Annotated in this window: 55 protein-coding genes (1 of these 55 cut by a window edge); 21 read left to right on the forward strand and 34 right to left on the reverse strand. The window is 33.3% G+C overall.

Going from position 1 to position 57,671, the window contains the following annotated elements; genetic code table 11:
* Nucleotides 1-49: 49 nt before the first annotated feature.
* Nucleotides 50-1,468 (forward strand): aminotransferase-like domain-containing protein, encoded by a 1,419-nt coding sequence (locus J2X17_RS05940; protein WP_310295612.1) that lies wholly within the window; start codon nt 50-52, stop codon nt 1,466-1,468.
* Nucleotides 1,469-1,527: 59 nt separating this feature from the next.
* On the opposite strand, the gene J2X17_RS05945 is transcribed toward J2X17_RS05940, so the two are convergent.
* The 5 genes from J2X17_RS05945 to J2X17_RS05965 form a co-directional block, all read right to left on the reverse strand.
* Nucleotides 1,528-2,475: a bestrophin family protein gene (locus J2X17_RS05945; protein WP_310295614.1), complete on the reverse strand. Its 948-nt coding sequence runs from the start codon at nt 2,473-2,475 to the stop codon at nt 1,528-1,530.
* 47 nt (nt 2,476-2,522) lie between these two features.
* The gene (locus J2X17_RS05950; RefSeq protein WP_310295616.1) at nt 2,523-3,245 is read right to left on the reverse strand and encodes a hypothetical protein; all 723 of its coding nucleotides are present in this window, start codon (nt 3,243-3,245) and stop codon (nt 2,523-2,525) included.
* A 78-nt stretch (nt 3,246-3,323) separates the two neighbouring features.
* Nucleotides 3,324-4,727 (reverse strand): sensor histidine kinase, encoded by a 1,404-nt coding sequence (locus J2X17_RS05955; RefSeq protein WP_310295618.1) that lies wholly within the window; start codon nt 4,725-4,727, stop codon nt 3,324-3,326.
* A 1-nt stretch (nt 4,728) separates the two neighbouring features.
* Nucleotides 4,729-5,403: a response regulator transcription factor gene (locus tag J2X17_RS05960; RefSeq protein WP_310295620.1), complete on the reverse strand. Its 675-nt coding sequence runs from the start codon at nt 5,401-5,403 to the stop codon at nt 4,729-4,731.
* Nucleotides 5,404-5,561: 158 nt separating this feature from the next.
* Entirely contained in the window at nt 5,562-6,833 is a 1,272-nt protein-coding gene (locus J2X17_RS05965) for a BamA/TamA family outer membrane protein (protein WP_310295622.1), read from the reverse strand.
* Nucleotides 6,834-7,071: 238 nt separating this feature from the next.
* Here J2X17_RS05965 and J2X17_RS05970 point away from each other — a divergent pair, with 238 nt between their 5' ends.
* Nucleotides 7,072-7,653 carry a pentapeptide repeat-containing protein gene (locus J2X17_RS05970; RefSeq protein ID WP_310295624.1) on the forward strand — a complete coding sequence of 194 codons (582 nt, stop codon included), beginning with the start codon at nt 7,072-7,074 and terminating at the stop codon, nt 7,651-7,653.
* On the opposite strand, the gene J2X17_RS05975 is transcribed toward J2X17_RS05970, so the two are convergent.
* From J2X17_RS05975 to glyA, 6 genes are all read right to left on the reverse strand, one after another.
* Nucleotides 7,650-7,970, reverse strand: a complete 321-nt coding sequence (locus tag J2X17_RS05975; protein ID WP_310295625.1) for a nucleotidyltransferase domain-containing protein — start codon at nt 7,968-7,970, stop codon at nt 7,650-7,652. The two genes, J2X17_RS05970 and J2X17_RS05975, sit on opposite strands and share 4 nt — an antisense overlap.
* On the reverse strand, nt 7,967-8,443 hold the full coding sequence (locus tag J2X17_RS05980) for a nucleotidyltransferase substrate binding protein (RefSeq protein ID WP_310295628.1): 477 nt from the start codon (nt 8,441-8,443) through the stop codon (nt 7,967-7,969). Before J2X17_RS05980 ends, J2X17_RS05975 begins: the two co-directional genes overlap by 4 nt.
* A gap of 82 nt (nt 8,444-8,525) precedes the next feature.
* Nucleotides 8,526-9,023 carry a GNAT family N-acetyltransferase gene (locus tag J2X17_RS05985; protein ID WP_310295629.1) on the reverse strand — a complete coding sequence of 166 codons (498 nt, stop codon included), beginning with the start codon at nt 9,021-9,023 and terminating at the stop codon, nt 8,526-8,528.
* Nucleotides 9,024-9,045: 22 nt separating this feature from the next.
* Nucleotides 9,046-10,086: a GMP reductase gene (locus J2X17_RS05990; protein ID WP_310295631.1), complete on the reverse strand. Its 1,041-nt coding sequence runs from the start codon at nt 10,084-10,086 to the stop codon at nt 9,046-9,048.
* Between the two features lie 310 nt (nt 10,087-10,396).
* Nucleotides 10,397-10,990, reverse strand: a complete 594-nt coding sequence (locus J2X17_RS05995; RefSeq protein WP_056185233.1) for a MiaE family protein — start codon at nt 10,988-10,990, stop codon at nt 10,397-10,399.
* A 154-nt stretch (nt 10,991-11,144) separates the two neighbouring features.
* Entirely contained in the window at nt 11,145-12,419 is a 1,275-nt protein-coding gene (glyA, locus tag J2X17_RS06000; protein ID WP_026985455.1) for a serine hydroxymethyltransferase, read from the reverse strand.
* Nucleotides 12,420-12,527: 108 nt separating this feature from the next.
* On the opposite strand from glyA, the gene fahA reads away from it, so the two are divergent.
* Nucleotides 12,528-13,814 carry a fumarylacetoacetase gene (gene fahA / locus J2X17_RS06005; RefSeq protein ID WP_310295633.1) on the forward strand — a complete coding sequence of 429 codons (1,287 nt, stop codon included), beginning with the start codon at nt 12,528-12,530 and terminating at the stop codon, nt 13,812-13,814.
* A 193-nt stretch (nt 13,815-14,007) separates the two neighbouring features.
* Here fahA and J2X17_RS06010 read toward each other — a convergent pair whose 3' ends face one another.
* Nucleotides 14,008-15,048, reverse strand: a complete 1,041-nt coding sequence (locus J2X17_RS06010) for an agmatine deiminase family protein (RefSeq protein WP_310295635.1) — start codon at nt 15,046-15,048, stop codon at nt 14,008-14,010.
* A gap of 189 nt (nt 15,049-15,237) precedes the next feature.
* On the opposite strand from J2X17_RS06010, the gene J2X17_RS06015 reads away from it, so the two are divergent.
* Together J2X17_RS06015 and J2X17_RS06020 are read left to right on the forward strand one after the other, a co-directional pair.
* On the forward strand, nt 15,238-16,755 hold the full coding sequence (locus J2X17_RS06015; RefSeq protein ID WP_310295636.1) for a choice-of-anchor I family protein: 1,518 nt from the start codon (nt 15,238-15,240) through the stop codon (nt 16,753-16,755).
* Nucleotides 16,756-16,966: 211 nt separating this feature from the next.
* On the forward strand, nt 16,967-18,232 hold the full coding sequence (locus J2X17_RS06020; protein WP_310295638.1) for an OmpA family protein: 1,266 nt from the start codon (nt 16,967-16,969) through the stop codon (nt 18,230-18,232).
* Nucleotides 18,233-18,340: 108 nt separating this feature from the next.
* On the opposite strand, the gene J2X17_RS06025 is transcribed toward J2X17_RS06020, so the two are convergent.
* The 4 genes from J2X17_RS06025 to clpB all read right to left on the reverse strand — a co-directional run bounded on the left by J2X17_RS06025 (nt 18,341) and on the right by clpB (nt 23,935).
* The gene (locus J2X17_RS06025; protein WP_310295640.1) at nt 18,341-19,231 is read right to left on the reverse strand and encodes a carbon-nitrogen hydrolase; all 891 of its coding nucleotides are present in this window, start codon (nt 19,229-19,231) and stop codon (nt 18,341-18,343) included.
* Nucleotides 19,232-19,502: 271 nt separating this feature from the next.
* Entirely contained in the window at nt 19,503-19,922 is a 420-nt protein-coding gene (locus J2X17_RS06030) for a hypothetical protein (RefSeq protein ID WP_310295642.1), read from the reverse strand.
* A 140-nt stretch (nt 19,923-20,062) separates the two neighbouring features.
* Nucleotides 20,063-20,941, reverse strand: a complete 879-nt coding sequence (locus tag J2X17_RS06035; RefSeq protein ID WP_310295643.1) for a DUF808 domain-containing protein — start codon at nt 20,939-20,941, stop codon at nt 20,063-20,065.
* A gap of 390 nt (nt 20,942-21,331) precedes the next feature.
* Nucleotides 21,332-23,935 carry an ATP-dependent chaperone ClpB gene (gene clpB / locus J2X17_RS06040; protein ID WP_310295645.1) on the reverse strand — a complete coding sequence of 868 codons (2,604 nt, stop codon included), beginning with the start codon at nt 23,933-23,935 and terminating at the stop codon, nt 21,332-21,334.
* Between the two features lie 210 nt (nt 23,936-24,145).
* Between clpB and ytxJ the strand changes: the two genes are divergently transcribed.
* Nucleotides 24,146-24,535 carry a bacillithiol system redox-active protein YtxJ gene (gene ytxJ / locus J2X17_RS06045; protein WP_310295647.1) on the forward strand — a complete coding sequence of 130 codons (390 nt, stop codon included), beginning with the start codon at nt 24,146-24,148 and terminating at the stop codon, nt 24,533-24,535.
* Nucleotides 24,536-24,614: 79 nt separating this feature from the next.
* Here ytxJ and J2X17_RS06050 read toward each other — a convergent pair whose 3' ends face one another.
* Nucleotides 24,615-25,781 (reverse strand): hypothetical protein, encoded by a 1,167-nt coding sequence (locus tag J2X17_RS06050; protein WP_310295650.1) that lies wholly within the window; start codon nt 25,779-25,781, stop codon nt 24,615-24,617.
* Nucleotides 25,778-26,779, reverse strand: a complete 1,002-nt coding sequence (locus tag J2X17_RS06055; RefSeq protein ID WP_310295651.1) for a DUF2157 domain-containing protein — start codon at nt 26,777-26,779, stop codon at nt 25,778-25,780. Before J2X17_RS06055 ends, J2X17_RS06050 begins: the two co-directional genes overlap by 4 nt.
* A gap of 217 nt (nt 26,780-26,996) precedes the next feature.
* On the opposite strand from J2X17_RS06055, the gene J2X17_RS06060 reads away from it, so the two are divergent.
* The gene (locus J2X17_RS06060; RefSeq protein ID WP_310295652.1) at nt 26,997-28,037 is read left to right on the forward strand and encodes a pectate lyase family protein; all 1,041 of its coding nucleotides are present in this window, start codon (nt 26,997-26,999) and stop codon (nt 28,035-28,037) included.
* Nucleotides 28,038-28,116: 79 nt separating this feature from the next.
* Here the strand turns inward: J2X17_RS06060 and argH are convergent, their stop codons facing one another.
* From argH to J2X17_RS06115, 11 genes are all read right to left on the reverse strand, one after another.
* Nucleotides 28,117-29,397, reverse strand: coding sequence for an argininosuccinate lyase (argH, locus tag J2X17_RS06065; RefSeq protein WP_310295653.1), 1,281 nt, complete (start codon nt 29,395-29,397; stop codon nt 28,117-28,119).
* A 97-nt stretch (nt 29,398-29,494) separates the two neighbouring features.
* The gene (locus tag J2X17_RS06070; RefSeq protein WP_310295655.1) at nt 29,495-30,565 is read right to left on the reverse strand and encodes a M20 family metallo-hydrolase; all 1,071 of its coding nucleotides are present in this window, start codon (nt 30,563-30,565) and stop codon (nt 29,495-29,497) included.
* 190 nt (nt 30,566-30,755) lie between these two features.
* The gene (gene argB / locus J2X17_RS06075) at nt 30,756-31,532 is read right to left on the reverse strand and encodes an acetylglutamate kinase (protein ID WP_310295657.1); all 777 of its coding nucleotides are present in this window, start codon (nt 31,530-31,532) and stop codon (nt 30,756-30,758) included.
* Between the two features lie 94 nt (nt 31,533-31,626).
* Nucleotides 31,627-32,574, reverse strand: coding sequence for an N-acetylornithine carbamoyltransferase (locus tag J2X17_RS06080; RefSeq protein WP_310295659.1), 948 nt, complete (start codon nt 32,572-32,574; stop codon nt 31,627-31,629).
* A 148-nt stretch (nt 32,575-32,722) separates the two neighbouring features.
* Nucleotides 32,723-33,484, reverse strand: coding sequence for a glutamate 5-kinase (proB, locus tag J2X17_RS06085; RefSeq protein ID WP_310295661.1), 762 nt, complete (start codon nt 33,482-33,484; stop codon nt 32,723-32,725).
* Nucleotides 33,485-33,622: 138 nt separating this feature from the next.
* Nucleotides 33,623-34,816: a glutamate-5-semialdehyde dehydrogenase gene (locus J2X17_RS06090; protein WP_310295663.1), complete on the reverse strand. Its 1,194-nt coding sequence runs from the start codon at nt 34,814-34,816 to the stop codon at nt 33,623-33,625.
* Nucleotides 34,817-34,900: 84 nt separating this feature from the next.
* Complete coding sequence (locus tag J2X17_RS06095) at nt 34,901-36,040, reverse strand: aspartate aminotransferase family protein (RefSeq protein ID WP_310295665.1); 1,140 nt, start codon at nt 36,038-36,040, stop codon at nt 34,901-34,903.
* 86 nt (nt 36,041-36,126) lie between these two features.
* Nucleotides 36,127-37,104 carry an N-acetyl-gamma-glutamyl-phosphate reductase gene (gene argC, locus J2X17_RS06100; protein WP_310295667.1) on the reverse strand — a complete coding sequence of 326 codons (978 nt, stop codon included), beginning with the start codon at nt 37,102-37,104 and terminating at the stop codon, nt 36,127-36,129.
* Nucleotides 37,097-38,290, reverse strand: coding sequence for an argininosuccinate synthase (locus tag J2X17_RS06105; RefSeq protein ID WP_310295669.1), 1,194 nt, complete (start codon nt 38,288-38,290; stop codon nt 37,097-37,099). Before J2X17_RS06105 ends, argC begins: the two co-directional genes overlap by 8 nt.
* A 65-nt stretch (nt 38,291-38,355) precedes the next feature.
* Nucleotides 38,356-38,997, reverse strand: coding sequence for a GNAT family N-acetyltransferase (locus J2X17_RS06110; protein WP_310295671.1), 642 nt, complete (start codon nt 38,995-38,997; stop codon nt 38,356-38,358).
* Between the two features lie 607 nt (nt 38,998-39,604).
* Nucleotides 39,605-41,875 (reverse strand): M1 family metallopeptidase, encoded by a 2,271-nt coding sequence (locus J2X17_RS06115; protein ID WP_310295673.1) that lies wholly within the window; start codon nt 41,873-41,875, stop codon nt 39,605-39,607.
* Nucleotides 41,876-42,062: 187 nt separating this feature from the next.
* On the opposite strand from J2X17_RS06115, the gene J2X17_RS06120 reads away from it, so the two are divergent.
* The 3 genes from J2X17_RS06120 (at nt 42,063) to J2X17_RS06130 (ending at nt 44,163) form a co-directional block, all read left to right on the forward strand.
* Complete coding sequence (locus J2X17_RS06120; RefSeq protein ID WP_310295675.1) at nt 42,063-42,914, forward strand: aldose 1-epimerase family protein; 852 nt, start codon at nt 42,063-42,065, stop codon at nt 42,912-42,914.
* Nucleotides 42,915-42,924: 10 nt separating this feature from the next.
* Nucleotides 42,925-43,473, forward strand: coding sequence for a GNAT family N-acetyltransferase (locus J2X17_RS06125; protein WP_310295677.1), 549 nt, complete (start codon nt 42,925-42,927; stop codon nt 43,471-43,473).
* A gap of 132 nt (nt 43,474-43,605) precedes the next feature.
* Nucleotides 43,606-44,163 carry a DUF3575 domain-containing protein gene (locus J2X17_RS06130; protein ID WP_310295679.1) on the forward strand — a complete coding sequence of 186 codons (558 nt, stop codon included), beginning with the start codon at nt 43,606-43,608 and terminating at the stop codon, nt 44,161-44,163.
* Here J2X17_RS06130 and J2X17_RS06135 read toward each other — a convergent pair.
* Nucleotides 44,160-44,381, reverse strand: coding sequence for a VF530 family protein (locus tag J2X17_RS06135; protein WP_310295681.1), 222 nt, complete (start codon nt 44,379-44,381; stop codon nt 44,160-44,162). The two genes, J2X17_RS06130 and J2X17_RS06135, sit on opposite strands and share 4 nt — an antisense overlap.
* Nucleotides 44,382-44,598: 217 nt before the next feature.
* Between J2X17_RS06135 and smpB the strand changes: the two genes are divergently transcribed.
* The 3 genes from smpB to J2X17_RS06150 all read left to right on the forward strand — a co-directional run bounded on the left by smpB (nt 44,599) and on the right by J2X17_RS06150 (nt 46,870).
* Nucleotides 44,599-45,054, forward strand: coding sequence for an SsrA-binding protein SmpB (gene smpB, locus J2X17_RS06140; RefSeq protein ID WP_073393742.1), 456 nt, complete (start codon nt 44,599-44,601; stop codon nt 45,052-45,054).
* Between the two features lie 84 nt (nt 45,055-45,138).
* A complete protein-coding gene (locus J2X17_RS06145; RefSeq protein ID WP_310295683.1) occupies nt 45,139-45,780 on the forward strand; it encodes a hypothetical protein in 642 nt (213 codons plus the stop codon).
* 88 nt (nt 45,781-45,868) lie between these two features.
* Nucleotides 45,869-46,870, forward strand: coding sequence for a helix-turn-helix domain-containing protein (locus J2X17_RS06150; protein WP_310295686.1), 1,002 nt, complete (start codon nt 45,869-45,871; stop codon nt 46,868-46,870).
* A gap of 26 nt (nt 46,871-46,896) precedes the next feature.
* Here the strand turns inward: J2X17_RS06150 and J2X17_RS06155 are convergent, their stop codons facing one another.
* Complete coding sequence (locus J2X17_RS06155) at nt 46,897-47,538, reverse strand: protein-L-isoaspartate(D-aspartate) O-methyltransferase (protein ID WP_310295688.1); 642 nt, start codon at nt 47,536-47,538, stop codon at nt 46,897-46,899.
* Nucleotides 47,539-47,681: 143 nt separating this feature from the next.
* Here J2X17_RS06155 and J2X17_RS06160 point away from each other — a divergent pair, with 143 nt between their 5' ends.
* From J2X17_RS06160 to J2X17_RS06195, 8 genes are all read left to right on the forward strand, one after another.
* Nucleotides 47,682-48,647 (forward strand): Gfo/Idh/MocA family protein, encoded by a 966-nt coding sequence (locus J2X17_RS06160; protein WP_310295692.1) that lies wholly within the window; start codon nt 47,682-47,684, stop codon nt 48,645-48,647.
* A gap of 90 nt (nt 48,648-48,737) precedes the next feature.
* Nucleotides 48,738-49,625: a 3-hydroxyacyl-CoA dehydrogenase family protein gene (locus J2X17_RS06165; RefSeq protein WP_310295694.1), complete on the forward strand. Its 888-nt coding sequence runs from the start codon at nt 48,738-48,740 to the stop codon at nt 49,623-49,625.
* Nucleotides 49,626-49,636: 11 nt separating this feature from the next.
* Nucleotides 49,637-50,296 (forward strand): YggS family pyridoxal phosphate-dependent enzyme, encoded by a 660-nt coding sequence (locus tag J2X17_RS06170; RefSeq protein ID WP_310295696.1) that lies wholly within the window; start codon nt 49,637-49,639, stop codon nt 50,294-50,296.
* Between the two features lie 158 nt (nt 50,297-50,454).
* Nucleotides 50,455-50,691: a four helix bundle protein gene (locus J2X17_RS06175; protein WP_310295698.1), complete on the forward strand. Its 237-nt coding sequence runs from the start codon at nt 50,455-50,457 to the stop codon at nt 50,689-50,691.
* 102 nt (nt 50,692-50,793) lie between these two features.
* The gene (locus tag J2X17_RS06180) at nt 50,794-52,155 is read left to right on the forward strand and encodes an exonuclease domain-containing protein (protein WP_310295700.1); all 1,362 of its coding nucleotides are present in this window, start codon (nt 50,794-50,796) and stop codon (nt 52,153-52,155) included.
* 29 nt (nt 52,156-52,184) lie between these two features.
* Complete coding sequence (locus J2X17_RS06185) at nt 52,185-53,024, forward strand: ion transporter (RefSeq protein WP_310295702.1); 840 nt, start codon at nt 52,185-52,187, stop codon at nt 53,022-53,024.
* Between the two features lie 156 nt (nt 53,025-53,180).
* Nucleotides 53,181-54,101, forward strand: coding sequence for a tRNA (adenosine(37)-N6)-dimethylallyltransferase MiaA (miaA, locus tag J2X17_RS06190; RefSeq protein ID WP_310295703.1), 921 nt, complete (start codon nt 53,181-53,183; stop codon nt 54,099-54,101).
* Between the two features lie 63 nt (nt 54,102-54,164).
* Nucleotides 54,165-54,911: an acyl-[acyl-carrier-protein] thioesterase gene (locus tag J2X17_RS06195; protein WP_310295706.1), complete on the forward strand. Its 747-nt coding sequence runs from the start codon at nt 54,165-54,167 to the stop codon at nt 54,909-54,911.
* 51 nt (nt 54,912-54,962) lie between these two features.
* On the opposite strand, the gene J2X17_RS06200 is transcribed toward J2X17_RS06195, so the two are convergent.
* The 3 genes in view from J2X17_RS06200 to coaE are tightly spaced (at most 59 nt apart) and all read right to left on the reverse strand, a layout consistent with a single transcriptional unit that may run on beyond the window.
* Nucleotides 54,963-55,679, reverse strand: coding sequence for a response regulator transcription factor (locus J2X17_RS06200; protein WP_173967634.1), 717 nt, complete (start codon nt 55,677-55,679; stop codon nt 54,963-54,965).
* Between the two features lie 3 nt (nt 55,680-55,682).
* Nucleotides 55,683-57,269, reverse strand: a complete 1,587-nt coding sequence (locus J2X17_RS06205) for a sensor histidine kinase (RefSeq protein WP_310295709.1) — start codon at nt 57,267-57,269, stop codon at nt 55,683-55,685.
* A gap of 59 nt (nt 57,270-57,328) precedes the next feature.
* Nucleotides 57,329-57,671, reverse strand: the 3' portion of a protein-coding gene (gene coaE / locus J2X17_RS06210; protein WP_310295712.1) for a dephospho-CoA kinase. 254 nt of this gene lie beyond the right edge of the window; the window shows 343 of its 597 coding nt (coding positions 255-597); its start codon lies beyond the right edge, outside the window; the stop codon is at nt 57,329-57,331.

Consider the following 57,671-nt stretch of genomic DNA (forward strand, 5'->3'; position numbering starts at 1 on the left):
GCAATACAGATACAGTTTTTGTAAATTGCACCATAACAGTTTTTTTTTTATGAAAAATTCAAATTACTTATATCTGCAATTTGCCGATCGCATCGAAAAACAAATAAAATCTGGCGTTTTGAGTGTTGGCGACAAACTGCCTTCGATACGTGAAGTATGTGCCGAAACGGGCTACAGCATGAGTACGGTTAGCAAAGCCTATTACGAAATTGAAAGCCGGTCGTTAATAGAATCAAGACCGCAATCTGGTTATTATGTAAGTAATATTTCAGCAAGAACTATTCCGGAACCTTCGTCAAGCAGCCCTATTTTAAGATGTGAAAACGTTGACCGTGAAGATTTAATCGATCAGGTTTATGGCAATATGACCGATAAAAACATCACAATGCTTTCGTTGGGTTTTCCTTCAAATGAGCTTCTTCCTATAGCAAAATTAAACAAAGGAATTATTCAGGCAACGCGTCAACTCCCGAATAGCGGAACAAGTTACGAAGAAGTGCAAGGCAATCTAAATTTAAGAAAAGAAATTGCGCGCTGGTCTTTTAGCTGGGGTGGCGTATTAACAGAAAATGACATTATTACAACGCCTGGTTGTACGAGTGCTATATCGCACTGCCTTATGACTTTAACTAAACCTGGCGACACTATAATTACCGAAAGTCCGGCTTATTTTGGCATCTTACAATTAGCCAAATCGTTAGGTTTGTACATTATGGAATTGCCTACCAACATGACAACCGGAATAGAATTAGAGGCTTTAAAAAAGGCACTTTCGACCAAAAAAGTAAAACTTTGTTTGTTGATGAGCAATTTTAGCAATCCATCCGGAAGCATGATGCCCGTTGAACATAAAAAAGAAGTCGTTAAATTGATGGAATTCTATAATATTCCGCTCATTGAAGATGATATTCACGGTGATTTATATTTTGGTTCCAGCCGACCAACAAATTGTAAAACGTATGACGAAAGCGGTATTGTGCTTTGCTGCAGCTCTGTCTCTAAAACATTGGCACCGGGTTATCGCGTGGGATGGGTTTCTCCCGGGAAATTTAAAAAAGAAATTCTACGAAATAAAATCTACCACACACTCTCCTCACCTACTATTACACATGAAGTTGTGGGAGATTTTTTGAAAAATGGACGCTATGAAAACCATCTTAGGAAAATTCGCCAGATATTAATTCATAACTGCAATAATTATATCAATACAGTTTTAGAATCTTTTCCGACAGGAACTAAAGTAAGCCAGCCACAAGGCGGATTTTTTCTTTGGATAGAATTAGATAAAAATGTTGACACGGCGGCGTTTTATCATTTGGCGATGAAACATAATATTAGTATTGCGCCGGGCAGGATTTTCTCTTTTCAGAACCAATTTTCAAATTGTATGCGACTGAGTTTTGGTTTGCCATGGACAAATGAATTAAGGCAATCGATACAAACGTTGGGAAAACTTCTTCATCAGTAAAATAAAAAACCAGACAACTTTCATTGTCTGGTTTTTTTCAATTTAAATCCAACATATAACTACAAAACAAAGTACGTATTTGCATCTGCTTTTTTGCTTTCCGGCTTAAGATCAAATTCTTTAATGATGTCAAACTCATTTTGATATTCATTAAGCATTTGCATTAAATTCTTTTCAATTGTATTCGAAATCGCCGTTACAGGTGTATCTGTTGGCCTGTTTTCGAAAGGATCTTGCAAGTGAATTGCCATTTTCTCAATTAGGAAAAACATTCCACCAATAATTGTAATCAACGGAATTGCAAACCAGCTAAGCAAACTCACTAATCCGAAAGGCAATAACAAAATAAATAAACACAGGGTCATTCTGATGTACATACTATAAGTTGTTGGAAAAATCGTATTTTTTATACGTTCACATTTCCCCATTGCATCACATAATCTTGTCAAAGTATTATCAATTTCTACCTGTTGATAGGTATTTAATCGCTTATCTTTTCTGGCAATTCTTAAATCTCTGGCATGCAGCAATAATATTGCATTTGGAATATTCTGATGATTTTTTACAAAATTCAATTCTTCCTCGCTAATCAAATCTTTGATAGGTTTGATGGCATCTTTATTTCGTAAAGCCTGTCCTAAACTATAACACCACGCAATTTGCCTTTTGGTGAAGTTTTCTTTGAACTCATTTGCTTCAACCGAAAACTCAGGATCTTTATAAAATGTTAGCAATTGTCTCACTAATGTTCTGGATTCATTTACAATTGCCCCCCAAACGATTCTGGCTTCCCACCATCTGTCGTAAGCCTGATTCGACTTAAACGCTAATAAAAGCGATATAATGGTACCGATCATAGTTGGAATTGCAATTGGAACATCTACAGAAACATTAACAAAATAATGATGAAATACTTCAAACAATATCGTGTAAGTTAGTACAAGCCCTAATTCTAATTTAATTTTTCCAAGAACGTATTTCATTGGAATTCTTTTCTTTAACAACATATCTTTTCGTTTTTAAATGAAACGTATTCTTTTTTTGAAACTGGAACTTATGCCAATTCTTCGTAGAGCGATAAAACAGGAAGTCCTAATCTATCGTTGATATTTTCTTTTTTATTTTTTTTGAATTTGATTTTTTCGCCTTTACGTGTTTCAACCAACAAATCGATGTTGTATTTTGAAATGGCTTCTGATAAATAAGGAGCAAATTCTTCGTAATTGTCATCAAAATTTGAAGTTTGACTTACAATTTCAAAAGAGAAATTGGCACTTAAATACTGTTGAACATCTTTAACATGCATATTTGCATTACCGTTTTCTATATAAAGGGCTTTATTAAAATCTTCTTTAAACTGTTCATTGCCTAAATGTAAAATCGAACATTTTTGATTTACAGCCAATTGCATTACATTTTGATGAATTCGCTTTGATTCTTGTTTATAAGAGTGCGTGAGAATAATCAGTTTTACATCAAAAGTTTCGATTATCCCTTTAAAAATTGGAGATGAAAGTCCGTATTGATTGTGAATTTTAATCTTGCAATTGGCAGTATGCTCTATCATATATCTGCACGTTTCAAGGACTAATTCCTGATTTGGAGTAAGGCTGACTCTCATTTCACGCAGGAATTGTGAAGCTGAAAACGAGTCAGGGGCATCAGAAACCATCATTAAAATGATCTCGCAATTGGTATTTTTTGCCTGATTAATAGCTGATTTTACAGCGATGATAGTATCTTCTTCTAAAGTGGTTGGTATAAGGAAATTTTTCATAATGTATAATTGTTTAGTTTATACATACAAAATAACCCTTCGTAAATTAGAAGGTTCTTAACCTTAGATTAGAATTTCCTAAGATTCAACATTAGAATTTCTAATGTTGTTTTTTTTCGAATTGTCTTTCTTAAAAATTATCGTAACAATTGTTCCTTTGTTTTGTTCAGATTGCACCTGAATTTCGCCATCATGCATACGGATAATTTTAGATGCCAAAGGCAATCCCAAACCGTAACCAATATACCTGGCTGCGACTTTCCCTCTAAAGAAAGGCTCGTATAAGTGTGGAATATCTTCAGGCGGAATTCCGATTCCGATGTCGTTTATGGCAATTTTAATCCACTCTTTTGTAGCCGATAGCGCCACAAAAACCTCATTATTATCCGAATATTTTACTCCGTTTGTGATGATATTATTGATGGCAAGTTCTAAAAGCGGTTTATTGCACGGAATTAGAAGTAAATTAGAATCTTTTGGTGCAAAATTAAGTTTGATACTAACGCGGTTATCCGGATAAATTTTATCCAGATCTGATTTTACCTCCATTAATAATTCGTCGATTCTGGCAATATCCAAAACTTGTTTTTTGCCGTCATAACCGGTTTGAGTCAGTTTTAATAAACTCTCGGTTAGATTTCCTAATCTTGATGCCTGACTGTAAATATTTTCTAAAGACTGAATATATTCGGGCACTGCTCTTTCTTTCAAAAGCATAATTTCAGACTCCGCAATAATAGTGGTAATAGGTGTTTTTAATTCGTGTGAAGCATTGTTGATGAAGTTCGCCTGAATTTCAAACGAAGTTTCCAATCTGTCTAACATATCATTAAAAGTATGGGTAAGATCTGAAATTTCATCAGAATTCTTAACTTCCGGTAATCTGTTGTGAAGATTAGAAGCACTGATTCTGTTCACTTCTTTTGTAATTCTCGCCACAGGATTAATAACCCGTTTTGCAAGGAAACGACCTAAAAAGAACGCCAAAAACACAAATCCAAGACCTCCAAAAAGCAATATTTTTATGATATAAATCGTCGTGGTTTTTCCCCTTTTATCCCTCGCGCCAACAATTACAATATATTTTTGATTCCTTTCGGAAAAAACCTGACCTAAATAATATTTGCTGTTCACTTCATAATAATCTCTGCCAGTTTCCAGAATATTCGAATAAAATTGATTCGGTAAATTGAGATTGATATTGTAATCAAAGCTATTGGCACTATTTATTTTAAGAACATATTCTTCTTCTTCAATAAGTTCTTCCAGTCCGTTCTTTTTCAGATTCCTATAGTATTTTATTTTTTCAGGATCATTCTGAAAATGAATTGAAGCTACTATTTTAGCTCTGTCTTCTAAACGTTTTAAGAAATGATATTGATTATTTTCCCTGAATAAAACAAATACTAAAACACACAATAACAGCGTGCTAAAGGTAGAAAGGGCAACATAAGTAAAAGTAATTTTTTTTCTTATATCCATTTTAAGGCTGTAAAACATAACCTAACCCTTTCATGGTATGAATAAGTTTGGTTGTAAAAGGTTTGTCTATTTTTTTTCGTAAATAATTGATATAAACATCAACTACATTGGTATTCATATCAAAATTAATGTCCCAAACATTATCTAAAATCTGATCGCGGGAAACAATTCTGCCACTGTTTTTGGCTAAATAATATAATAATTTAAATTCCTTGGCAGTCAAAACAATAGATTCGCCGTTTCTTTTAACCGTTTTGGCTTTGCTGTCAATTTCCAAATCACCAATAACAATAGCATCAACTTTTTCAGTTTCCTGATTTGCTCTTCGATTCAGGGCGTTTACTCTTGCATCAAGTTCACCAAATTTGAAAGGTTTTACCACATAATCATCGGCTCCGGCATTTAATCCTGTGACAATATTTTCAGAAGTTCCGAGAGCTGTCAAAAGTAAAACGGGTACAAAATTCTTAGCGGCACGCAATCTTCTGCAAATTTCGATTCCGTTAATATCAGGGAGCATCACATCTAAAATTACTACATCAAAAGTATAATTCCCAATCATTTCCAAAGCCGTTTTACCATCAAGAGCAACACTGACTTCATTGTTATTTTCAGCGAATCCTTTTCGTAAAATGGATAATAGATTTGGTTCGTCTTCGACTATGAGTAATTTCATTTCAATAATTGTATTACTAACAAAAATAGCAATTGAGTTTAAAAAACAAATTAGAAACTTTATTATTATGATTTAATTATGAAGAAAAGCAGTTCATAATACATAAAAAAAGCAACCACAATGAGTTGCTTTTTATCAATAAATTTAATTTTATATTTTTAAAATGTTTCGCCAGCATTCAGATAAAACCCTTTAGAGCTATTCCCCCAGGCCTGATCAACGATTAAATTGGTGCGCGTTGCTTTATCTATTAAAATACGCAAACCTAAACCTGCGGCAGGCTGAACCGAATGAAAAAGATTTGTATTAGTCTCTGGATTGCTTGTAGTTACAAAATTAGTAAATACAACCCCGCTGAACATTTGATTGCAGGTAATTGGAAATCTAAATTCAGAAGCAAGATATATTAAATTAGTTCCTCTAAACAATCCCTGTGTATATCCTTCACCGCTTCGACTACGCTGATCCCAGCCAATTGCGGGCAAATTTAAATAGGGCACTTTTCCACTGGTTACAAATTGTCCGTAAGTCCAGAGCGCTAAAATATAGTGTGGATTTTTTGGAGAAACCGGAATAAAATGGCGGTATTCTGCAAACAGAACATTACTATTCTCCTGATTTTTAAACAAAACGGGGTTAATACGATAATTTAAATTAGCAAACCATCCGTGTGTCGCATTAACCTGATTATCTCTTGAATCGTAAACCAAATTAAGACTCATTCCGGTCAAAAAATACTCCTTATCATCAAAACCATATTTTTGACTATAATTATAATGATGAGTAAACTTTCCGTTTGCAACATCAAGATCTTTGTCAACAATAGTAGAATACCAGTCGATATTAATTCCACCCCCAACATAAAAATTCTTCTTAACTTCAAAAGATGCTGTCTGATGAAATTTAAAATAATTATAATCCATTGGCTCTGCTAGAGAATCAATACTAAAACCAGGCGGTTTATCGCGGGCAGGGGGAATAATATTGGTTCCCAAACCGTAATTTGGTTGTGAAAATATATACAGTCTATAATCTCCACTTAGGAATATTTTATTGTTTTTTAATAAAATATTGTTTTTGATATTGATCAGCCATTGCTTTTTTGTTGTGTAGGTAATCCCCATATTCGCGATCGAATATTTATCGGCTTTTTCTTTTCCTTTGAAAGTATATTGCGCCACTGCTCCATAAAAAAAACCCGTTGCAGGCTGAGAACCGATTGCCGGAATTATTAAGAAGAAGCTGTTTTTTATGGGTTTAACAACATAAATGGAATCTTTCTTTTTGAAGATTTCTATAATTGTTTTTGGAGAGCAAATTTCAGGATTGATGGAATCGTTTTGTGCAATCAAAGTAAACTGAATAAAAAACAGCAATCCTAAGATTTTATATTTATTCTGAAAGTAATTATCTTTAAAAAATGTTACCATCTGAAAGTGTATTTTTTTTGAAATAATAATTCAACCTTACTGTAAATATAAGTCTTATTTTCAATATTTTACAAGGACATTCTTATAAATCACAAATAATAAAGATAAGATTAAATTTAAAAAAAGACAGTAAGTTAGAACTAATCATTTTTTACTTTCAAAAATAGTCCTGTCAAAAAAGAGAAATAATCTACCATAATTATTATCTTTTCAGACGCAAATAATCATTACAACAGCATTGAAAAAAGAGGCCGAATATTTTCTTGATAAAGAATACAATTCCATTATTTATGGTAAAGACGAAGCCAATTTCAAGGATTTTGAATGCTGCGTTTTTAATAATTGCAACTTTTCTGCCTGTACTTTTTTAGCGGTTACTTTTATTGATTGTATTTTTAATGATTGCATTTTTAGTGAGGCAAAGATTAATTATGTTGCCTTTAGAACTGCAACTTTTAACCGTTGTGAAATCAAAGAAGTAAATTTTGCAATGTGCGACAAGCTGATTTTCGAGATCCATTTTTACGAGTGCATTCTGGACTTTTCGAAGTTTTATACTTTAAAAATAAAAGGAACCACGTTTATCAATTGCAGCCTGATTGCGGTCGATTTTATGGCTACGGATCTTACTAGCGTTCTGTTTGATAATTGTGATTTATATCGTTCTGAATTTGATAAAGCCATCGCTAACAAAGCCGATTTTAAAACAAGTTACAATTATACCATTGATCCGTCAAAAACTAAACTGAAAAAAGCTGTTTTTGCTTTGAAAGAAGTAAAGGGGTTGTTGTTTAAACATGATGTTATTGTAAGAAACTAAAGATTAAAGCTTCCTTTTTTATAAAATTGTTTACCAACCCTATTAATATGATTTATCAAATCAGAATTTTCTATATTGTCAAAAACTATTAAATCAATGAAATTAGGTATATATAATTCTTCTAATTTATTTTCAATCTGATGTAATGTTGACAAACTGATTACTTTTCCTTTTATAGCTAAGTCGATATCTGAATTATCCCTAAAATTGCCTTTAGCTCTAGATCCAAATATAACAACTTCTTCAATATCAGGGTATTGAAGAAATATTGAATTAATTTTAGTTATGTAAATTGGAGATAGTCCAAAAAAACTCATAAGGTTAGATTAGTTTGTTCACCATTTCTTTTTTCTTCCATCGTTTTTTGAAAATTTAAAAATAATTCAAAGTAATCATTTATGATTTTACCAAATATTTCATTTGCAATTTCTTCATTGTAAGTATGAGAAGTTTTATTACGACTTTGAATCATATCCATCCATATATCAGCATTCTCAATTATCTGCAATTTAAAAGCTTCTCTCGTTGCATCTCTCGAACCTCCAATTGTTGAATTACCTTGAAAAAAAGCATAATCTTTCATTACATTCCAAGCCAATTCATGAGTATATTCAAATCTTTGAATCAATCCTTCTTTGATTAACTCTTCTACAACATTTTCTAAATTTTCGTCATTTAGTTCATCTTCGTCATTTAAATAATTAAGTTTTATATAATTTACAGATTCCTCCAACTTTAATACTGCTTTATTAAAATTAGAAAACCTTTGTTCCCATCTTATATCTTCCATCTTATTTTTTATTCAAAGTTAGTTTTTTTTCAATTTAAAAAAACTACAATTCCTGTTATAATGCTTTATATTCAGTTTAACTTTACAATCGTTTCTCCATCACATAATCTTCCATCAAATAGCCATTTCCTATTTCGATATCAACTTCTTCAACAACTTCAAAACCTATTTTTTTATAAAAACCTAAAGCTGTATTAAATCGGTTTACATTTAAAATTAGTGCTGTTGAATTATTATCTAAAGCTAGTTTTCCAATTTCATCAATAACCTTTTTACCAATTCCCTTCCCTTGTGTTTCTGGCAAAAGATATATTTTATGAATTTTGGTTGCAGTTTTGCCACTGTAATTATGTTCTATTCCGATGAAGCCTAAATTAGTTTCCTCTTCATAAATCATATAAAATAATTGTTCTTTTTTATTGTACTGATCTGTTAATGCTTCATCAGAATAAAAAAGATCTAACATATAATCCAATTGTTCTTTTGATAGAATTTCGCCGTAAGTAATTGGCCAGGTTATATGTACTATATTTTGAATTTGTTTAATATCACTAAGAGCTGCTTCTGAAATTGTAATCATATTGTATGTATAATACTTTTTATTATTTAGTAAAAACCTGATTTTCCTGCTCGCTTACGCGGATGAATGTTGTTCGTTTAGTAAGTTCTTTCAATCTTGAAGCTCCTACATACGTACAAGTACTTCGTAAACCGCCTAAAATATCTAAAACGGTATTGATCGCTTTTCCTTTAAAAGGGACCTGAACAGTTTTTCCTTCGCTTGCTCTATATTCTGCAACACCGCCAATGTGTTTGTCCATTGCGGTTGTCGAGCTCATTCCATAAAATTGTTTGAATTTCTGACCGTTAATTTCGATCAGTTCTCCTCCACTTTCTGTATGTCCGGCTAGCATTCCGCCCAACATTACAAAATCTGAACCTGCTCCAAAAGCTTTGGCAACATCACCCGGAGTTGAGCATCCGCCATCACTGATAATATGTCCGCCTAAACCGTGAGCTGCATCTGCACATTCTATAATCGCCGAAAGCTGCGGATAACCTACGCCTGTTTTTACACGGGTTGTGCAAACAGAACCAGGTCCAATTCCGACTTTTACGATATCGGCACCGGCCAAAAGTAATTCTTCGACCATTTCGCCAGTAACGACATTTCCGGCAATAATAACTTTATCAGGATATTGTTTTCGGGTTTGTTTTAAAAACTGAACAAAATGCTCTGAATAGCCATTGGCCACATCAATACAAATGAATTTCAAAAGTGGATTAGCCGTTATAATTTTTCCAATTTTAGCAAAATCGTCTTTTCCTGTTCCCGTGCTGATGGCAATATAATCGTAGAAATCGGGAGTTGCGTTTTTTAAAAAATCATTCCATTCTTCTGGTGAATAGTGCTTATGGATAGCCGTAAAAAGCTTTTCTTTGGCTAGAACTCCTGCCATTTCAAAAGTCCCGACAGTATCCATATTCGCAGCCATAATCGGAATTCCTGTCCAGATTGTGGTGCTATGCAAAAATTTAAAATTTCGTTCTAGTGAGACTTCAGATCTACTTTTTAAAGTGGATCTTTTTGGTCGAATCATTACATCTTTAAATCCTAATTTCAGATCAGTTTCTATTCGCATGACTTTAAATTTTCTGTTACTTTCAAAGATATTAATTTTGAAAATGACGGCTTTAAAATCAATGGAAAACTAATCATTCAATTTATTAACAATTGTTCCATTTTAGATTTTAGATTGCTAAAAACGGAACGCTTAATGTAGAACGCGGATGAAACTGATTCGCTAAAGCGAAAACGCGGATTTAAAACGGATTTTTTTAGTTTGATTAAAAATGAGAATTTTCAAATTGTAATGCGTTTCGACTACGCTCAACGTGACAACCTGAAACTTGAAACTTGAAACTTGAAACTTGAAACAAAAAAACAAAAAATTATCCGTGAATCGTTTCTCCTTTACCGTAATTCGAAATGATGGATTCTTCATAGGCAAGCCATTCTCTCCAACGTTTTTCAACGTCGATTCCAACTCCGTATTTTCGTGCGTAGGTAATGAATGTTGTATAATGCCCTGCTTCGCTTTCCATTAATTCCCTGTAAAACACAGCCAATTCTTCATCCTGAATATTTTCAGACAAAACTTTAAAACGTTCACAGCTTCTTGCTTCGATCATTGCCGAGAACAATAATCTTTCTACAAGACCAGAAACACGGCTTCCATCACCACTTTTCTTCATGTATTGATATAGCTCATTTACGTAATCGTCTTTGCGCTCGCGTCCTAATTTCAATCCTCTTTTGATGATGATATTATGAACCTGCTCAAAATGATCTATTTCTTCTTTGGCTAAAGCCAATAAATCTTTCACCAAGTCCTGATGTTCAGAGTTATTGGTAATAATGGTTATCGCATTTGTTGCTGCTTTTTGCTCGCACCAAGCGTGATCTGTCAGGATTTCCTCAATATTTTTTTCTACAATATTTACCCATCTTGGGTCTGTTGGCAGTTGTAATCTTAGTACGCCCATTTTTTTAAGTCTTAAAGTTAGAAAGTCGTAAAGTCAAAAGTCTGAAAATCGAAAGTTTGAAAGTCAAAAAAATAAAAGCCGAAGATCAAAACTGAAGTGAATTAAATTCATTTCAAGACTTTCGACCTTCGACTTTAAAACTTTATGACTGATTTTAGTATACAAAAATCGGTCTTTCGCTCATCATTTCGTTTACTTCGTTAGCTACTTCTTCGATAACTGCTTCATTTGTGTGATCAGCTAATACTTTATCGATTAATGCTACGATAGTTTCCATATCTTCTTCAACTAAACCACGAGTTGTGATTGCAGCTGTTCCAACACGTATTCCAGAAGTTACAAATGGTGATTTATCATCAAATGGAACCATATTTTTATTTACTGTAATTTCAGCTTTTACTAATGCATTTTCTGCTTCTTTACCAGAAATATTTTTATTTCTTAAGTCAATAAGCATCATGTGGTTATCAGTTCCACCAGAAATAATTTTGTATCCTCTTTTTACGAAAGCATCCGCCATAGCATTTGCATTTTTTTGCAATTGCATAGCATATGTAAAAAACTCATCTTTTAATGCTTCACCAAAAGCAACCGCTTTAGCAGCGATAATGTGCATTAAAGGTCCACCTTGATTTCCTGGGAAAACAGCAAGATCTAATAAAGATGACATCATTCTGATTTCTCCTTTTGGAGTTTTCAAACCTTGTGGATTTTCAAAATCTTTACCCATTAAAATCAATCCTCCACGTGGTCCACGTAAAGTTTTGTGCGTTGTTGTAGAAACAATATGACAATGTGGAATTGGGTCATTCATCAATCCTTTAGCAATTAAACCTGCAGGGTGAGAAATATCAGCAAATAAGATTGCTCCTACGCTATCAGCGATTTCTCTGAAACGTGCAAAATCCATATCACGTGAATAAGCAGAAGCTCCAGCGATGATTAATTTTGGTTGTTCCTTAGTTGCAATTTCCTGAATTTTATCATAATCTAAACGACCAGTTTCAGCATCAACACCATAAAAAACAGGACGATATAAACGACCTGAAAAGTTTACAGGAGAACCGTGAGTCAAGTGACCACCGTGAGATAAATCGAAACCTAAAATAGTATCACCAGGATTTAAACATGCGTGGTAAACTGCAGTATTTGCCTGAGAACCTGAGTGAGGCTGTACGTTTGCGTACTCAGCACCAAATAATTCTTTAGCTCTGTCGATAGCAATTTGCTCAATAACGTCAACTACTTCGCAACCGCCGTAGTATCTTTTGCCAGGATATCCCTCAGCGTATTTGTTAGTTAAAACAGACCCAGCTGCTTCCATTACTTCATCACTTACAAAATTCTCTGAAGCGATAAGTTCTAATCCGTGAATTTGTCTGTCTTGTTCCTCTAATATAAGGTCAAAAATTTGTTCGTCGCGTTGCATTTTTTCGTTTTTCGTTAATTTGATGCAAAAATACAAAAAAACGTTTGTCATACAGTTAGATTATGATATATTTGACATGTAATTTTTCAACAAATAATTAACATACACATGCCAATAACCGCCAACGATACCAAAAGAAAATCATGGTTAGAAGTACCACAAAATAGCGACTTCCCTATACAAAATATTCCTTTCGGTGTATTTCTTACCAAAGAAAATGTCGTTACAGTAGGAACAAGAATTGGCGATTATGCCATAGATTTAGGCGCCTTACAACAATTAAACTATTTTGAAGGAATAGATTTAACAGATGATATGTTCATGCAGGACACACTAAATGATTTTATTTCTGACGGAAAAAAAACATGGCGTTTAGTCCGAAATCGTATCGCTGATATATTTGATGCAACCAACCCGCAACTTAGAGATTCAACAAAAGATCGCGATATTGTTATTTTTAAAATTGAAGATGTCGAGATGCAATTACCAGTATTAATTGGCGATTACACTGATTTTTATTCTAGTAAAGAACACGCGACGAATGTTGGAAAAATGTTCCGCGACCCTGAAAATGCTTTATTACCTAACTGGTTACATATTCCGGTGGGTTACCACGGAAGAAGTTCTACTATTGTTCCATCCGGAATTCCGGTTCACAGACCAATGGGACAAACGTTGCCAGCAGGAGAAAAATACCCTGTTTTTGGACCGTCTCGTTTAGTCGATTTCGAATTGGAAACTGCTTTTATTACAACGGATGTCAATGTAATGGGAGAAAATATCCCAACGTATGAAGCTGAAGATTATATTTTCGGAATGGTTTTATTGAATGACTGGAGTGCCCGTGATATCCAGAAATGGGAATATGTGCCACTTGGACCATTCTTAGCCAAAAACTTTGCGACTTCAATTTCTCCTTGGATTGTGACTATGGATGCTTTGGAGCCTTTTAGAACTAAAGGTCCTAAACAAGATCCGTCGCCGCTTCCTTATTTACAAACAAAAGGAAAAAAAGCATTTGATATTCATTTAGAAGTTTCAATTAAACCAGAGGATCAAAAAGAAGAGACTATCGTTTCAAAATCAAATTTTAAATATTTATATTGGTCAATGAGCCAGCAATTAGCGCATCATACGTCTAATGGATGCCGTATCAATTCTGGTGACATGATGGGTTCAGGTACTATTTCTGGTCCCACTCCTGATAGTTTTGGTTCTATGTTAGAATTAACCTGGGGAGGAAAAAACCCGATTATATTAAAAGATGGGAGTGAACGTAAATTCATCGAAGATAACGATACTGTAATTATCAGAGGTTTCTGCGAAAGCAATGAAGTTCGTATTGGTTTTGGAGAAGTTTCAAGCCAGTTATTGCCTCCTTTTATCAGACAATAATTAATTGTTGATTGTTAATGGTTAATGGTTAATGGTTAATGGTTAATGGTTAACATATAATAAATAAAAAAGCTTGTTAGTCTTATGCTAACAAGCTTTTTTTATTTTTTTAATCACGCAAAGTCGCGAAGTTTTATTTTTAAGTTTTATACTTTTTACTTTGCGCCTCTGCGACTTTGCGAGATTACTTTCTTTAAGCTGGAATCTGCTGACTCAAACAATGTAATGTTCCGAATCCCCAGATGAAATCGATACAATTAATTCCAATTACTTCTCTATCAGGAAAACATTCTGATAAAATATTTAAAGCCACTCTGTCATTGCTGTCGTTAAAAGTTGGTACTAAAACACATTTATTCAAAATTAAGAAATTAGCATAACTCGCCGGCAATCTTAAATCTTCGAAATCTACACGTTTTGGCATTGGCAATGCCACAATTGTTGGTGATTTTCCGTCTTCTAATTTTGCATTTTGCAAACGTTTCAAATTATCCTGCAACGGTTTGTAGTTTGAATCATTTTTATCGGTTTCAACAATCGTAACAATTGTATCTTCATTTACAAATCGGCATAAATCGTCGATATGTCCGTGGGTATCATCCCCTTCTATTCCATCTCCAAGCCAAATTACATTGGTAACTCCAAGATATTCCTTAAAAACTGCTTCGTAATCTTCTTTGGTGAAATTTTTATTTCGAACCTGAATTGTCGGATGCATTAAACATTCTTCAGAAGTCAATAAAGTTCCTTTTCCGTTTACATCGATGGCTCCGCCTTCAACAATAACCGGTTTTCCTTTATACATTACCTGCGTTAACGGTACCTCAATAAAATCAGCAATTTTACCTGGAACAAATTTGTCCAGTTGATAGTTTTTATATTTTGCCCAACCATTAAAATTGAAATTCAATGCCTCTCTTTTTGAACCGTTTTTTACAACAATCGGTCCTGAATCACGCATCCAGCTTCTGTTTGTTTTGTGAATAATAAAAGAAACATTAGCAACATTTACACGCGCTCTTTCTAACATTTCGTTTACTTTTTCTTTCAGCTTTTCATCGGCTACGACCAAAAAAACAGTTTCGAAAGTGGCTACTTTTTTAATAAACTCCACAAAAGCCCATTGAACAGCTTCATATTTTCCTGGCCAATCGTTGCCATTGTGTGGAAAACATAATACAATTCCTTCTTGTTTTTCCCATTCTGCTGGAAATCTTCTATTATTTGTTGACATAAAGAGGTTCTAAATTTGAAAGAGTACAAAGATAATCATTCAGAAGGATTATGAAACAATCCAAAGAAAATCGCAATCATTTAAAAGCAAAATATTTGATAAAAATTAAGTTAAAGATTAAATAATGAAGGCTTAATACACGACCAATTTCTCCGAATTACTTTTGGCGGAACTAAAAACTAATAAAAAATGAAAAAAATAACTACTTCATTATTAGCCATTTTATTTTTGATGGCAAGTTGTAATAACGACGAAAATTCAAACACAGAACCAGAATTTACTGTTAATGAAAATCCGGCAACTTTTAAAGAAATCGGTTCCATAACTATTGGCGGCGAAGGAGCGGCAGAAATTTCTGCTTACGATGAAAAGACAAAAAAACTTTTTACTGTAAACAATAGCGGAACGAACCAAATTGATGTAATTGATATTTCTGATCCAACAAAACCAGCCAAAATTGCCAAAATTGACCTGACTGCCTATGAAGGAGCGTCTAATAGTGTTGATGTTTTTGACGGAAAGTTAGCTGTTGCATTAGAATCAACAACAAACAAGCAAGGGAACGGAAAAGTGGTAATTTTTAATACTACAGATTATAGTTTAATTAAACAAGTTACCGTTGGTGCTTTGCCAGATATGATTACTTTTTCTCCTGATGGAAAATACATTATGACAGCCAACGAAGGCGAACCAAATACTGATTATTCTCAAGACCCAAACGGAACTATTTCTATAATTGATACTAATACTTATGCTGTTACCACTTTAGATTTTGCTTCTTTCAGTTCTCAGGCTGAAACATTGAAAAAAGACGGTTTCAGAGTTTCAAAATTTGCTAAGAGCTTTGCACAGGATATTGAGCCGGAATATATTACTATCTCTGACGATTCTAAAACCGCCTGGGTAACACTTCAGGAAAATAATGGGGTTGCAAAAGTTGATATTGCTTCAAAAACGATTACAGCACTTTATCCTTTAGGATTTAAAGATTACAATACTACAGAAAATGCGATAGATGTAAGTGATAAGGATGACAAGGTTGCTTTTAATCCATGGAAAGTAAAAGGAATGTTTATGCCGGATGCAATTAGTCATTTTACTGCGAATAATGTTCCTTATTTTGTTACAGCAAATGAAGGCGACACAAGAGAATATACGGCTTACACGGATTTTAAAAGAATGAAAGACATGAAGTTGGACGCTACTGTTTTTCCTGATGCCGCTACTTTAAAATTAGAACCAAATTTAGGAAGATTGAATCTTGTTGCTGATATGGGAGATACTGACGGTGACGGAGATTTAGACGAAATGGTAAGCTTTGGTGCCCGTTCATTCTCAATTTGGAATGGAAACACAGGAAAAATTGTTTTTGACAGCAAAAATGACGCAGATAAAAAAACACAGGAATTAGGAACTTATGATGACAAACGTAGCGACGATAAAGGTTCTGAACCAGAAGCTGTTAAAGTAGTAAAAATGGGCAATCAGAATATTTTGTTTGTAGGTTTAGAGCGATCTGACGCTTTTATGACCTATGATGTAACAAATCCGACATCACCGCAATATTTGCAAACGGTTAAAACCGGAGATGCGCCTGAAGGGCTATTTTTCATACCGGCTTCTAAAAGTCCTACAAAAAGAAGTCTTTTAGTGGTGAGCAGTGAAGGAGACGGAACCGTAAAAATCTATCAGCCAGACTTAAAATAACTTCAATCATCAATTTCAGGAAAGGACAAAATAAAATTTTTTGTCCTTTTTTTATTTCTAATATTCTGATTTCTTTAACGAATTCACATAAAAAAAAGCCAAAAGATGGGAATTATGTAACAGCAAATACAACACTAAAAAAAAATGATGCTTTAAGTTTGTACTGAGTTTATAAATAACAATGTAAGAAACCAACTAAATTTAAAAAATCATGAAAAAGAATATAGCTTCATTATCGTTTTTAATTATGTCATTGGCAGCAAGTGCACAGACAGCGACGACAACATCAACTACTCCATCAATTGACAAGCCAGGGTACAATCAATGGTCTATAGAATTGAATGGTGGTGTTAACAAACCAATCAGAACAATGACAGCGGGCTACGCTACTGAAACTCTTAACCTATTTCACGGAGATTTAGGTGTTAGATATATGTTTAATCCTAAATTTGGTTTGAAACTTGATTTTGGTTACGATAAATTTCAGGAAGCTGACGATACAGCTCCATTCGAAAGTACTTATCTAAGAACTGACTTACAAGGAGTTATCAATGTGGGTAGAGCCTTAAATTTTGAACAATGGACAAAAACTTTTGGACTATTAGTTCATGGTGGTTTTGGAGTATCTCAGCTAACTTCTAAAAATGGATTTGATGGAGAAGATTATATGGGTAATGGAATTTTAGGGATTACCGGTCAGGTTAGATTAGGAGACAGGGTTGCATTAACCGGAGATCTTACCGGAGTTGTTAACGGAAAACAAAACTGGAACTTTGACGGGATGGGAAGAACAACCAGTGGCGCATTTGACGGTGGTTTATTAAATGCTTCAATTGGTTTGACATTCTATTTGGGTAAAAATGAAAAACATGCCGACTGGTATGCTGAAGAAAATGACCGTTTAACTAAATTAGAAGACAGAGTTGACTTAATTGAAACTGGACTTTTAGACACTGATAAAGATGGTGTTGCCGATTTATACGATTTAGAACCAAATTCAATTACGGGTGTGGCCGTAAATACTAAAGGACAATCTATTGATACAAACCAAAATGGTGTTCCGGATGAATTAGAAAGTTATTTAGACAAAACTTACGCTAAAAAAGGCGATAATAACCTAACAAACAGTACTGTTGAAGAGTTGATTAATGGAGGATACGTAAATGTATATTTTGACTTTAACTCTTCTAAACCAACAAATGCTTCATTATCAGGTGTTGATTTCTTAGTGAAATACCTGAAAAACAATCCAGGAAAATCTGCTGATATAATTGGATATGCTGACGAAATTGGAAATTCAAGCTATAATACTGAATTATCAAGAAAAAGAGCTGAAGCTGTGAAAAAAGTAGCTACAAATGCTGGAATTGATGCTTCAAGATTAAATGTAATTGCAAATGGTGAAGACACTTCTGTGAATAAAAATTCTAAAGAAGCGCGTCAAATCGTGAGAAGAGTTACTTTCCAAGTGAAATAATTTCAATATATAAATTGAAAAAGCCGGTTTCAATATTGAAACCGGCTTTTTTATTGATACAAAAAAGGACAAAATTTACATTTTGTCCTTTTCGTTTATAGATGAGAATTATCTGTCGATGGCTCTTTTTGTAATGTCTCCAAAGGCATCAATTCTTCTGTCTCTGAAAAATGGCCAGTTCTGACGTACATTTTCTTGTAAATCCAAATCAACTTCAGCAATTAAAATTTCTTCCTGATCGTGAGAAGCCTGCGCTAAAATTTCACCTTGTGGACCAGCGATAAACGATGCTCCCCAAAACTGAATTCCGTCAGTACCGTCGATATATTGTTCTAAACCAATACGGTTAGCGGCAGCCACGAAAACACCATTTGCAACAGCATGACCTTTCATAACATTCATCCAGGCACCATATTGATTTTCTCCGTATTGTTCTTTTTCTTTTGGATGCCAACCGATTGCAGTTGGATAAAACAACACTTCAGCACCTTTTAAAGCTGTGATACGAGCCGCTTCCGGATACCATTGATCCCAACAAATTAGCGTTCCAACAGTTCCTTTTTTAGTTTCGATCGCCTGAAAACCTAAATCACCCGGGGTAAAATAGAATTTTTCATAGAAATGCGGATCGTCCGGAATATGCATTTTACGGTATAAACCAGCTTCTGTACCATCTGTGTCAATAATATAGGCACTGTTATGGTAAATCCCAGCCATTCTTTTTTCGAAAAACGGAACAATAATTACCACTCCCAGTTCTTTTGCCAATGCGCTAAAAGCAATAAATGAAGTACTGTATAATGGTTCTGCTAAAGCAAAATTATCTACATCTTCGCTTTGGCAAAAATAATGGCTGCTATATAATTCTGGCAATAAGATAACTTCAGCGCCTTTATTGGCAGCATCTTTTACCCAGCTAATACATTTTTTAAGATTATTTTCGGCAACGTCGTTAAGATTTAACTGAACAACGGCTATTTTATATTTTCTTTTCGGCATGACATAAATTTTAGAGTGCAAAAATAGTAATTTTTAGAGGAATGACAAAGAAGGACAAAAGGTCTTATGAAAGTCTAATGTTCATTGTTAGCCCCGATAGAAGTGATATCCTTTTTCTTGCTGCCCGCAGCAGGAAAAAGATATAGCGGATAGCGGGAATGGTCGTTTTTTGAAACTGATATATCTGCTTCTCATAAAAAAAAGCCGTCTTATAAAATATATAAAACGGCTTTTTTTATTAAAACAATAAAACTACTCTATTGTATCAAAATTATTCTGTTATTACAACGGTTGTAGTTATAAATTCTGTTGGTGATTTTGTGAATCTTAAATAATACGTCCCTTTCACTGCAGATTTTACTTTATAAATAGTTCTTTTTACTTCTGGTGTTTGTGACGGAGGCGTACAACTAGTGGCATATTTCGCTTCAACCTGATATCCTGGTAATTTATCTAATTCAATATCGGTCATTTTATTAAACTCTCCACATGAATTATCAACAGTAAAACTCACTTCATAACTCAGTTCCTGATTAACTTTCCCGGCTAATGGTCCATTGACTGCGGTAACATAAGAAGTTTTATAAACGAACTCTGGTACTTTAGGAGTGTCATTATCGTTACTGCAAGATGTTAGAAGGGTTACAAAGAACACAATTAGTGCAATTGATTGTAATTTAAAATTTTTCATATCTAATTATTTGTTATTTTATACTAAGATGCCAAAACGTTATTTTGGTTGCTTTTAAAAATGTTAATTTTTTAGAATAACGTTTTTTACTTAACCGCAAAAAAAATGCCGAAATTGGTTCGCACTTCTAAAATAAAGATTTACTTTTTCTTGAATAACTTTTTCGCCAAATTAACAACTAATAATACTACAAGTCCTAATGCTAAACCGACAACAAATTCTTTTATAATGGAAGGCAGGTTTATTTTAGGAGATAAATGATGGAAAAAAGGAATATAATGAACGAAGATACCACCCGCAACCAATAACAAGGCAATTGTACCTATTACAGTTAAGCTTTTTATGACTAATGGAAGTGCTTTTACTAAAATATTTCCAATAAACTTTAAAACACTCTTGTCTTTTTTACTGATCTGAATCAATTTAAAACCTGCCTCATCCATTCTGACAATCAGGGCTACAATTCCGTAAACACCAATCGTAGCAATAACTGCAATTATAGAAACTACAATAATTTGCTGCGAAATAGGTTTACCAATTACAGTTCCCAGAGCGATGATTACAATTTCGACAGATAAAATGAAATCCGTTATGATCGCTGATTTTATTTTTCCTTTTTCCATCGCCAGAATTTCTTCTTCAGTATAACTTTCTTCTGTTATTCCTTCTGATTCTTCATGTTGATGAGGAAATATAAATTCGTAGATTTTTTCAGCACCTTCATAAGCTAAAAACAATCCTCCTAATACCAGAATTACAATGATTGCAATAGGAAAAAAGGCACTTAATAAAAAAGCAATCGGTAAGATTATTATTTTATTTAGTAATGAACCTTTGCTAATTGCCCATAAAACAGGGAGTTCTCGCGAAGAAGCAAAACCTGAAGCTTTTTCAGCGTTTACCGCTAAATCATCTCCTAAAATTCCTGCCGTTTTTTTTGCTGCAACTTTACTCATTACTGCAACATCATCCATAATTGCTGCAATATCATCTAATAGTACGAAAAACCCTGATGCCATTATAATCGTTTTTATATTGTGATTCCCATTATTTTATGGTTGTGCGAATCTACTACTTTTGAATCAATTTTCAGCAAAAAAAATTAGTTGCATTGTCCTAAAAGTACCCAAATAATTACAAAAACAAGGATTGTTCCAAAACATCCTCCACCTAATTTTTTTGCTCCGTAACCTGCGATTAATCCTCTAAAAATATTATTCATATTGTTGGTTTTTAATTATTTACTTTCATTAAATATAATGATTTTTTAGTATCATAAAGTTGAGAATTTATAAACCCAATTACTTTATATTACTTTCAAAAAAAGTTTCAGGATTTACGGTTCTCATTTATTTTAAAAAAAAACACCAGTTGTAAAAACTGGTGTTTAAAAATTATTTTTGTGCAAATTATGCTACTGGCTGTGATTGATTTCTGAAAACTAATTTTCCATCAAATGCATCTATCAAAATAATGCTGTCGGTACTGATTTGCCCTGCCAAAATTTCTTTCGACAATTGATTCAGCACTTCTCTCTGAATTACACGTTTTACCGGTCTTGCACCAAATTCAGGATCATAACCTTTATCTGAAAGATATTTGATTCCTTCTGGAGTTGCGTCCATTGTAATGCCTTGTAAAGCCAGCATTTTGCTAACGCTTTTCAATTGTAAACTTACAATTCTTGAAATATTGTCAACCGTTAATGGCGTAAACATTACAATTTCGTCAATACGGTTTATAAATTCCGGACGTACGGTTTGTTTCAATAAACCTAAAACTTCAACTTTTGCAGCTTCGGTTACGGCTTCGACACTTCCTTTTAAATTCTCAAATTTCTCTTGTATAATCTGACTTCCCATGTTGGATGTCATGATGATAATCGTGTTTTTGAAATCGGCCAGACGACCTTTGTTATCGGTTAATCGTCCTTCATCTAAAACCTGCAATAAAATATTGAAAGTATCCGGATGCGCTTTTTCAATCTCGTCTAACAAAATAACAGAATAAGGTTTTCTACGAACGGCTTCTGTCAATTGTCCACCTTCATCATAACCTACATATCCCGGAGGCGCACCAACTAAACGACTCACACTGTGGCGTTCCTGATACTCACTCATATCGATACGGGTCATCGCATTTTCATCATCAAAAAGATATTCTGCCAATGCTTTTGCAAGCTCTGTTTTACCAACACCGGTTGTTCCTAAAAACAAAAATGTACCAACAGGTTTTTTCATATCCTGCAAACCAGCGCGGCTTCTGCGAACAGCGTCACTCACGGCTTCAATTGCTTCTTCCTGACCTACTACTCTTCTGTGCAGTTCTTCTTCCAGATGAAGGAGTTTTTCTCTTTCGGTCTGAAGCATTTTCATTACCGGAATTCCTGTCCATTTTGCGACCACTTCGGCGATATCTTCACGTGTCACTTCTTCTTTAATCAACGAATTACCAGATTGATATTCCTGTAATTGTTTTAATAAACCATCAAGGCGTTCTTGTGCTTCTTTGATTTTTCCGTAACGAATTTCGGCTACTTTTCCATAATCACCATCACGCTCTGCACGCTCTGCTTCGTATTTAAAATCTTCAATTTCTTGTTTTACAGACTGAATTCCGTCAACAATATCCTTTTCCGATTTCCATTTGGTGTAAATTTCGTTTCGCTCTTCTTTCAGATTCGCCAAATCCATTCCTAAAATCTTCAGTTTGCTTTCTTCTTTTTCACGTTTGATGGCTTCAATTTCGATTTCCAGCTGCATGATTTTACGATCCAAAACATCTAATTCTTCTGGTTTTGAGTTGATTTCCATACGCAGTTTAGAAGCTGCTTCGTCCATCAAATCGATTGCTTTGTCCGGCAAGAAACGATTCGTAATATAACGTTGCGAAAGTTCTACAGCGGCAATAATTGCCTCATCTTTAATTTGAACTTTATGATGTGTTTCGTATTTCTCTTTGATTCCACGTAAAATCGAAATCGCACTTTCGGTATCCGGTTCATCAACTAAAACCTTTTGGAAACGACGTTCCAGAGCCTTATCTTTCTCAAAATATTTTTGATATTCGTCTAAAGTCGTTGCTCCAATCGCTCTTAATTCTCCACGAGCCAAAGCTGGTTTTAGGATATTTGCTGCATCCATGGCGCCTTCTCCTCCACCCGCGCCAACAAGTGTGTGAATCTCATCAATGAATAAAACGATATCACCTTCGGCAGCAGTAACTTCTTTTACAACTGATTTTAATCTTTCTTCGAATTCTCCTTTATACTTCGCACCGGCAATCAGCGCTCCCATATCTAAAGAGAAAACGATTTTATCTTTTAAGTTTTCAGGCACATCGCCATCAACAATTCTGTGTGCCAAACCTTCTGCAATAGCGGTTTTACCAACTCCAGGTTCACCCACTAACATTGGGTTATTTTTGGTTCTTCTGGTCAAAATTTGCAATACACGACGAATTTCTTCATCACGGCCAATTACTGGATCCAGTTTTCCTGTTCTTGCTAATTCGTTTAAGTTTTTAGCGTATTTATTTAAGGCATTATAGTTTTCTTCTGCTGAAGCTGAAGTTACTCTTTCGCCTTTTCTCAGTTCTTCAATTGTTGCTTTTAAAGCTTTTCCGGTTACACCCTGATCTTTTAATATCTGGGCAACTTTACTTTTTGAATCGAAAATAGCCAAAATTAAATGTTCGATCGAAACGTATTCGTCGTTCATTTTTTGTGCAATGATTTCGGCTTCATTCAAAGCTTTATTGGCATCTCTGGAAAGCATAATATCACCTCCGGAAACTTTTGGAAAGCTTTGTATCGTTGAATCTAATATTTGTAAAAATAATGGCACATTTACATTGAGTTTTTTCAAAATAAATGGCGCTACATTTTCGTCAACCTCAAAAATGGCCTTAAAAATGTGTTCGTTTTCTATTTGCTGTTGTCCGTATCGCTGCGCCAATTGCTGTGAAAGCTGAATGGCTTCCTGCGATTTGGTTGTAAATTTATTTATGTTCATATTATATGTTTTAGTAAGGTTTGATTTTCAGTTAAATAATCGATACCATTAAAATTTGAATTTATTGAATCCGCTTTTTAATTTTAAATGGTGTAATTTTGCTAAAGAACTTTCAAATTATATTCCATTAAAAAAATACAGACAAATTGACATTAAAAACCGCTTTTTAGGTAATTTTTAACGACAAAAAGTCATAAACACCATCAAAACATGAGTTTTTTAAATTCTATCTTCGGAAATTCAGACAATTCTGAGTCACAAAAAAGCAATGTGAACTGGATTCCTCTTACAAATTTAGCACAGTTAAATGATATAGAGAACATGTCAAATGTTAAGCCTATTGTAATTTTTAAGCATAGCACGAGATGCAGCATAAGTCGTTTTGCTTTGAAACAATTTGAAAGAGAATATGATTTAGATGAAAATGTCGATGCGTTCTTTTTAGATTTGATTGAGTATCGCGACATTTCAAATGAAATTGCCAATAAATTTGGTGTTTACCACGAATCACCACAGCTTATCTTAATTAAAAACGGAAAAGCGATTTATGATGTTTCGCACAGTGATATTGATGCCGGCGCCTTGAAAAGCAAAGTATAATTTTTTTTGCCACAGATTAAGTGATTAAAAATGATTTTTTTTAATCTTTGAAATCCTTTAATCTGTGGCAACTTTTTTTCTAAAAACTTCCTTCCGAACCTCCTCCGCTAAAGCCTCCTCCTCCAAATTCCATTGGAGAACTTTCTGGTTTTGCTACTGGTTTCATTCCGAAAGCTGAAGCTACAATCAAGGCTTCTGCGTTTAAAAATACATTTGAAGTATTGATTCTGTCTGGTTTAAATGTCAATCCCGTTTCCTTATCTTTTAATTTCTTGATTGAAAAATACGCTATTGCGAATAAAACAACTCCACCGAGCGTTAACGCAACTTCTATTGGTAAAACGGAATAATAAAATCGGATGGTATAAATTGAAAAACCAATCGCTAAAAAACTGATCCAAAGCATGATTCTGTCTTTTGTTTTTAAAGCCTGAACCAAATAAACAGCTGGTACAAGAGCCGTAAAAGCGTAAAAGAAAAAAGCAAACGGAATATCTTCTCCAGGAAGAACTTCATTTTCTAAAACCATTACAGAAAGTTCTCTTACTACCAAATAATTACAAGAAAGATAAAAAAGAATTAAACAGAAACTATTGGCTAACAAAAAACCTTTGTAATAATAACTTTCAGTAAGACTCTGAATTGCTTTTTTAGTAAAAAAATAAAACCCGGCAGCAAACAACATTGTTACAAAAGGCAAAATTGCTTTTCCTGTTTCACCAAATTCAAACAATCCATAAAAAAGAACAGCTGATGATGCGATGCAAAAAACCAGTAAAGATGGCAAATGCAGGTATCGTATATACATTACGAATGCCGCGATTGCCATGAAAATAGCAATGATTAATTCGTATCCTTCAGTAGTAATTCCGATAGCAAAACCGACGTTTAAAATTGCTCCTAAAATAAAAGCATCATCTAAACCGTGTTGGTAATATTTTTGCTTGGCTAGAGATTCTGCTCCTGCAAAACCAACTCCTGCAAATATATAACAGCAGATATTGAAGTATACGTTATCTCCTGCCAGTCCAATCAATGAAATCGCGCCACATATTGATCCATACAAAAAAGATCCTAATAAAAAGAATCCCAAACGCACCAGAATATTCTTTTGAGTGTGAAAATCCGACAACTCTTTTTTTATTAAATCTCTCTGCTCTTTACTTATAAAACCAGCATTTTTTAAAGAATTTGCTTCTTCCAGTAAAGCCAAATCATCTAATAATTGTTTATCATGTGCTATCATTCGGCTATTTCTTTATGGAAGTTTTTAATTAGTTTAATAAACATTATTATCGACCCAATACAATAAATAGGTGATGCTAAAATAATTAAGGTCCAAATATCAGAGAAGTCTATCAAATCTAAAATTCGAAAGAAGAATATATTTAAACTTATATAAGCGTAAACAATCATAAAAACATATAAGGACATTGCCTTAATTTCATAACTCTCTTTATAAAAATAATAAGATGAAGCGGTCAGAACCAATCCAAAAAGCACCCAAATACCATCATAACTGTAATCATCTGTCATATTACTTATAGAAGCAATACTAATTAAATGCAAAGCAAAAGTGAGATAGATGAGATTAAAATGAGTTTTTAAATTAATTCGTGAACTATAGATGGTGTATAAAATAAGTAGTCCTCCCAAGATAATGGCCGAATAACTCAGATTTGGATTGGAATAAAAATCATTATGCAGTAAATCCTGAGGCGTAACCGAAAGTCCTACATAAGCAGCTGTACCTGTAATTGCAATCGTTAAAACACTTTTATTGTCGAAATAATAAGCACAGAAAAAACTGATTATTGTTGGCACCAAAGTTGCTAATCCATAATGTGTTCCGAATGGTTTGTATTGAAATTGAAGATAACCTATGAAGATACAAGTAAGGATATTGGCTGCTAAAACCAAATATTCTATAACCGGATTTTCAAACGTAGTTTCCGTTTTTTGAAATCCTTTAGAATTTTTAAAACAGTAATAAAAGCAAATGACAATCACGATGAGCAATATCGAAAGTAATGCAATATGCCCAATGGTATCGATATTTTTGTAAATTAAAATTCCGATTCCGGACGTAAACAGCAAAACTGACAGATATAGAAATAATTTCAGTTCTGCGTTTAATGAAAAGATATTCAGACTTCGATAAGCCGTTATTTCCTGATATTGGTTTTCAGTGATTAAACTTTTATCTCGCAGTAATTTTGCAGCCGAATCATCAAATTTGTTCATAATTTATATTTAAATAGCATCCCAAAAATAGTCTTTTTTTTGAGTTATGAAAGCTTTATTTGTACAGAAAATCTTTCTTATTTTTAATTTAAAAAGTATAGAAAACATTCAAAACATAATATTTTTAATAAAAATAATTACGATTAAAATTTATTAATTACATTCGTGTAATCGATTACATTAAACCACTTTACTTTATCTTAAACAAAACAAAAAAATGAAAAAACTATTTTTAATGATTTTCGTGCTTGGTCTGACCAGCCTTTCTGCACAAAATTATTGTATGTCCGCACCAGAAGGATTTGGTGCTGGAGCAACTGGCGGCGGAACTGTAACTCCCGTAACTGTATCTACTTATGCCGATTTAAATGCAAAGTTAAAACTTACCACGCCGCAGGTAATTCTGGTTTCAGGAACCATCAACTGTTCTTTTACCAGCATATTAGTTGCTAATAAAACTTTAATCGGTCTTCCCGGAGCACGATTGGTAAACACAAATCAAACCGCAGAAGGATCAGGTATTCTAAGTTTAAAACCTGGTTCAGACAATATAATTATCAGAAATTTAATCTTTGAAGGACCAGGAGCTTATGATGTTGACGGCCACGACAACCTAACATCGGAGGCTACAAATATTTGGGTAGATCATTGCGAATTTCAAGACGGAATGGATGGCAATTTTGACAACAAAGGTACTGCCGATAATATTACCATTTCGTGGTGCAAATTTACTTATCTAAAAGCTCCAAAAGCCGGTGGCTCTGGCGGTGCCGATGATCATCGCTTCTCCGATTTAGTAGGTTCTAATAAAAGTAATGCTCCTGCAGATGGACACTATAGTGTTACTTTTAAAAATTGCTATTGGGCCGAAGGCTGCAGGGAACGTATGCCACGTGCCAGAAATGCTGAACTTCATATTCTAAATTGCTATTACAATACGTCTTTGAAAAATTCATTGGCTATTGGCATCGGCGGTGGCGATAAAAATTCTACCTGTTATGTTGAAGGAAGTGATTTTGCCAGAATTGGCAAACCATTTAAAGACTACATCAGTACTGACGGGGGAAAAGTTGATGTTGTGTTTTTTAAATGTCTAAAAGCTCCGGCTAACTTTGGAACAGGGGTTTCAAAACCTTCTTATACCTACACTACTTTACCTGTTTCAGATGTTGAGAAATATGTTGCGAACAAATCTTGTGGGGCTGGCGCTACACTGCAGGTTTCTGCAACCGGATTGTTTTCTACATCTTGCAAATAAGTATAACAGAATCATTTATAAATAAAAAACCGATTTGTTCACAAGACAAATCGGTTTTTTATTTTAAATCGAATAGCTTTTAGAAAGCTTCTTTCATTTTATTTTTGATGGCATCTAAACATAAATTGTTGATACTACCTTCGTGTGTATGTTTTGTTTCTTTTGGAGATTGGTATGTTCCTGCTTCCAATTGTTCTGCAACGGCTTTGTAAGCATCTCTAAATGGCATTCCGGCAACAACCATTTCGTTTAAAGTATCAACGGTAAACAAATAATCGTATTTTTTATCTTTTAAAATATTGTCTTTTACTGTGATATCTTTTACTGAGAAAATCGCAATATCCAAACACGCTTTCAAGTTTTGAAGTGCTGGAAACAAACCTTCTTTTAAAAGCTGTAAATCTCTGTGATAACCACTTGGAAGATTATTTGTAATTAAGGTAATTTCGTATGGAAGCGCCTGAATTTTATTGCATTTTCCTCTGATTAATTCGAAAACATCCGGATTTTTCTTATGAGGCATAATACTAGAACCTGTTGTAAGATGTGCCGGCAGACTGATAAAATCAAAGTTCTGGCTCATATACAAACAAACGTCCATCGCAAATTTTGATAACGTTGCCGCAACACTGCTCATTGCAAATGCTACTGTTTTCTCTGCTTTTCCGCGGCTCATTTGTGCCGCAACTGCATTAAATTTCAAGGTTTCGAATCCTAATTCCTGCGTTGTAAATGTTCTGTTGATTGGAAACGAACTTCCGTAACCTGCAGCGGATCCTAATGGATTTTGATCTACCACTTTCGAAGCTGCATTTAGCATTGTAACATCATCAATTAAACTTTCGGCGTAAGCAGAAAACCACATTCCGAATGACGATGGCATCGCAATTTGCAAGTGTGTATATCCTGGCAATAGAACATTTTGGTGTTTTTCTGCAGATTCCATCAATAAATCGAACAATGTTTTTACCTGTTCTTTTATTGTTTTTAATTCATCTTTCAAATACAAATGAACATCAACTAAAACCTGATCATTACGGGAACGTGCAGTATGGATTTTCTTTCCGGCATCGCCTAGTTTTACGGTCAATAAATATTCTATTTTAGAATGTACATCTTCAAAACTGTCTTCGATTTCAAAATTTCCCACAACGATATCAGCAATAATGTCGTTTAATGCATCAACTAAAGAAGTTGTTTCTTCTTCAGTCAACAATCCAATTTGACCAAGCATTTTGGCATGTGCGATTGAACCTAAAGCATCGTATTTTGCGAGAACCAAATCCAGTTCACGGTCGTTTCCAACGGTGAAATGTTCGATTTGTTTGTCTGTTGGTATTCCTTTTTCCCAAAGTTTCATAGGTGATATTTTTAGATCCTATTACGGTTAGTTTTCCGCCACGAATTCACGAATTAATTTTAAAATAATTCGTGAATTCGTGGCGGTTTTTCTTTTCTTATAATTTAAAGAAATCGCTTAGTATTTTGATATACAAGTCGATTCCTTCTTCAATTTCATTTACAAAAATAAATTCGTCCGCTGAATGTGAACGCAGTGTTTCGCCTGGTCCTAATTTTAAAGACTGACAGCTTAAAACCGATTGATCTGAAAGGGTTGGCGAGCCGTAAGTGGTTCTTCCCAAAGCGATTCCGGCTTGAACCAAACCATGTGCAATTGGAATAGACGATGCGTTTAAATGCATTGATCTTGGTGTTACTTCGGCATTTACATTTGCTTTCACCACTTCAAGAATTTCAGTATTTGAATAACAATCGTTTACACGAATATCAACCACCAAATCACATTCTGACGGGACAACATTGTGCTGTTTTCCTGCGCTAATTTGCGTTACGGTCATTTTTACAGGACCTAAAACATCAGAGATTTTGTCGAATTTATAGTTTTTAAACCATTCCATTACTGGAATTGATTTGTATAATGAATTATCGTCGTTTTGATGCGCGGCGTGGCTTGCAGTTCCTTTTACTTTTACATCCAAAACCAATAAACCTTTTTCGGCAACTGCCAATTGCATTAAAGTTGGTTCACCAACAATTGCGCAATCTAGCTCTGGTAAATGTTTCAAAACGCTGTTTAAACCGTTTTTACCGCTGCTTTCTTCTTCGGCGGAAGCCACAATTACCAAATTATGTGACAAACTTTGATTTTCATAAAAATGAACGAAAGTTGCTAATAACGAAACTAAACATCCTCCTGCATCATTACTTCCTAAACCAAATAATTTTCCGTCTTTTTCTATTGCTTTAAACGGATCGTTAGTGTACGCCTGATTTGGCTTCACCGTATCATGGTGCGAATTCAGTAAAAGTGTTGGTTTATTTTCGTCGAAATATTTATTGAAAGCCCACACGTTATTGTTTTCTCTTTTAAAAGGAATCTCATTTTGATTAAACCAGTTTTCTATTAGAAGAGCCGTTTGATCTTCTTCACTAGAAAATGAAGGGGTTTCAATTAAGTTTCTTAATAGTTGTATGGCTTCTTTGGTAAGCGTTTCTATATTCTTCATAAGTGTGTTTTCTCTGCCACGAAGGCTCGAAGTCACAAAGTTTTTATTAAATCTGTGACATTTTTAATTTGCGCAAATTTCTTAAATTATTATTTAAAACACCTTCCGCACTTCTATTTTTTTGCCACAGATTAAAAGAATTTTCACAGATTTTTTTAATCTTTTTAATCTATTAATCTGTGGCTATAACTTATAACGTAATTGTTGTGTGCAATACATTCGGGTTTTGCAACATTTTATGATGTCCGATTTTGATTTTCTGAACTCCTCTAGACAAACTGTTGAAACAATTATCCAATTTTGGAATCATTCCGGAATGGATTACTTTTTCTTCTTTTAACTTATTATACAACGCTTCATTTATTTCTGTAATTACAGATGAATCATCTTCTGAATCCTGCAAAACTCCTTGTTTTTCAAAGCAATACGTCAACGTAACATCAAAAACTTCAGATAAGGCAATTGATAATTCGCTTGCAATGGTATCGGCATTTGTGTTTAATAATTGTCCATTTTTATCGTGTGTAATGGCACAGAAAACAGGTACAATTCCGTTTTCAAGCAACGTTTCCAATAAAGTTGTATTTACCTTTTTTACATCGCCTACAAAGCCGTAATCAATTGTTGGATGGTTTCTTTTAGCTGACTGAATTAAATTCCCGTCAGCACCTGAAAATCCCATTGCATTATTATTTTTTGCCTGTAATTGTGCAACAACATCTTTATTGATTTGTCCGGCATATATCATCACTACAACATCTAACATTGGAGCATCTGTAATTCGGCGACCGTCAACCATTTGAGGTACTAAACCTATACTTTGAGCCATTTTTGTAGCCGATTTTCCACCGCCGTGCACCAATACTTTATATCCTTCTATTTTAGAAAAATCGGTTAAAAATTGCTCTAATTCTGTTGGATTATCAATGATATTTCCACCAATTTTTATTACGGTAACTTTCTTCATGAGGTTCAAAGGTTCAGAGGAACAAAGGGACAAAGTTTAGATCCAGTGTATAAAACCTCTGAACCTTTGTGACTTTGTGCCTTTGCACCTTAATTTACAATTTCTTCAAAATCTTCTGTAAAACTAATTGTGCTGAATACGTTCTGTTATTCGCTTGCTGAATTACAATTGAATTTTCGCTGTCGATAACTTCATCACTTACAATTACGTTACGACGAACTGGCAAACAGTGCATGAATTTACCATTGTTTGTTAACGCCATTTTTTCAGCGGTAACGGTCCAATTGGGGTCGATGTTGGTTACTTTTCCGTAATCGTTGAAGTTGCTCCAGTTTTTTACGTAGACAAAATCGGCATTTTCAAAAGCTTTGTTCTGATCGTATTCGATTTTACAATCTTTTGTAATTTCAGGGCTCAATTCGTAACCTTCAGGATGTGTGATTACAAAATCCATGTCTTTTTGCATTTGCATCATTTCTACAAACGAATTGGCAACCGCCTGAGGTAACGCTTTTGGATGAGGCGCCCACGAAAGAACAACTTTTGGTTTGTGTTTCGTTTTGTATTCTTCCATCGTAATAGCATCTGCCAAAGACTGCAATGGGTGACGAACCGCGCTTTCCATATTTACGATTGGCACCGTTGCGTGTTTTAAAAATCCTGAAATTACTGTCTCGGCATAATCTTTTTCTTTATCTGCCAAACCTGCAAAAGCACGAATTGCGATAATATCACAATATTGAGAAACTACTTCGGCAGCTTCTTTAATATGCTCTGAAGCACCGGAATCCATAATTGCTCCGTCTTCAAATTCTAAGGTCCAGCCTTCGTTAGTGAAATTCATTACCATAACGTTCATTCCTAAGTTTAAAGCAGCTTTCTGAGTACTCAAACGCGTTCTTAAACTTGGGTTGAAGAATAGCATTCCTAAAGTCTTGTTCTTTCCTAAACTTTGATTTTTAAGCGGATTCTTTTTGATTTTTAATGCGCTTTTTACCCATTTTGATAATGAGTTGATATCTTGAATTGAAATATAATTCATCTTTTTTAGTTTAATCGGTTAATCGTTTTTTTTGTTTAATCGGCTTGCCAATTAAACAAATCAAACTTATATCTTTTTTAAAAAATAGTTTTTCTGTTTGTTTCTTCTTAATCGATTAAACGATTAACATATAAACAGTTAAACAATTCTAAACTATTCTGGTAAACGGAATTTCTTCCTTTAATGCTTTTAAAATAAAATTATCATTTAATCCGTTGACGATCCAGGTTTCGATGTTTGCTGCTTTTGCGATTCCGGCTGCTTCTATTTTTGACTGCATTCCGCCTGTTCCGTGTGATGATTTTGATTCTCCGATTTCTTTTTCTAAAACCTGTAGATCATTTACTAATTTAATTGTTTCCGGATTTTCATCGTGAATGGAATCTTTCGTGTAAATACCATTTGTATTGGTCGCAATAATCAGAATATCTACATTTAAAAGAACTGCTGTCAACGCCGCTAATTTGTCATTATCTCCAAACCGAATCTCATCTGTGGCAACAGTATCATTTTCATTGATAATCGGAATGTAATTGTTTTCCACCAAAACATTAATGGTATTGACAATGTTCACTTTGGATTGCTGTTTTTCAAAATCAGAATAAGACAATAAACACTGTGATGTCAATAAACCTAAATCACTGAAATTTTCATGGAAAATCCGCATTAAATGGGGTTGACCTATTGATGCTAAAGCTTGTTTCAATGCGATTTCTTTGCCTTTACTTTCTAGCTTTACAAATTGTTTGGCGGCGGCGATTGCTCCTGAACTCACAATTACAAATTCGTAATCTTTATTCAAAGCGGCAATCTGCATCCCAATATCTTCAATCTTTCCCCGCGAAATATGGTTGGTTTCCTTGGTTAAAGTATTACTTCCTATTTTTAATAAAATCCTTTTTTTGCTCATCTAATTATTTTTAACCGCAAAGGGCGCAAGGTTTTTTTATATTGTTTGTGTTTACAAACGATAAGTTCGCAAAGCTTTGTCTTTAATAATTTCCAAATTATCTAATTGTCAAATTATCTAATTGTCAAATTATCTCAATTATCTAATTTGTCCTTCTCCGTAAACGTACCATTTGTTTGTTACCAAATGCTGAAGGCCGATTGGTCCTCTTTGATGCAGTTTATCTGTGCTTATCGCTAATTCTCCGCCTAAACCAAATTGTCCGCCGTCTGTAAAACGTGTTGACGCATTGTGATAAACTGCTGCGGCATCAATAGATTCCATAAATTGCTTTGCCTTTTTTTCGTCTCTTGTAATAATAGCTGCCGAATGTCCTCCACAATATTTGTTAATTTTTTCAATTGCATGTTCTTCAGAATCAATTGTTCCAATGACAATTTTATAATCCAAAAATTCTTCATACCAAATATCTTCATTTTGAAGTGTTTCTGTATTTTCGAAATTTTCTAATGATTTATCAACAATAATTTCAACTTTAGATTCCGTTAAAGCTTCAATTAACATTGCTGTAAAACCTTCGAAATTAGGTAATCTTGAATCTATTAAAACTTTATCCAAAGCATTACAGGCTGAAATTTTAGAAGTTTTAGCATTTAAAATTACTTTTAAAGCCAAATCTGTATCGGCATTTTCATGAACGTAAACAAAATTGTTTCCACGACCGCTAACAATTACCGGACAAGTGGCGTGCTGTTTGACAAACTCAATTAATTTCTCTCCTCCCCTCGGAACAATTAAATCTACCTTTTGAGTTGGTTTTTCTAAGAAAGCCTGAGTTTCTGTACGATTGTAATTCAGATATTCAACCCAGTCTTTCGAAACTCCATTTTCTTCTAAAGCCTGATGCCATAAAGCAACAATCTTTAAATTTGATCTTAAAGATTCTTTTCCTCCCTTTAATAAAATCTTATTTCCGGATTTAAAAGCGATTCCACCAGCTTCAATCGTAACATCCGGACGAGATTCGTAAATAATTAAAATCGTTCCGAATGCGGCCGTTTTATTAATGACCTTAATTCCATTATCATGAACAAAATGAAAACGCTCCACTCCAACAGGATCTTCCTGAGAAGCCAGTTGGTTCAATGATAAAATCATCTCATCGACTTTTTTATCATCTACTTTCAAACGTTCTTCCATCGCTAAATCTGAGCCATCATAAGCCAATAAATCTTCCTGATTAGTTAGAATGATTTGATTCCGCTCCCGCTCGACCAGCTTTGCCATAGAACGCAAAACGAGATTGCGTTTTTCAATTGATAATGGATTCATTTTTTTGGTTTAATTGGTTAATCGTTAATTTGTTTAATCGATTAACCAGTTAAACGATTAAACGAATTAAAAGTATATGGTAACTTAATTTTTAAGTTCTTCTAAACTTTCTTTTAGAGCCACAATAAAAGTATCAATGTCTGATTTTTTCACTGTCAATGGTGGTAAAATTCTCAATAGATTTTTATTGTTTGCGCTTCCTGTAAAAATATGTTTCTCGATAATCAGTTTCTTTCTTAAAGCAGAAACATCAAAATCAAATTCAACTCCAAGCATTAATCCTTTTCCTTTTACTTGTTTGATTCCAGGAACTTGTTTGATTTGTTCTGCGAAATAAGCCGAAACTTCGTTTACGTTATCAATCAATTTTAATTTTTCAATTACATCTAAAACTGCAATTCCTGCAGCACATGATAAATGGCTTCCGCCGAATGTAGTTCCTAATAATCCGAAACTTGCTTCAAATTTTGGCGAAATCAAAATCGCTCCAACCGGAAAACCGTTCCCCATTCCTTTTGCAACAGAAATAATATCTGCGTTGATTCCGTGATGCTGGAATGCGAAAAATTTTCCGCTTCTTCCGTAACCTGACTGTACTTCATCCAAAATCAAAACAACATCATGTTTTTTACACGCTTTTTCCAAAGCCTGAAAAAATTCTGTTGTTCCCTGATCTAAACCTCCAACTCCTTGAATTCCTTCAATGATTACTGCAGTAACATCTCCTTTTGCAAGTTCAGTTTCAACTAATTCAATTTGGTTTAGAGGTAAAAAAGTAACTACTTGCTGTGCATTAATTGGCGCAACAATCTTTTTATTGTCCGTAACCGCAACTGCAGCCGAAGTTCTTCCGTGGAAAGAATTATCAAAAGCAACAACTCTTGATTTTCCATTATGGAAAGAAGCTAATTTTAAAGCATTTTCGTTTGCTTCAGCTCCAGAACTGCATAAAAATAGTTCGTAATCTTCTAATCCTGAAAGTTTTCCCAATTTCTGAGCTAATTCAACCTGTAAAGGATTCTGAATTGCATTCGAATAAAATCCTAAGTGATCTAATTGATTTTTTAGTTTTTCAACATAATCAGGTTGCGTATGGCCAATCGAAATTACACCATGCCCGCTATATAAGTCTAAATATTCCACTCCGTTATTGTCTGTAATGGTACAGTCTACTGCTTTTACAGGCGTTATGTCATAAAGTGGGTATACGTTAAATAAATTCATCTTTTTTAGTTTTTGGTTGATTGTTGATAGTTGTTGGTTTAAGTTCGATGTTCTATTAACTATAAACCAACAACTATCAACTAAAATTAAAATCCGCTTGGTTTCAAATGTAAACCCGTGGTTTCTTCTAATCCGAACATTAAATTCATGTTTTGAATTGCTTGTCCTGAAGCACCTTTGGTTAAGTTGTCAATGATTGAGGTAACTAAAATCCGGTTTCCTTTTTTCATTAAACTGATGATACATTTGTTGGTTTGAACGACTTGTTTCATATTGATATTTGTCGTTGTCACCGTTACAAACGGTTCGTTTTTATAGAATTCCTCGTATTTAGCAACGGTTTGTTCCAGACTTTCGTCTGAAGATGTATATAAGGTTGCGAAAATTCCTCTTGGAAAATCTCCTCTATTAGGAATAAAAAGCAATTCACTTTCGAAATCATCCTGCAGCTGAACCAAACTTTCTGAGATTTCTCCTAAATGCTGGTGTTCAAAAGCTTTATAATGCGACATATTATTGTTTCTCCAGCTAAAATGTGAAGTTTCTGACAGTCCTACCCCTGCGCCCGTACTTCCTGTCGTAGCATTGATATGAACATCATTATTTAATAAATTATGCTTAGCCAAAGGCAATAAAGCCAACTGAATAGCTGTAGCGAAACAACCTGGGTTTGCAATATAATTTGCTTTTTTGATATCTGATTTATTCAATTCCGGTAAACCGTAAATGAAATCTTTTCCTTCAAAGTGAGCATCTTTATTCAATCTAAAATCATTTCCTAAATCGATGATTTTAGTATGTCCGGCAAATTGATTTTCCTTCAAAAATGAAATTGATTTTCCGTGTCCTAAACATAAAAACACAACATTTACATCTGGATTGATGGTGTCAGTAAAATTCATTTCAATATCCCCCATCAAATCGTGGTGTGCCACAGAAAGCGGTTTCCCAGAATTGGTTGTGCTGTAAACAAAATCAATATTTACATTCGGGTGATACATTAAAATTCTGATAAGTTCACCGGCCGTGTAGCCCGAACCACCAATTATTCCGACATTAATCATGATCTAAATGATTTACAGATGAAAATATGTTTTGGGCATTTCCTAAAATCTTAATAAATCCTTTTGCATCATCAGACGTCCACGCGTTGTTCATTTCTCCATATTGACCAAAACCAGTGTTCATTAAATCATTGTCAGATTCAATTCCGTCAAGCGAAAAATGATATGGTTTTAGAGAAACAATTACAACACCATTTACTGTTTTTTGTGTGTCTTGCAAAAACGTTTCGATGTTTCTCATTACAGGATCTAAAAATTGACCTTCGTGAAATAACATTCCGTACCAGTTTCCTAATTGCTCTTTCCAGTATTGCTGCCATTTACCAAGCGTGTGTTTCTCTAATAAATGATGTGCTTTGATGATGATTAAAGGAGCAGCAGCCTCAAAACCAACTCTTCCTTTAATTCCGATAATCGTATCACCTACGTGAATATCTCTTCCAATTGCAAAAGCATTTGCCAGTTTTTCAAGAGCAACAATATTATTAGACGGTTTATCCATTATACCGTTCAATCCAACTAATTCCCCTTGCTCAAAATGCAATCTTACTTTCTCTTCTCCTTCTTTTTGCAATTGCGAAGGATATGCATCACTTGGCAATGGCTGACTTGAAGTTAATGTTTCTTTTCCTCCAACGCTTGTTCCCCACAGTCCTTTATTGATCGAATATTGCGCTTTTTCCCAAGAATAATGTACTCCGTTTTGAGCCAAATAATCTACTTCTTCTTGTCTTGAAAGTTTCAAATCTCTAATTGGTGTGATAATTTCGATTTCCGGAGCAATAGTTTGGAAAATCAAATCAAAACGAATTTGATCATTTCCTGCACCCGTACTTCCGTGTGCGATGGCGCTTGCTCCTACTTTTTTAGCATATTTTATAGCTTCAATAGCCTGAAAAACACGCTCTGCACTCACTGATAACGGGTAAGTATTGTTTTTTAATACATTTCCGAAAATCAAATATTTTATAGCTTTATCATAATACTTATCTACGATGGTTAAGTTCGCGTGTTGTGCACTTCCTAATTCGTAGGCTCTTTTTTCAATTGCTGATAATTCTTCAGCATCAAATCCTCCTGTATCTACAAGTACGGTATGAACTTCGTATCCTTTTTCATTTTTTAAATATTTCAAACAATACGAGGTATCTAATCCTCCACTATAAGCTAATACAACTTTTTTCATTTTTTATAATTTAAGCCAATACTTTCGTATTCAGCAAGTTTGAGATTTCTTTTCTATTGGTATTTTTAAGGTAAAAAAATAAAAGACAGAATTTTGTTTAAAAACAACGCTTGTTTTATTTTCTTTAATCTATTCAAAACGACTTCATTAAATGGGTGTCTTGGCGGATCTTTTGGTTTGTCTTTTGGATCATACAACATTCCTGTACATAAGCACATCTTATTTTCTTTACTTTTTAAGATTTCGTAATTTGTACACGTTTTACAACCTGACCAAAAACTTGGATCTGTTGTAAGTTCTGAAAATGGTACAGGTTTATAACCCAAATCAGAGTTGATTTTCATTACAGCTAAACCAGTTGTAATTCCGAATATTTTGGCGTCCGGATATTTTTGCAATGAATAATCAAAAACCTTTGATTTTATCTTTTTGGCTAAGCCTAAATTTCTATAATCAGGGTGTACAATTAAACCAGAGTGCGCCACGAATTTTCCGTGCTGCCAACTTTCGATATAACAAAAACCTGCAAATTTTCCATCTGCCAGAGCAATCATCGCATCACCGTTCGACATTTTTTTCTGAATGTATTCAGGAGTTCTTTTAGCAATCCCTGTCCCTCTTAGCAAGGCAGATGATTCTATTGTATCGCAAATTTCCTGTGCGAATTTGAAGTGTTCTTCCTGAGTAACAACAATAGAGATTTTCATTTCAATAGTTGAAGTTAGAGTTAAAAATTAAAACGTATTGTTTACTTTGAAATCCAGAAATCAATCCAATAAAATTACGCAAAATAGAAGTAACATTCTCAAAATCAAATTGTTGATTTAGAAAATTTACAAAATAATAAATACTTTTAGGATATGCTTGTCCAAAGGACAAATTGTGTGATTTCAAAATGAAAAATGAATATAAATAAATACGCGGCGAAAAACTCTGTGAATACTATAGAGATAGCATCCGTACTTCGGGAGAAGTAGCAGGTGAGTTTGTCCGTGACAAAGAAGTTATATGTAAACTTATTTTATTCATCGGTTGCAAAAGTACACTATTTTTTAATTCACAAAACAAAAAATACAAATTCTAACATTTTTTTAGCTTAATGTTATTTTTTTAAAGGTACTGAGATACTGAGACACTAAGGCTCTGAGGTTTTTCAAAATTTAAACAACCCTTGAACTTAAAACTTAAAACCTTAAACTTAAAACCTTAAACTTGAAACCTGAAACTTGAAACCTGAAACTTGAAACCTGAAAAAGAAAAAACCCGATAGCTGCGATTAACTATCGGATTTTCAAATTATTATTATTCTTAATCCTAGTTCTTAGTAAACGGAATAACTTTTCCATTACCTAAAACAATCATATCAAATCCTGTTTTAGCTTCATTGAATTTGAATTTTAAACCGGCTCTTTTTGACTGAAAAGTATCTTTTTCTCCAGCAACTGGTTCAACAGAAAATTTAGGGTAATTAGTAATTTCAGCACTTAAAACACTATTTTTCTCTGTAAATTCAATTTTTAATGGCGCATTTGCAGTCGAATAATTCCCCAGATATCCATCTAAAATAACATCTTTCTCTACAACGCTTTTTCCTAATGTCCAAACATTATTGCTTTCATTATAGTCTGGAAATACATGATCAGGATCTAATGTAATGCTTTCTATTTCTTCCGTAGAATTATGTTTGAAAGACCATGAATTATTACGTTGCCAAATTTCAACAGGTAATTTAACTCTGGTTACTTTTCCACTTTTAGTTTTAACATCCAAAATGATTGGCATTGGCATTTTATCGAAATTTTCAACTGTAATCACAACTCCTTTTGAAGGATCATTTTTTACATATTTAATAGAATTAATACCTTGATCGAACCTCCAGTTATTCACAAACCAGCTTCTCCAAAACCAGCTTAAGTCTTCTCCGGCAACATTTTCAATTGTTCTGAAAAAGTCATCAGGAGTTGGGTGTTTGTAAGCCCAGCGCTCAACATAAGTACGCAAAGCTTTATCAAAACGCTCCTCACCCAAAACCTGCTCTCTTAAAATTGTTAATCCTGCACTTGGTTTTGAGTAACATAAAACACCAATATTAGCCTCCTTCATGTTGTCAGGAGAACTCATAATAGTCTCTAATTTCGGGTTTGTATAATATTCTACATCTTCATGAAGATCAGCAGGTTTCTGTTTGTACTCTCCATTATTAAAATCATAAGAACTCACAGAGTTGATAAAAGTGTTAAATCCTTCATCCATCCATGCAAACAGACGCTCATTAGATCCAACAATCATTGGAAACCAAATGTGTCCGAATTCGTGATCTGTAACTCCCCATAAATCATCTCCTTTAGATTTCCATCCGCAAAATACAATTCCGGGATATTCCATACCGCCTTCATTTCCTGCTACATTTGTTGCTGCAGGATAAGGATATTCAAACCATCTTTTTGAATAATTTTCGATTGATGATTTTACATATTCTGTAGAACGACTATAAGCATCATTACCGGCACTTTCTACCGGGTAAGCTGATAAGGCCAATGATTTTTTACCACTAGGAAGGTTAATTTTTGCTCCGTCTAAAATAAAAGCAGGAGACGATGCCCAAGAAAAATCACGTGCATTTTTAATTTGATAATGCCATGTTTTTTCTGCAGTCGCATTAGTATTTGCTGTTGCTGTAACTTCTTCAGCAGAACGAATCATAACAGTTTTATCACTTTGAGAAGCCTCTTTGTAACGCTTAAATTGTTCAGCAGACAATACTTCTGTACCATTTAGTAATTCACCTGATGCAACCACATAATGATTAGCAGGTACCGTAAGTTTTACATCAAAATTACCATATTCTAAATAAAATTCAGAAGCTCCTAAGTATGGCGCAGTATTCCAGCCTCTTACATCATCATACACACACATGCGTGGGTACCATTGTGCAATTGTGAAAATTTTGCCGTTTTTAGTTTCTAAAACTCCCATTCTGTCTGATCCTTCGAAAGGAGCGATAAATGAAAATTCGATTTTAATTTTTACAGAACCTCCTTTTGAAGCTAATTCCTGTGGAAGAAAAATTTGCATTCTTGTATCAGTAACAATGTATTTTACATCTGTTTCCGTTTTAGTCTTTCCTCCTGAAATTACTTTTACAGATTTAATTTTATTTCCTCCATCAAATACTTGACCTTGTGCTCCATTACGACTTCCTGACAAAGGAACAACTGCATTTCCTCTTGAATCTTCCTTGAATAAATTTTGATCTAAGTTTAACCAAACAAAGGATAATTTATCAGGACTATTATTAGTATAAGTTATTTCATCTGTACCAATAATTTCATTTTTCTGAGCATTTAATTTTGCCGTTATCTGATAATCAGCTCTATTTTGCCAATATTCAACTCCTGGCTGACCACTCGCAGAACGAGTTCCTGTACCATTTTTTGTGTAAAAATGTGGTGCAAAAGCATCATGATAATTATAATTATTAACTGGGGTTCCTGCTGTTGAAGATGGCGTTTGTTGCGCCCAAACAGAAGAAAACCCTACAAACAAAGCCATGGTTAAAAGGGCTCTAGAGGATTGTTTTTTCATATTTTTTAGCTGTTTATGTAGCAAATTAATGAAAAAAAAAGCTATTTACAGAGAAAAGTTTAAGCTAATATGCACATTTAGCAAAATTTTATCAAAAAAATAATTTAAACGTTTTTCCTAAATACTTAAATTTATAAAATATATTTACATCAAGATTAAAAACTAATTTCTTTCAATTACTATCATTTTGAATACAACTATTTCAAATTCAACACTAAAAGCTTCTATTAAACATAACGGAGCTGAATTATCTTCCTTAAAAGATAACCAAAACAAGGAATACATCTGGGAAGGTAATCCTGATTTCTGGGGAAAACACTCCCCCGTTCTTTTTCCTATTGTGGGCACTTTAAAAAATAACACTTATAGAATCGGTGAAAAAGAATATCAATTACCAAGACATGGTTTTGCTCGTGACATGGAATTTCAATTGATTCGTAAAACCGAAAATAGCGTTACTTTTTCGTTACAATCAAATGAAGAAACGCTGAAAAAATATCCTTTCGAATTTGAACTTCAATTGATTTATACTCTTGAAGAATCATCATTAATTATTTCTTATAATGTGATTAATAGAAATACCGCTAAAATGCCGTTTTCGATTGGAGCCCATCCTGCAATTGCTTTACCTGAAAATTTTGAGAGTTACGCTTTTAAATTTGAAAAGGAAGAAGTTTTAAAATATTCGCTTTTAGAAAATGATTTGATTTCGAATAAAACAGCAACTTTATTGACTACTAAAAATTTAGTTCCGCTGCGATATGACTTGTTTAAAAATGATGCTTTGATTTTTAAAACGCTGGAGTCAAATTCGCTTACAATTCTTGAAAACTCAAAACCGTATGTAAAAGTCGATTTTGAAAATTTTCCGAGTTTAGGAATCTGGACAAAAGAACAAGCACCATTTATCTGTATCGAGCCCTGGTTTGGCTATTCAGATACTCCTGAAAATTCAGGGGATTTATTCGAAAAAGAAGGGATTTTGATTTTGGATGCGAAACAGACATTTACTTCAAAATTTAGTATACAAATAGTATAATTTACAACAAATGCTAGAATTCAACTTTTCTCCTTTTCCAACTATAGAAACTGAACGTTTACTTTTAAGAAGAATTACCAATGACGACGTAAATGAAATTATCGAATTACGTTCGAATACTGAAACCATGAAATATATCCCAAGACCTTTGGTAAAAACTACCGAAGATGCTCTTGAGCATATTGCCATGATAGAGGAAAAAATCACAACCAATGTTGGAATAAATTGGGGAATTACATTAAAAGACAATCCTAAATTGCTCGGTATTATTGGTTATTACAAAATGCAGCCTGAAAACTATCGTGCTGAAATTGGATATATGCTGTCACCAGATTTTCATGGAAAAGGAATTATTCCGGAAGCAGTAAATAAATTAATCCGATATGGCTTTGATGATCTAAAATTACATTCGATTGAAGCTGTAATTGATCCTGAAAATCTAGCTTCTGAGAAAGTATTGCAAAAATGTGGTTTTGTTAAAGAAGCCCATTTTATAGAATCTGTATTTTATGAAGGTCGCTTTTTAGATAAGGTAGTTTACTCATTACTAGATAAATAAAAAACATATTGTTTTCCTACAGAAATAAAGCTTGTTAAATAATCTATTTTTATAATAGTAATTATGCTAATGCGTTATATTTGCACGCGAAATAAAAAACTAAGCCTTATTCTGATTCTGAAAACCTACTTTATGAAAAAAATACTTGTTTTACTTGTTCTTTTCTTTTCTATTCAAATGCAAAGTCAAACTTACTTAAAATTTAATGGTGCGACCGCCCTATTTTTAATTCCAAACATAGGGGTTGAAACGAGTATTGGAGCTAAGACTACATTGAGCGTTGATGTTATGGCTTCTTTCTGGGAATCTTTTAATGGGCATAATCCAATGAAATTTTATACCTTGACTCCTGAAATTCGTTATCACTTTAAAGAAAAATACGATGGTTTTTATGTAGGAGCCCACATTGGACCAGATATATACGAAATTCAAAAATGGAATTACTGGGATACTACAAAATATGAACATGGCTTTGGATATCGAATAGGAGCAACTGTTGGTTATAACGTTAAAATCAGTGATAAATTTTTATTAGATATTTTTGCCGGAGGCGGCTGGCATCAGGGTTTTTATCACGGTTATTACAACGACGGAACTCCGGGAAGATATGAAAAAGCTAAGCATTGGAATAAAAGTGGCGAATGGCTGCCATATCGAGGTGGCGTAATGCTTTCTTATAAATTAAACTAAAATTTAAAAAGCGATCTTATATATAAATCTTCTACTTTTTTACGGGCCCAATCTGTCTTCCTCAAAAATGTAAGACTAGACTTTATGCTCGGATTTGATGTAAAACATTTGATCGGAATTAATTCTGATAAAGTATCGAAGCCATAATAAGCAACTAATTTTTCTAATATTGCCTGAAGCGTTATTCCGTGTAAAGGGTCTTTAGATTGATTTTGCATTTTATATATTTAAAAGAATAATAAAAAGACCGTACTCAAAAAAGTACGGTCTTTCCTTTCTACAAAATTAATGAATTGAAATGTAAATCCTGACATCAATACGGAGACATAATTAATTCTTTATTTTTAATTGCTCTATTATAAGTTATCTATTAAAAAAATCTTTAATTATCTTCGTTTTACGAAAAGTTTTTCATTTTTATTTTACATTTGCAATATGTTAAAAACAGTCAATATACTTAATAAAAGAGCGCGGTTTGATTACGAGATAATCGATACTTATACTGCCGGAATTGTCTTATCTGGAACTGAAATCAAATCTATACGCTTAGGGAAAGCTAATATCACGGAGAGTTTTTGTGAATTTAGCAACCTCGAACTTTTCGCCATCAATACTTACATAGAAGAGTATTCTTTTGGAAATCAGTTCAATCATAAATCCAGAAGTGAGAGAAAATTACTTTTGAATAAGAAAGAATTAAAAAGTCTACACAAAAGTGTTCAGGCTAAAGGATTAACAATTGTACCTTTAAAATTATTCACAAATGAAAAAGGACTTGCCAAACTACAAATTGGTCTTTGTAAAGGAAAGAAAAACTACGACAAACGTGAATCATTAAAAGAACAGGATACAAAACGCGACCTGGATCGAATTAAAAAAGCTTATAATTAAAAAACTATTACTTTAAATTTCCTCTAAAGGAGTGCTAATTAATATTTTATCGTTATTTTTATACAAACAATATAACTGTAAAATATGAAAAAGTACTTAGTTTTGTTAATCGCCGTATTGGCACTTTCAAGTTGTGGTAGTAATACTTCTATTGTAAATAGCTGGAGAGATCCTGATGTAACTGTTGCTCAGGAACAATTTAAAAAGGTTTTAGTTGTTGCCTTAGTAAAGGATGAGGCATCGAGAAGAGTTACTGAAAACAGAATTGCTTCAAGCAGTCAAATATTCAAAACTTCTTATCAGTTTTTAAACGAAAGCACTAAAGAATTTACCAAAGAACAAAAATTAAAGATTTTACAAGACGAAAACTTTGACGGGGTTGTTACAATGCGTTTAGTAAGTACTGAGAAAGAAACAAATTACGTTCCAGGTACATATACCGGTATGTATTATGGAGGTTTTGACGGAATGTACACAGGAATGTATGGTTACGGATTCGGAAACTGGTACGGAATGTATTCTCCAAATTTTTACGATCCGGGATATTATCAGGAAACTACATCTTATATGGTAGAGACCAACATCTTTTCATTAAAACAAAATAAGCTTATCTGGACAGGAACTACAAAATCAGAATATGTAACTGATTTAGGTCAGACTATTGATGCCATAATGCAGGCAGTAGTTGGAGAAATGAAAAAAGACGGTTCTTTACCTAAAAAATAAAGATTACAAAAAGCAATACTTAAATATTGCTTTTTTTACAATTAAAAAATTGACTAATTTTGTCAAGACAATTGAAAACATTTCTTTAATGAAGAGGCTTTTAAAAAATGCACGAGAGCAAAAGGGATTGAAAACTCGCGAAGTCGCTCAAATTCTAGGAATTGATCAGGCTTTGATTAGCAAGTTTGAGTCCGGAACAAGAAAACCAACAAAAGATCAAATCTCAAAACTTTCTCAATTATTAGAAATTGATTACGAAACTTTAATGATCGCTTGGTTAAAGGAGAAAATATTATATGAAATTGGCGATGAAGAGTTTGCATTAAAAGCGTTACTCCTTGTTGAACAAGAAATTCAGAATAACAAAAAAATAATTAATTCTATTGTTTTATCCACAATACAATCTGTTCTTAACGAAATTGAAATCTTAAAAAAACAAATACATTCGTTTCAACATTTTGACCTGCATCGAATTTCTAAAATATTGGAGTTAAATTTTATATCCGAAAGTAATCACTTAAATGGTAATTCATTAACATTTGAAGAAACAAAGTCAGTTATCAATGAAGGATTAACGATTCCAGGAAAAACTATGCGCGAACATCTTGAAGCCGTGAATCTTCATGAAACTATAGCATATATTAAAGATCTAAATCAGAAAAAATCTCCTATAAGCGAAAAAGAATTTCTTATAATTCATAATTTAATCTTACGAGGTATCAAACCTGAAAATTCAGGGAAATATAAAAATGATCCTATTATTATTCGCGAAATGAATTTGTTTTTTAACTGGTACGAAACCAATAAAAACAATCTACACCCGATACTCTTAGCTTCAGAGGCACATTTAAAGATTATGACTATTATTCCTTTTGAAAATGGAAATGTGCAAATTGCTAATTTATTAATGAATTGGATTTTACTGCAAAATGGTTATGTTTTCGCTACAATTCAAGGAAATAAGTTAGATGAATATTTATTTATTTTGGAGCAATGCCAAAACAAAAACGACAAATCACTTTTCATAAACTATATTCTGCAGATCGAAAAAGAAAATTTACTTCGTGCAATCGAATTGGTATCAAAATAAAAAAGCCCAACAATTGGGCTTTCTTTTTAATTTTTATCTTCTAATAAAGGAACAAATCGAAATTCTCCAAACTCGTGCTTTTCAAATTGCGTTTCGTTCTTACGAATTAACAATGTCATAATCTGAACATCTTCTCCTAGTGGAATTACTAACCTTCCCCCTATTTTTAACTGAGCCATCAAAGGCTGAGGGATAAATGGAGCGCCCGCCGTAACAATTATACTATCAAACGGTGCGTGATTTGGCAGCCCTTTGTATCCATCTCCAAATGACAAGTGTTTAGGACGAATATTTAATTTTGGAAATAAAATCGAAGTCTGTTTAAACAATTCATTTTGTCTTTCTACACTATAAACTTTAGCGCCAAGCATAAACAAAACAGCCGTTTGATAACCTGATCCTGTACCAATTTCCAAAATCTTATGATCTTTTTTTACCTCTAATAACTGCGATTGAAAAGCAACAGTATAAGGCTGCGAAATGGTTTGTCCCGCACCTATAGGAAAAGCCTTATCCTGATAAGCATAATCCTCAAAACTTGAATTTAGAAAAAGGTGTCTTGGGATTTTTTTTATCGCATCCAAAACCGCTTTATCAGTAATTCCTTTTTGTTCTAAAGTGCTTACTAACTGATTACGAAGTCCTTGATGTTTGGCAGTGTCTTTCAAAATGGGTGGGTTTTATTTTGGCAAAAATAAGAAAGTAAAAAAGAAATCAAATATTGATTTTTAATTATTAAATCGCTAAATCTTTATTGCATTAACTTTTACTTTCAACAAATAAATTATATTTTTGTTTAAAATACATTCTCATGTTAAAAGTAGGAGTTTTAGGTGCTGGTCACTTAGGTAAGATACATTTACGCTTATTACAACAATCTGACAAATACGAATTAGTTGGATTTTACGATGAAAATCAAGAAAACGCCGAAAAAATTTCAAAAGAATTTGGCTATAAAAACTTCAACACTATTGCAAAATTAATCCACGCTGTGGATGTAATCGATATTGTAACCCCCACTCTTTCACATTATAAATGTGCTAAAGTCGCTATCAAATCAGGCAAACATATCTTTATAGAGAAACCTATTGCTAATACTGTAGAAGAAGCTGAAGAAATTATTGCTTTGGCTAAAGAATACAATGTAAAAGGCCAGGTTGGCCATGTGGAGCGTTTTAATCCTGCTTTTATTGCGACTAAAAACATGATCGAAAACCCAATGTTTATTGAAACCCACCGTTTGGCTGAGTTCAATCCTCGTGGGACGGATGTTCCTGTAGTTTTAGACTTGATGATTCATGATATTGATGCGATTTTAAGTGTTGTCCATTCAAAAGTGAAAGATATTCATGCGAGTGGAGTTTCTGTTATTAGTGATACTCCTGATATTGCCAATGCCCGAATTGAATTCGAAAATGGCTGTGTAGCAAATTTGACTGCCAGCAGAATTTCAATGAAAAATATGCGTAAAACACGCTTCTTTCAAAGAGATGCCTATATTTCTGTTGACTTTTTAGAGAAAAAATGTGAAGTGGTTCGTATGAAAGATGCTCCCGAAGTTCCTGGAGATTTTGATATGATTCTACAAAATGCTGAAGGCGTAAAAAAACAAATTTATTTTACGAATCCGGATGTTGAGCAAAACAATGCTATTCTTGATGAATTAGAATCATTTGCGAATGCCATCAATACAGATACCACTCCGGTTGTAACTCTTGAACAGGCTACTGATGCATTGCGAGTGGCGTATCAAATTATCGACTGTTTCAATAAATAAGTAAAGAATCTCAAAAATAAAATTAGCCACGAACTCACAACAAATTGGTGAATTCGTGGCTAAAATCATAAATATAAATATCAAAAATAAATGAATACTATAGCTGTAATTGGTGCTGGAACAATGGGTAACGGAATTGCCCATACTTTTGCACAAAGTGGTTTTACCGTAAAACTAATTGATGTTTCTGAAAAATCTTTAGACAAGGGAATGGCAACTATTGCTGCTAACTTAGACAGAATGTTATCGAAAGGAACAATTACTCAGGAAGATGTTGCCAGAACAATTACTAATATTATTACCTATACAGATATTAAAGATGGTGTTGTTGGAGTTGATTTAGTTGTTGAAGCTGCGACAGAAAATGTAGAGTTAAAACTGAGCATTTTTAAACAATTAAACGAAGCTTGTTCTCATAATACTATTTTAGCAACCAATACTTCATCTATTTCAATTACACAAATTGGATCAGTTGTTGCACATCCTGAGCGTGTTATCGGAATGCATTTTATGAATCCGGTGCCAATTATGAAATTAGTTGAAATCATCAGAGGATACAACACTAGTGATGAAGTGACCAAAATCATTATGGATTTGTCTGTGAAATTAGGAAAAACTCCTGTTGAAGTGAACGATTACCCTGGTTTCGTAGCCAACAGAATTTTAATGCCAATGTTAAACGAAGCAATCGAAACGTTATACAATAAAGTTGCGGGTGTTTACGAAATTGATACGGTGATGAAATTAGGAATGGGTCATCCAATGGGTCCGCTTCAATTAGCTGATTTTATTGGGCTTGATGTCTGTCTTGCTATTTTAAACGTAATGTACGAAGGCTTCAAAAATCCAAAATATGCTCCTTGCCCATTATTAGTAAATATGGTGAGAGCCGGAAAATTAGGTGTAAAATCTGGTGAAGGTTTTTATGATTATAGTGAAAGTAAAAAAGCGGAGAAAATCTCTAAGCAGTTTTTATAAAAATAAATATCATGTCGATTCAATCGAATTTAAATACAATTAAAGAAGGTTTACCAGAAGATGTAACTCTTGTTGCAGTTTCTAAAACCAAACCTGTTTCTGACTTAATGCAAGCCTACGAAGCCGGCCAACGTATTTTTGGAGAAAACAAAATCCAGGAAATGACGGATAAATGGGAAGAAATGCCAAAAGACATTCAATGGCATATGATTGGTCATGTTCAGTCAAATAAAGTCAAATTTATGGCACCATTTGTGAGTTTGATTCATGGAGTTGATAGTTTGAAATTATTGCAGGAAATCAATAAACAAGCTTTAAAAAACAATAGAGTTATAGATTGTCTGCTTCAAATATATATTGCCGAAGAAGAATCTAAATTTGGTTTAGACGAAAATGAATTAAATGAATTATTATCTTCGCCAGAATTCAAAGAGATGAAAAACATTCGTATCTTAGGGTTAATGGGAATGGCAACTTTTACAGATAACCAAAACCAAATTAAAAAAGAATTTACACATTTGAAATCGATTTTTGATTCGATTCAAACCAGTGAAAATGAAAATTTACAATTAAATACAATCTCAATGGGAATGTCCGGAGATTACCAGCTTGCTATTGACTGTGGAAGCACAATGGTTAGAATTGGAAGCAGTATCTTTGGAGAACGCTAAATTTCAAAAATCAATTACAATATCAAAAGTCAATTACAATACTATTAATGGAGAAAATTTTCAATTTTGAAGATAGGTTGGTGAGATTTGCAGGAGAATGTATTTTCTTTACAAGACAATTAGAAAAGATCTTTGAAAATTAATATTATAAAAATCAATTGATTAGGTCTTCCGGAAGTGCATCTTTAAATTTTGGAGAAGCACAGGGAACAATAACTGATAAAGATTTTATTTTTAAAGTTTCATTGGTTGTAAAAGAGCTAAAAGAATCCAGAAACTCATTGAAAATTTTAGATTACATAAAAGAAGGCGATAATGATAAGCGCAATAAACTTCTAATTGAAGTTGAACAATTAATTGCGATTTCATCAAAAATGATAATTAATAAAAAATAAATTCAATTACAATGACAATGGCAATAACAATAACAATTTTCAGAAATTGAAATTGATTTTTGAAATTGATATTGCCATTGATTTTTGAAATTGACATTGAAAATGTACGCAATACTAGACATAGAAACCACTGGAGGCCAGTTTAATGAAGAAGGAATTACTGAAATCGCCATTTATAAATTTGATGGCCATGAAGTAGTTGATCAATTCATTAGTCTTGTTAATCCTGAAATTCCGATTCAGCCTTTTGTGGTGAAATTAACCGGAATAAATAATGCTATGCTGCGTTCAGCTCCTAAATTCTTTGAAGTTGCAAAACGAATTATAGAAATCACTTCAGATTGTATTATTGTAGCACACAATGCTTCTTTTGATTACCGAATCCTGCGTACTGAATTTAGACGTTTGGGATATGATTTTGAAGCCAGAACGCTTTGTACTGTTGAACTTGCCAAAAAATTAATTCCGGAACAACCTTCTTATAGTTTAGGGAAATTAGTGCGCGCACTCGGAATTCCAATGGCCGACAGACATCGAGCGAGCGGAGATGCAATGGCCACTACGAAGCTTTTCAAAATGCTTTTAGAAAAAGACTTAGAAAAAACGATCGTAAAAGATTTCATAAAGCTAGAAGTCGAAAAAGGTATTGCGCCAAAATTATTAGATCTTCTGAGCCAAATGCCGGCAAAAACAGGTGTCTATTATATTTACAACGAAGGCGGAACATTAATTTATATTGGCAAAAGCCAAAATATTAAAAAAAGAATCAATCACCATTTTACCGGGATAACCACTAAAAGCAAAAAAATTCAAGCTGAAGTTTTCACTATAACTTATGATGAAACCGGAAGTGAATTGATTGCTCTTTTAAAAGAAAGTGAAGAAATAAAAATTCACCGACCAAGACACAACCGCTCACAACGCAAGACAATATTTCAATATGCTTTGTATACCGAAAAAGATGCAAACGGATATATGCTTTTAAAACTTGAAAAAGCCGATGGGCGCAAAAAAGAAATCACTTCCTTTGCTACTTTGCAAGAAGGCAAAAATGCGCTTTTCAAGTTTACGGCAAAATATCACTTATGTCAAAAACTGACCGGATTGTATCAAACAAAAAAAGAATGTTTTCAATATAAAATCAAAGAGTGCGACGGTGCCTGTATTGGTGAAATAAGTCCCGAAATTTATAATTTACGTGTTCAACAATTCATTTCAGAAAACAGCTTTGAAAGCAAAAGTATGATTTTGCTTGACAGAGGAAGAAATGTAAACGAAAGAAGCGCCATATTAATCGAAAATGGTATTTATAAAGGATATGCATTTTATGATTTGAATTACCAAATCACAAATATTGATATTTTAAAAAATATTTTAATTCCGATGCAGCATAATCGTGACGTCAAAAACATTATTCAGAATTATATCAGAAAAACCAAGTCTCTCAAAATTCTCCATTTTTAAAATAGCCTAATTTTAATTATCTTAGTGAGATGACAAAAATGAAATCCAAATACGAAAGCTTTAGAGAAAAAATAAAAGTAGTTCTTTACGGAACAGATACCGTTTTAGGAAGACTTTTCGATTTAGTTTTACTCGGGTTAATTTTATTAAGTGTTCTTTTGGTAATGATGGAAACCGTTCAGGGAATCAACCAAAAATACCATTCCCAACTCATTATCTGCGAATGGATAATCACTGTTTTCTTTACCATCGAGTATATTTTACGTATTATTTCGATTCAAAAACCGATAAAATATATTTTTAGTTTTTATGGTATTATCGATTTACTTGCTGTACTGCCAATGTATCTATCCATATTTTTTCCAGGAGCGAGTATTCTGTCAGTAATAAGAGCTTTACGTTTTTTCCGACTATTCAAAATATTACATATTCCACAAATTTCACATCAGTCCGTACAACTGCGTGAGGCGATTGAAGCCAGTAAAGAAAAAATTCTTGTTTTTATCTATTTCGTATTGATCAGTACCGTAATAATCGGCTCCGTTATGTATATGATAGAAGGTAAAGAAAGTGGTTTTACCAGCATTCCGGTTAGCATTTATTGGACTATAGTTACCTTAACAACTGTGGGTTATGGAGATATTTCACCCATAACTCCTTTAGGTCAATTTGTTGCTTCATTCGTTATGATTTTGGGTTATGGCATAATTGCAGTCCCAACCGGAATTGTAACAGCTGAATTTGCTAAAAACAGCCTAAAAAACAATACAGTTAGCGGAAATAAAACCTGCAAAAACTGTAATTCACAAGTCCACTTTGATAATGCAAAATATTGCTACGAATGCGGAACAGAATTGCCGAATATTTAATTTTATGAAGCTATTCCAGCTGTACATTGCAACTCCTCCTTATCTTTGTTGTTTTTTTAAGGCATAAAAGGAGCTTCCGCTGGTCGCTCTTTTACCCCAAAAAAAACTAACAAATATAAGTCCGGGGTTTTCACTCCCATCTGGGCTAGAACAAATATGAAATACTTAATTACCATTGTCGGACCAACAGCTATAGGCAAAACTGCCTTGAGCATTGCTTTGGCACAACATTTCAATTGCGAAATAATATCTTGCGACAGCCGACAATTTTTTAGAGAAATGACCATCGGGACAGCAGTTCCAAATCAGGAAGAACTAAATTCGGCAACACATCATTTTATTCAAAACAAATCTATTTTCGAAAATTACACAGTTGGCGACTACGAAAAAGAGGCACTTTTAAAATTAGAAGAATTATTTCAGAAGAATAATTTTGTTATTTTAATTGGCGGCTCAGGACTATATGTCGATGCCGTTTTAAAAGGTTTTGATGAATTCCCGGAAATCAATCCTGAAGTTCGTTGTGAAGTGAGTTCAAATTATGAAAAACTCGGAATCAATTACTTACAAGAACAATTACTCAATTTAGATCCAGACTATTATCAAAAAATAACTTTAGAAAATCCACAAACACTTCAAAATCCGCAGCGAATGATGCGTTTTGTAGAAGTTTGTATCGGAACTCAAAAACCATATTCTTCCTTTTTAAATCAAAAGAAAAACAATCGAGACTTCACTCCTATTTTAATTGGTTTAGAAGCGGATAGACAAATAATTTACGAACGTATTAACCAGCGTGTTGATATTATGATGAACGAAGGTTTGCTGGAAGAAGCAAAAGCATTATATCCTAATAAAGCGTTAAATGCGCTTCAAACGGTGGGTTACAGAGAATTATTTAGTTATTTTGACGGAGAATTTTCATTATCCTTTGCCATTGAAGAAATCAAGAAAAATACCAGAAGATTTTCTAAAAGACAATTAACATGGTTCAAACGAAATGAAAACACAAAATGGTTTGATTATGCTACAGATAGAAAAGAAATTGTTAATTACATTAAAAATCTTCTTCAGTAAAATCAAAAATCTTTTTTCTATAATCTTTATTCTATTCTCTAAAAATAAATCTAAAATTCAGAAATGCCAATATCACCAAATTTTACTTCAGTTTTAAGCAAAGACTGGGAAATCAATTTTACTCAGTGTACACCAAATGGATTTTTAAAATATACAGATTTATGTAATATTTTACAACTTACCGCTGCTGCACATTCAGAAGTTGGCGGTATTAGTTTTTTTGACATGCAGGAATTTCATCAGGCCTGGGTTTTAAGCAGAATGCGTGTTGAAATCACAGCTTTACCAAAATGGCAGGATGTCGTTACAGTTAAAACATGGATTAACAGCTTGGAAAATTCCCGTTCTGTTCGTGCTCTTGAAATGTATGTAAATGGAAAGAAAATAGTCGGCTGCGAAACGTACTGGGCTGTTTTTAATACACAATTGCGACGTCCCGAAGCTTTAGCTTTACCGTACGAGCATTTTGAATTGTTTCCTGAAAACAGAGCAACGACAGAAGGTTTTTCTAAGATAAACATCAACCACGAAAAAGAAGCTGTTTTCGAAAAAACAGTTTATTTATCAGATCTTGATATTGTAAATCACGTAAATAATGTCAAATATTTAGAATGGTGTCTTGATCACGTCGATCCAAAAAGAATTTTAAAACAGGAAGTGAGAAGTTTCGAAATGAACTTCATGAAGGAGCTTTCGCTGAAGGACGAAGTTGTAATCCACGAAAGTGAAGATGATGATCATACTACAGCCACATTCAGCATTACAAAAGGCGATAAAACATGTTTCGCTTTAGAATTACATTGGAAATAAAACTAAAAAAGCCCTGATTTTCTCAGGGCTTTGCTTTTATATAAAAGTTACTTATTCAGCTACTTTGCTTTTCACAACTAATCTGAAACCTTCTCCGTGAATGTTTAAGATTTCAACATCTTCATCAGCTTTTAGATATTTTCTAAGTTTAGCTATGTAAACGTCCATACTTCTTGAAGTAAAGTAGTTGTCATCTCTCCAGATTTTTGTTAAGGCTAATTCTCTTGGCATTAAATCATTTTCATGAAGAATTAGCATTTTAAGCAATTCATTCTCTTTTGGAGATAATTTTATTGGCTCTTCGTTTTCAAAAGTTAAAAATCTAAGTTTAGAATTTAAGTGGAATTTACCAATATTAAACTCAAATTGAACTTGTTCTGCTTTTGTGTCCGCAGATTTTCTCTGAATAATAGCTTTGATTTTCATCAATAAAACTTCTGAATCAAATGGCTTATTCAAATAATCATCAGCTCCGGCTTTGTATCCTTTCAATACATCCTCTTTCATAGATTTTGCCGTCAAGAAGATAATTGGCACTTCACTATTCTTTTCTCTAATTTCTTTGGCTAAAGTGTAACCATCTTTATAAGGCATCATTACATCAAGAATACATAAATCGTATACATCTTTCTTGAATTTTTCGAAACCTTCCATACCGTTTTTAGCTAAAGTAACTTCAAAGTCATTTAACATTAGATAATCTTTAAGAACTGCCCCAAAATTAAGGTCATCTTCTACTAAAAGTATTCTTTTGTTATTATTTTCCATATTTTAATTTATTAATGGTATTTTTATTATAAAGGTGCTACCTTTTCCTTTTTCGCTTTCAACATATACTTGACCATTGTGGTCTTCTACAATTCTTTTTACATAAGCAAGGCCTAAACCATGTCCTTTAACGTTATGTAAATCTCCTGTATGTTCTCTGTAAAACTTCTCAAAAACTCTTTTTTGAGCAATTTTACTCATACCAAGACCATTATCTTTTACTTTTATCAGAATCATGTCTTTGACATTTTCTGTAAATATTTCAATTTCAGGAACATCAGGAGAATACTTTATAGCATTCTCTAAAATATTAACCAAAACGTTGGTAAAATGTACTTCATTTATCAAACACGTTGTTCTGGAAGCATTAAAATGCTTAACCACCGTACCATGCCTATCTTCTAAAATCAGATTAACATGTTCAATTGCATCATCAATAATATCATGAATTGCAGATGGTTCTTTCGTTATATCTAATTCTCTTTTTTCTAATTTTGAAATACGAAGAACGTTTTCAACCTGAGCATGCATTCTTTTGTTTTCATCCCTTATCATTTGAAGATAACGAAAAACTTTCTCCTTATCTTCTATAATTTTTGGATTCTTAATGGCATCCAAAGCCAAATTTATTGTCGCAATTGGTGTTTTAAACTCGTGCGTCATATTATTAATAAAATCCGTTTTAATCTCAGATATATGTTTTTGACGCAACAATTGATTCAATGCACTTGTGTAAGCTATAATTATAATAAGCGTAAAGACAATAGATAATATTGTAATACTTAATAATTCTGATAGTAAAAATTTCTTTTTATTTGGAAAAGTAATATACAATTCATACTTACTATTCCCTTCATTATCAGTATATATAGGTATCTGATAACTTGCATCTTTATCAATATGAAACCCATCAGATTTTACTTTTGTTGGTAAGCCACTATTAAGAACTCCAAATTCAAATTTGGTTTTGACACCATACTCTTCTAATTCTTTCTTTAATAATTTGTATAGTTTTTCTTTAGTAACCCTTCCCTCTAATGGTGTTAAAGATGCAATATCTTTATATTGAATTTGCTGCTGTACTTTATTTAAAATATCTAAATTCCCTGATTTTTCAACTCTTAAATCCGGTATAATACTTTGCCCTAAAGCATTATTATCAATACCATTATTGTTATTATAAACTTCAGTTACTCTTTTTGAACTAAAGTTCTTAAATCTTTCACTGCTGAACTTTTTATTAAAAAGCGAGCCGCTTATATCATAATCTTCAGAAGTCAGTGTGTTAGAATAAACAATTGTTTTATTCGTCTTGGTATTTCGCTGCACATAAAGAACCTCTAGTAAATCTTCTTTTTTAGGAATTTTACCAGTACTGTCTTTTATACGATTGTATTTATCATAAAAACTATATTCTTCCTGCTGTTCAAGCTTATCAGCGACATTTCCAATTACCTGTGTAACGTGGTATTTAAATTGTTCATCATTATTTTTGAACGAAGAGTTGAACCAAAATACCTGAACCAGAATGATCCCTATTAAGGATAAACTCATAAGTAAAACAAGTATTCTAAAAAATAATTTATTCATCGAAACAAAATTAATATTTTAACAATATACTAAATAATACATTAACCAAATATTAACATTTAAGACTGATTTTGTTTTATATTTAAAATTTTAAGAATTTTAACAACTTCTTCTTTAGCAATTTTAAGATTTACGTTATTAATAACAAAATTGCTCCTGGAAATTCGTTCTTCATCTTTCCATTGCATTTGCATTCTGTTTAAAACCTGCGATCGAGTGGTATTATCGCGCTTTAAGACTCTGTTTATTCTAACTTCTTCCGGTGCAGTAACGGTAATTATAATGTCACATTCTTTATATCGGCCGCTTTCAAATAAAATTGCCGTTTCATAAATTACATGTGAATAATTCTTATGCTTTAAAAGCCATTTTTCAAAATCATCTTTAACTGCCGGGTGTACA

The sequence above is a fragment of the Flavobacterium aquidurense genome (assembly GCF_031458035.1).
Classification (GTDB): domain Bacteria; phylum Bacteroidota; class Bacteroidia; order Flavobacteriales; family Flavobacteriaceae; genus Flavobacterium; species Flavobacterium aquidurense_C.

Excerpts from the sequence above, each read along its gene's own strand:
- J2X17_RS05940 (WP_310295612.1), top strand. The coding sequence starts at position 50 with ATGAAAAATTCAAATTACTTATATCTGCAATTTGCCGATCGCATCGAA.
- J2X17_RS05945 (WP_310295614.1), bottom strand. The coding sequence starts at position 2,475 with ATGTTGTTAAAGAAAAGAATTCCAATGAAATACGTTCTTGGAAAAATT.
- J2X17_RS05950 (WP_310295616.1), bottom strand. The coding sequence starts at position 3,245 with ATGAAAAATTTCCTTATACCAACCACTTTAGAAGAAGATACTATCATC.
- J2X17_RS05955 (WP_310295618.1), bottom strand. The coding sequence starts at position 4,727 with ATGGATATAAGAAAAAAAATTACTTTTACTTATGTTGCCCTTTCTACC.
- J2X17_RS05960 (WP_310295620.1), bottom strand. The coding sequence starts at position 5,403 with ATGAAATTACTCATAGTCGAAGACGAACCAAATCTATTATCCATTTTA.
- J2X17_RS05965 (WP_310295622.1), bottom strand. The coding sequence starts at position 6,833 with ATGGTAACATTTTTTAAAGATAATTACTTTCAGAATAAATATAAAATC.
- J2X17_RS05975 (WP_310295625.1), bottom strand. The coding sequence starts at position 7,970 with ATGAGTTTTTTTGGACTATCTCCAATTTACATAACTAAAATTAATTCA.
- J2X17_RS05980 (WP_310295628.1), bottom strand. The coding sequence starts at position 8,443 with ATGGAAGATATAAGATGGGAACAAAGGTTTTCTAATTTTAATAAAGCA.
- J2X17_RS05985 (WP_310295629.1), bottom strand. The coding sequence starts at position 9,023 with ATGATTACAATTTCAGAAGCAGCTCTTAGTGATATTAAACAAATTCAA.
- J2X17_RS05990 (WP_310295631.1), bottom strand. The coding sequence starts at position 10,086 with ATGCGAATAGAAACTGATCTGAAATTAGGATTTAAAGATGTAATGATT.
- J2X17_RS05995 (WP_056185233.1), bottom strand. The coding sequence starts at position 10,990 with ATGGGCGTACTAAGATTACAACTGCCAACAGACCCAAGATGGGTAAAT.
- glyA (WP_026985455.1), bottom strand. The coding sequence starts at position 12,419 with ATGCAACGCGACGAACAAATTTTTGACCTTATATTAGAGGAACAAGAC.
- fahA (WP_310295633.1), top strand. The coding sequence starts at position 12,528 with ATGCCAATAACCGCCAACGATACCAAAAGAAAATCATGGTTAGAAGTA.
- J2X17_RS06010 (WP_310295635.1), bottom strand. The coding sequence starts at position 15,048 with ATGTCAACAAATAATAGAAGATTTCCAGCAGAATGGGAAAAACAAGAA.
- J2X17_RS06015 (WP_310295636.1), top strand. The coding sequence starts at position 15,238 with ATGAAAAAAATAACTACTTCATTATTAGCCATTTTATTTTTGATGGCA.
- J2X17_RS06020 (WP_310295638.1), top strand. The coding sequence starts at position 16,967 with ATGAAAAAGAATATAGCTTCATTATCGTTTTTAATTATGTCATTGGCA.
- J2X17_RS06025 (WP_310295640.1), bottom strand. The coding sequence starts at position 19,231 with ATGCCGAAAAGAAAATATAAAATAGCCGTTGTTCAGTTAAATCTTAAC.
- J2X17_RS06030 (WP_310295642.1), bottom strand. The coding sequence starts at position 19,922 with ATGAAAAATTTTAAATTACAATCAATTGCACTAATTGTGTTCTTTGTA.
- J2X17_RS06035 (WP_310295643.1), bottom strand. The coding sequence starts at position 20,941 with ATGGCATCAGGGTTTTTCGTACTATTAGATGATATTGCAGCAATTATG.
- clpB (WP_310295645.1), bottom strand. The coding sequence starts at position 23,935 with ATGAACATAAATAAATTTACAACCAAATCGCAGGAAGCCATTCAGCTT.
- ytxJ (WP_310295647.1), top strand. The coding sequence starts at position 24,146 with ATGAGTTTTTTAAATTCTATCTTCGGAAATTCAGACAATTCTGAGTCA.
- J2X17_RS06050 (WP_310295650.1), bottom strand. The coding sequence starts at position 25,781 with ATGATAGCACATGATAAACAATTATTAGATGATTTGGCTTTACTGGAA.
- J2X17_RS06055 (WP_310295651.1), bottom strand. The coding sequence starts at position 26,779 with ATGAACAAATTTGATGATTCGGCTGCAAAATTACTGCGAGATAAAAGT.
- J2X17_RS06060 (WP_310295652.1), top strand. The coding sequence starts at position 26,997 with ATGAAAAAACTATTTTTAATGATTTTCGTGCTTGGTCTGACCAGCCTT.
- argH (WP_310295653.1), bottom strand. The coding sequence starts at position 29,397 with ATGAAACTTTGGGAAAAAGGAATACCAACAGACAAACAAATCGAACAT.
- J2X17_RS06070 (WP_310295655.1), bottom strand. The coding sequence starts at position 30,565 with ATGAAGAATATAGAAACGCTTACCAAAGAAGCCATACAACTATTAAGA.
- argB (WP_310295657.1), bottom strand. The coding sequence starts at position 31,532 with ATGAAGAAAGTTACCGTAATAAAAATTGGTGGAAATATCATTGATAAT.
- J2X17_RS06080 (WP_310295659.1), bottom strand. The coding sequence starts at position 32,574 with ATGAATTATATTTCAATTCAAGATATCAACTCATTATCAAAATGGGTA.
- proB (WP_310295661.1), bottom strand. The coding sequence starts at position 33,484 with ATGAGCAAAAAAAGGATTTTATTAAAAATAGGAAGTAATACTTTAACC.
- J2X17_RS06090 (WP_310295663.1), bottom strand. The coding sequence starts at position 34,816 with ATGAATCCATTATCAATTGAAAAACGCAATCTCGTTTTGCGTTCTATG.
- J2X17_RS06095 (WP_310295665.1), bottom strand. The coding sequence starts at position 36,040 with ATGAATTTATTTAACGTATACCCACTTTATGACATAACGCCTGTAAAA.
- argC (WP_310295667.1), bottom strand. The coding sequence starts at position 37,104 with ATGATTAATGTCGGAATAATTGGTGGTTCGGGCTACACGGCCGGTGAA.
- J2X17_RS06105 (WP_310295669.1), bottom strand. The coding sequence starts at position 38,290 with ATGAAAAAAGTTGTATTAGCTTATAGTGGAGGATTAGATACCTCGTAT.
- J2X17_RS06110 (WP_310295671.1), bottom strand. The coding sequence starts at position 38,997 with ATGAAAATCTCTATTGTTGTTACTCAGGAAGAACACTTCAAATTCGCA.
- J2X17_RS06115 (WP_310295673.1), bottom strand. The coding sequence starts at position 41,875 with ATGAAAAAACAATCCTCTAGAGCCCTTTTAACCATGGCTTTGTTTGTA.
- J2X17_RS06125 (WP_310295677.1), top strand. The coding sequence starts at position 42,925 with ATGCTAGAATTCAACTTTTCTCCTTTTCCAACTATAGAAACTGAACGT.
- J2X17_RS06130 (WP_310295679.1), top strand. The coding sequence starts at position 43,606 with ATGAAAAAAATACTTGTTTTACTTGTTCTTTTCTTTTCTATTCAAATG.
- J2X17_RS06135 (WP_310295681.1), bottom strand. The coding sequence starts at position 44,381 with ATGCAAAATCAATCTAAAGACCCTTTACACGGAATAACGCTTCAGGCA.
- smpB (WP_073393742.1), top strand. The coding sequence starts at position 44,599 with ATGTTAAAAACAGTCAATATACTTAATAAAAGAGCGCGGTTTGATTAC.
- J2X17_RS06145 (WP_310295683.1), top strand. The coding sequence starts at position 45,139 with ATGAAAAAGTACTTAGTTTTGTTAATCGCCGTATTGGCACTTTCAAGT.
- J2X17_RS06150 (WP_310295686.1), top strand. The coding sequence starts at position 45,869 with ATGAAGAGGCTTTTAAAAAATGCACGAGAGCAAAAGGGATTGAAAACT.
- J2X17_RS06160 (WP_310295692.1), top strand. The coding sequence starts at position 47,682 with ATGTTAAAAGTAGGAGTTTTAGGTGCTGGTCACTTAGGTAAGATACAT.
- J2X17_RS06165 (WP_310295694.1), top strand. The coding sequence starts at position 48,738 with ATGAATACTATAGCTGTAATTGGTGCTGGAACAATGGGTAACGGAATT.
- J2X17_RS06170 (WP_310295696.1), top strand. The coding sequence starts at position 49,637 with ATGTCGATTCAATCGAATTTAAATACAATTAAAGAAGGTTTACCAGAA.
- J2X17_RS06180 (WP_310295700.1), top strand. The coding sequence starts at position 50,794 with ATGTACGCAATACTAGACATAGAAACCACTGGAGGCCAGTTTAATGAA.
- J2X17_RS06185 (WP_310295702.1), top strand. The coding sequence starts at position 52,185 with ATGACAAAAATGAAATCCAAATACGAAAGCTTTAGAGAAAAAATAAAA.
- miaA (WP_310295703.1), top strand. The coding sequence starts at position 53,181 with ATGAAATACTTAATTACCATTGTCGGACCAACAGCTATAGGCAAAACT.
- J2X17_RS06195 (WP_310295706.1), top strand. The coding sequence starts at position 54,165 with ATGCCAATATCACCAAATTTTACTTCAGTTTTAAGCAAAGACTGGGAA.
- J2X17_RS06200 (WP_173967634.1), bottom strand. The coding sequence starts at position 55,679 with ATGGAAAATAATAACAAAAGAATACTTTTAGTAGAAGATGACCTTAAT.
- J2X17_RS06205 (WP_310295709.1), bottom strand. The coding sequence starts at position 57,269 with ATGAATAAATTATTTTTTAGAATACTTGTTTTACTTATGAGTTTATCC.